A 57,671-nucleotide genomic window follows, 5' to 3' on the forward strand; every position below is an offset into this window, starting at 1 on the left:
CATCTTTTGTTGGGCCTAAACCACCAGTCATAATTACAACATCTACCTTATTTTGAAAATAAAAAAGTGTATTTAAAATATGTTGTTTATCATCAGAAATAGAAATCATTTCATGAGTTGCAATTCCTATTTTGTCTAATGCTTTTGCAATGTATGATGAATTCGTATCTATTATTTGACCAATGAGAATTTCATCCCCAATGGTAACAATTGCAGCTTTCATAAAATATTTAGGTTATATTTTGAAATCCTTCTTCAATTCTTTGATTGCTAAATCTACTCTATCTTTAAGAGATTTATAGACTTCTTTAACATCTTTCTTTTTACCTTCAGATTTTGCCCATGTCATAACCTGAATATTTTCATCATAAGCCATATCCATTCCTAATAAATCTAAAGATGGTTTAATCTTATGTGCTGCAGCATAAGTTCTAGAATAATCTTTTTCTTCAATACCTATCTTTATAGACTTTATCTCATCAGGTACTTCCTGTAAAAAAAGATTCACAATTTGAAGTGCAAACTCAACATCGTTCTCGGAAATCTCATACACTTTAGATAAATTGTACTGTAATGCCATATTATTTTATTTAACTTGAATCTTGAACATTTGATTATTTTCTACAAACCCTTCTAAAACATCTCCTGCTGATACAGAAGCTACTCCTTTTGGTGTTCCAGTAAAGATTACATCACCTTTTTTTAGAGTGAAAAATTGAGAAACATAAGCTATTATCTCATCAATTTTCCAGAGCATTAATGAAGAGTTTCCAGTTTGAACAACAACCCCATTACTTCTTAACTCAAAGTTAATATTTTCTAATGATGAAAACGATTTTTTCGGTAAAAAGCCTCCAATAATCGCTGAATGGTCAAATGCCTTTGCTTTTTCCCATGGCAACCCTTTTGCTTTTAACTCATTTTGCAAATCTCTTGCCGTAAAATCGATTCCTAAGCCAATTTCTTCATAATAATTAGAAGCAAATTTTGGATTAATATACTTTCCAACCTTACATATCTTAACTAAGATTTCTACTTCATGATGTACATCATTACTAAAATCTGGAATATAAAAAGGAGTTTTCTTTGGCAAAACTGCAGTTTCTGGTTTTAAAAAGATAACTGGCTCTGTTGGTTTTTCATTATTTAATTCAGAAATATGGTCCACATAATTACGACCTATGCAAATTATTTTCATTCTTTTAATTGTTGGATCAGTTGAAATAATTAACTAATTACACACTACTAGTCACTTATTTAGTATTTAACTTTCTAAGTTTAATTGCTGTTAAAACTTTTTTAGTATATAAGGGAAAATCTGCGTTTTGCAACCAACTAAAATAACCAGGTTCTTTATCTAAAACTTCTTCCACTAAAATACCTTTATGCTTTCCAAAAGAGAACACTTCTTTCCCTTCTTTATTTAAAATAATAAAACCAGCAAAATCGACCGATTTTTTTCGAGTAGTATATTCAGACAAGACTTTCATATCATTTTCTAAATCTTCGTATCTATCTAATTGAGCCTTTAATATTTCATAAGTTGCCATCGTATCTGCTTCAGCGCTGTGTGCATTTTCTAAGCTTTCGTTACAATAGAATTTATAAGCAGCACTTAAGGTACGTTCTTCTTTTTTATGAAATATAGTTTGTATATCAACTGAAACCCTGTTTTTCATATCAAAATCTACTCCTGCTCTTAACATCTCTTCGGCCAATAAAGGAATATCAAATCGATCTGAATTAAAACCGGCTAAATCAGAATCTTTTATCATATTATATACGTGAGAAGCTAATTCGCTAAAAGTAGGTTCATTAGCAACTTTCTCATTTGTAATTCCATGCACAGCTGTCGTTTGAGAAGGAATAGGAATAGTAGGATTCACTAACCAAGTTTTACTTTCTTTATTACCATTTGGATAAACTTTAAATACTGATATTTCTACTATTCTATCTCTTGCAACATCAATTCCAGTAGTTTCTAGATCAAAAAAGCAAATAGGTCTATTGAGTTTTAATTCCATTGTTTGTTTTATTTGTTTGCAAAGATAAAATATAAAAAATAAAAAAACCGACAAGCTTTTTCAAACTTGTCGGGTAAATAAAAAATTTATTTATTAAATGTCTCTATTTATATCCCAAGCTTCTAAATACTCAGCCACTCTTTTTACAAAACTTCCTCCAAGTGCTCCATCTACTACTCTGTGATCATAAGAATGAGATAAAAACATTTTTTGACGAATACCAATAAAATCTCCTTCTGGAGTTTCTATAACAGCAGGTACTTTTCTAATAGCTCCTAGTGCTAAAATTCCGACTTGAGGTTGGTTTATGATTGGTGTACCAAAAACAGATCCAAAAGTTCCTACATTCGTAACTGTGTAAGTTCCTCCTTGGGTATCGTCTGGTTTTAATTTTCCCGTTCTTGCTCTATTCGCTAAATCATTAACTGTTTTAGCCATCCCTACTAGATTCAGTTGATCAGCATTTTTAATTACAGGAACAATTAAATTTCCGTTTGGCAAAGCTGCAGCCATTCCTAAATTTATATTTTTCTTCTTTATGATATAATCACCGTCTACAGAAATATTCATTCCAGGAAAATCTTTTAATGCTTTAGCAACAACTTCCATAAAAATAGGAGTAAAAGTCAATTTCTCACCTTCTCTTTTTTCAAAAGGTCCTTTTACTTTATCTCGCCATTTTACAATATTAGTAACATCAACTTCAATAAAAGATTGCACGTGTGCAGAAGTTTGCACAGACTCAATCATGTATTTTGAAATTAACTTACGCATTCTGTCCATTTCAACAATTTCATCACCACCATTAACAGAAACTGGAGCTACTGTAGCTACTTGTTTTGACGAAGCAATTGGAGCTGCCTTTTGCGTTTCCACTACAGTCTTTTGTTCTACAACAGGATTAGCAGTAACTCTATTTTTTATATAATTTAAAATATCATCTTTATTGATACGACCATGCTTTCCAGAGCCTTCTAAAACTTCCAACTCTTCTAAAGAAACTCCTTCTTCTTTTGCAATATTTCTTACTAAAGGAGAGAAAAACTTATCTGAATCAGAATAATCAGCAACTATTGTTTGAGAAGTACCTGCTGTTTCCTTCGCAGCTTGAACTGTTTCCTCTACTACTATAGCCGTTTCCTCTACATTTTGTTCCTGAGTACTAATTTCAACCTCACCCTCTGTTTCAATAATTGCAATTGTTTGCCCAACTTGGACTACATCGTCTACATTAAAAAGTATTTCAACAAGTGTTCCTGCAACTTCAGAAGGCACCTCACTATCTACTTTATCAGTAGCTATTTCAAGGACTGCCTCATCCATTTCAATTTTTTCTCCAACCTTCTTTAACCAGTTAGTTACTGTTGCTTCAGCAACACTTTCTCCCATTTTAGGTAATTTCAATTCAAACTTTGCCATATTTCTAAACTAAAGTTGTTTTTCTGTATTTGTTTTGCAAAAATAATAAAAATAAGATGTATTTATCAAGAATTTAATATTATTTTAAAGCAATATAACTTCCCCCTCTATCGTTTGAACTATAACTACCAATCATAAAGTTCGAGGAAGGAAAAAAATTCTTGTAAGTAATATTTTTACTCTTATTTAATTGCATAAAATTAATAATTTCTTGGTAACTGAAATCATCCACATCAAATATAATTTCAACATTCTTACCTTTCATAACTTTAAACAACTCTAATGAAGTCAAATAGCTTACTGGTTTACCCAATTGTAAATTCATTTTTTTTTTGGTAAAGACAACATAACTATCAATTTTTACAATAATTTCTTTTTGTTGATGTTTTTTTAAAAGTGCAAAAAACAAACTACCAAATTGCATCATTACATCAAAAAAGAAAGATTTTTTAAAATGCTTCTTATAAAAAAACTGCATGGCTTCACTAAAACGCTTCATATAAGTACCATCTCTTACTGTACTTTCTCCTTTATAATGAATCACAGTTGTTTCATGATGATAATAATTTTGAAAACCTTTTTGAAGTACCATATAACTCAAATCAATATCATCAGAATACATAAAACACTCTTCATCAAATCCACCCAATTCTAAATAAAGACTTTTTTTCATCATCATAAAAGCACCAACAAGAATATCTACCTTTCCAGATTCGTTTTCAGTAATATGTTGTGCATAATATTGGTTAAACCAACTTATTTTTGAAAAAAACTTATATAACCCAAAAATCTTTGTAAAAGCAACCCAAGGAGTTGGAACACCTCTTTTACTTTCTGGTAAAAAATTCCCTGTTCCATCAATAAGTTTACAACCTATTATTCCAGTGTTCTTTTGCCAATTTTCAGTTTTCAGTATTTTTGTAAATGTATCTTCTGAAACAACCGTATCTGGATTTAAAATACATATATATTCTCCTTTTGCTTCTGCTACACCTATATTATTTCCTTTTGGGAAACCCAAGTTTTGATTATTTTCAATCAATTTTACATTTGGAAATCGAGTCTTCATCATTTCACAACTATCATCTGATGAATTATTATCTATCACAATAACCTCTCCATCAATAGTTTCCAAAGCTTTCTGAACACTACTCACGCATTGCTCTAAGAAATAGCGGACATTATAATTAAGTATAATTACTGACAATTGCATGTTGCGAATATAACTATTCTTACAAACTTTTAAAAAACTATTATTTATTGATTAGGCTTAATTAAAAAAAGGCAATATCTTCGGGGAGAAAATAAAATCTATTTAAAAAATGAAAACTTTATTAAAAATTCTAATTCTATTTTTAACATTTTCCGCTTTTTCACAAGAAGAGATAAAAGCCAATTTTGACAAAAAAGAAGTCTACATTACTATGCGAGATGGAGTAAAATTATTTACTGCTATTTACATCCCAAAAGACATTTCAAAAGACAACAAATATCCTTTTTTAATGCAACGAACGTGTTATAGTATTGCTCCATATGGTGAAGATAATTTTAAAAAATCTTTAGGACCAAATTCCTTTTTACTAAAAGATAAATATATTTTTGTTTACCAAGATGTTAGAGGAAGATATATGAGTGAAGGTACATTTACTAATATGACTCCTCAAGTAGAACATTCAGGAAAGAATAATATTGATGAAAGTACAGATACTTATGATACTATTGATTGGTTAGTGAAAAACATCAAGAACAACAATGGGAAAGCAGGTCAATACGGAACTTCTTATCCTGGTTTTTATACTGCTGTTGGCACATTAGCTAATCATCCTGCTTTAGTAGCTTCTTCCCCACAAGCACCTATTTCCGATTTCTTTTTTGATGATTTTCATCACAATGGTGCTTTTTTAATGGGTTATTTCAAAACATTTCCTGTTTTTGGAGTACAAAAAGCAAAAGCAGAAGACAAAGCTTGGTACATGGATCAATATATTAGACCAACTTCAAAAGACGGTTCTATTTTTTATAATGAAATAGGTACTGTTAAAGAAGCAACCGATAAATATTACAAAGACAACTTTTTTATGCAAGAAGTTGTAACACATCCTAATTATGATGATTTCTGGCAAAAAAGAAACTTATTACCTCATTTAAAAGGAATTAATCATGCTGTAATGACTGTAGGTGGTTGGTTTGATGCAGAAGACCTATCAGGCCCTTTAAACATCTATAAAACGATTGAAAAAACAAGTCCAAAAGCAAAAAACACTATTGTAATGGGACCATTTTCTCATGGAGGTTGGGCTCGTGAAACTGGAAAACATTATCACAATGACATTTACTTTGGAGACAGCATTGCTACTTTTTATCAAAAAAATATTGAATATAAATTCTTCAATCATTATTTAAAAGGAGATACAAAAACGACTGTAGCTTTACCAGAAGCTTATATGTACAACACTGGTGAAAAAGAGTGGAATGAATTTGCTAATTGGCCTCCAAAAAATGCAACCAAACTTAATTTTTATTTGAATTCGAATGGAAAATTGGAAACAGATAAATCAGATAAAACTGCTTATAGCGAATACTACAGTGATCCAAACAATCCTGTTCCAAGTAGCATGAATTATGCAGATTTTAATGGTTTTACACCAAGAAACTACATGAGTGAAGATCAGCGTTTTGCTCTTAGTCGTCCAGATGTAGTCACTTTTACCACTGATTATTTAGCGGAAGATATCACTTTGGCAGGAGAAATAATGGCAAAATTAAAAATCGCCTCTTCTTCAACTGATGCAGATTTTGTGGTAAAACTAATTGATATTTATCCGCTTGACGAACCAGAAAACAAAGATAAACCTAATGTAATTTATGCAAATTACCATCAAATGGTACGTAGTGAAATTATGCCAGCTCGTTTTAGAAACGGCTTTGAAAAACCAGAAGCTTTAACTCCAAATATAACTACAGCAGTAGACTTTAGATTGCAAGATGTTTTACATACTTTCAAAAAAGGACACAAAATTCAAATTCAAATTCAAAGCACTTGGTATCCTTTGATGATGATCAATCCACAGAAATTTTTAGAAAATCCTTATTTAGCCAATAAAGAAGATTATACAAAAGCTTTTATAAAAATTTTCAATGATAGTTTTATTGAAGTGGAAATAATCAAATAAAACTAAATGAGAAAGCTGTCTAAAATAGATAGCTTTTTTTATTTATAAAAGTTTATTTATTATATCTCTATTTAATTTCGAAAACTTTTAAATTTTAAACTTTAAAGCTGAAACAAAAAAATTACTTTTGCATTTTCAAAACAATTGGCTGATGATGCCATTGAATAATTGACACATTACTTTTATGAATTACCTTTCAGTAGAAAATATATCTAAAGCTTACGGAGAACGCGTTTTATTTGACAACGTTTCTTTTGGAATTAATAAAGACCAAAAAATAGCTTTTATTGCTAAAAATGGTTCTGGAAAAACCACCATCATGAACATGATTACGGGTTCAGATGAACCAGATACAGGTCAAATTGTACTTCGTAAAGGGATAAATATGGCATTTTTGTCTCAAAACAATAATTTACAAGACGAATTAACTATTGAGGAAAGTATTTTTGCTTCTGACAATGACACGTTGAAAGTTATCGAAGCGTATGAAAAAGCATTAGAAAATCCAGAAGATGAAGAACTATACCAAAGAGCTTTTGATGACATGGATCGTTACAATGCTTGGGATTTTGAAACGCAATACAAACAAATCTTATCCAAATTAAAACTAGAAGATTTAAAACTTAAAGTAAAAAATCTTTCAGGTGGACAAAAAAAACGTTTATCCTTAGCCATTATATTAATCAATCGCCCTGATCTATTAATTCTAGATGAGCCAACCAATCACTTAGACTTAGAAATGATTGAATGGTTAGAAGATTACTTTGCCAAAGAAAACATCACCTTATTCATGGTAACGCACGATCGTTTCTTTTTAGAACGCGTTTGTAATGAAATTATAGAATTAGACAACAATAAAGTATACCAATACAAAGGAAATTATTCCTACTATTTAGAGAAAAAAGAAGAACGAATTGCTTCTGAAAATGCTAGTGTAGACAAAGCACAAAACTTATTTGTAAAAGAATTAGCTTGGATGCGTCGTCAACCAAAAGCAAGAACTACCAAATCCAAATCGCGTCAGGATGATTTCTACAAAATCAAAGAAAAAGCAGAAAGTCGCAGAAAAGAAAATGTGGTCGAATTAGAAATCAACATGGAAAGAATGGGTAGCAAAATCATTGAAATGGTTAAGGTTACTAAAAAATTTCCTGAAAAAACAATCCTTGATGAATTCTCGTATTCTTTTCAACGTGGAGAACGCATAGGAATTATTGGTAAAAACGGTACAGGAAAATCCACTTTTTTAAATATCCTTACACAAACAATGCCTCCAGATTCTGGAAAAGTAATTATTGGAGATACTATCAAGATTGGGTATTATACGCAAAGCGGTATCAATCCTAAACCTGGTCAAAAAGTAATTGACATTATTAAAGAATATGGTGAATACATTCCATTAACCAAAGGAAGAATCATTTCAGCTTCCCAATTATTAGAACGTTTCTTATTTGATGCTAAAAAACAATATGATTTTGTAGAAAAATTAAGTGGTGGTGAATTAAAACGTTTATATTTATGTACGGTTTTAATTCAAAATCCGAATTTCTTAATTCTTGATGAGCCAACAAACGATTTAGATATTGTTACTCTAAATGTACTAGAAAGTTTCTTATTAGATTATCCTGGTTGTTTATTAGTGGTAAGTCACGATAGATATTTCATGGATAAAATTGTAGATCACTTATTCGTTTTTAGAGGCGAAGGAAAAGTGGAAGATTTTCCAGGAAATTATTCTGATTTTAGAAGTTATGAAGATTCAGCAGAACCAAAAGAACTCAATAGTGTGAGTACAGAAAAAGTAAATTGGAAAGAAAAAAACACTACTTCAACTGGCTTATCTTTTAACGAACAAAAAGAATTCAATAAAATTGAACGCGAAATAAAAGATTTAGAGTTCGAAAAAGCTAAAATTGAAAAAGAATTCGCTGACGGAAAAGTAACAGATGACAAAATAGAAGCCAAAGCAAACGAACTTCAGAAAGTTATTCAATCTCTAGAGCAAAAAGAAGAACGTTGGTTTGAACTTTCTTCAAAAATAGAAGAATAAAAAATATTTATTTAAACAAAATAAGCTCAATATTTACAATTATACTTAAATATTGAGCTTATTTTTATTTTTAGCAAACTAAAGTTTACCAGAAAGACTATTTTTATACTTATTAAGTAAAGCTTTTGTCATACCTAAATTTGATTTTGTAGAATCAACAGCTAAATAAATAAAATATTGATTATCATCAGAAACATCAACAATATGAAGCTGACTAGTCAATGTAATCATTATATTATCAATACTTTGGTTAAGATTTAGAGCTTCAATAGCTTTAAGTTTAGCTTTCACAACCTCAAGATTGTATGCAGCAGCTAATTCAGGATCGAAGTCTGCCAATACAGAGTCTGAATAATAAGAAATTCCACTTTTGATTTCTGTAACTGCAACAGCAATATATCCAGAAACATTCTTTTTCAATTCTTCTCCAAATTGGCTCAAAAAGTCCGACATAATTTTGATTTTTATTTAATTAATTAATTTTTAAATTTGCTTTAATGAACAATTATTCATTTTTTTGAACAAATGTAAATTATTTTGAACAGTGTACAAATTTTAATCAACAATAGTAATGGATAATTTTAACGAAGTAGGTATTCGCTTTTATAAATACCTTAAAAAAAAGGGTTTAGGAGTAAACGACACTGCTAAAATTTTAGGATTATCCGGTAGTCAAATTAGCAATGTTAAAAATGGAAAAGTTTTTGGCACGGATAAAATGTACAAAATATTGAATGAATTTAAAGATTTAGATGCAAATTGGTTATTCAGAGGAATTTCAAATGAAATGCCAGATATTGACATTAATCATCTAGATTACATGATTGAATTACAAAAAGAAAGAATAATAGATTTAAAAAAAGAAAACGCTGTATTAAAGAGAGAAATAAGAGAACTAAAAGAAAAAAAATAAGCTTTACTACCTTTTTGACAATTCTTTTTTTTTGCAAAAAAACACTTAATAGAGTTTTTGTATCTTCGCTACCATTTTTAAAAATCCATATGTAATAAAATGGTCTTTCAAATAAAATCATACTTTAAATTTCTTCTAAATTCCAAAAATGAACATGGAGTTCATTCTCCTTTTATCTATGATTTAGTTACCAAATGTTTCCACAACAAAACCAATTACCCTGAATATAGTATTCTAAAAAGCTACAGAAAAACCCTTTTAGAAAATAAAAACACTATCGAAGTAACCGATTTTGGAGCTGGTTCAAGAGTTTTTAAATCAAATACGAGACAAATTTCAAAGATTGCCAAAACAGCTGGGATCTCTCCAAAAAATGCCAAATTACTTTTTAGAATTGTCACTTATTTTCAACCCAAAAACATTTTAGAAATTGGAACTTCATTAGGACTTGCAACTTCTTCTCTGTCATTAGGCGCTAAAAATTCAAAAATAACAACTTTAGAAGGTTGTCCAAACACTTTGTCTGTTGCAAAAAATCATCTAAAAAATTCAACAATAAAAACCGAAAACATTGAATTTATAACTACCGAATTCATACAATACCTTTCAACCTACAACACACAACCTACAACTTACAACTTCATCTACTTCGACGGCAACCATTCTAAAAAAGCAACTTTAGCCTATTTCGAATTACTTTTACCAACCACAAATAACGAAACTGTTTGGATATTCGACGACATTCATTGGTCAAAAGATATGGAAGAAGCATGGGAAATCATTAAAAACCATCCAAAAGTAAAAGTAACTATTGATACTTTTCAATGGGGAATTGTATTTTTTAGACAAGAGCAAATCAAAGAGCATTTCATTATCAACCCAAATCCGACACTTAGTTCCATACTTTTTAAAAAAATTAGAATCTAACTGTAACAAATTGGTTAGTTTCTCTACTTATGGTTAGTTAAGAATTCAACTTTTCAGAATTCTAAATTCTAAATTCTAAATTGAAATGGCACAACCAATTATTGATATTAAAGGGATTACAAGAGATTTTCCATTAGGAGACGAAATTATTAACGTTCTAAAAGGGATTGATTTAGTGATTAATAAAGGTGAATATGTAGCCTTAATGGGACCTTCAGGCTCTGGAAAATCTACCTTAATGAATCTTTTAGGTTGTCTAGACACTCCAACTTCAGGAACTTATATTTTAAATGGAAAAATAGTAAGTCAAATGCATGATGATGAATTGGCCGAAATTCGTAATAAAGAAATTGGTTTCGTTTTTCAAACCTTCAATTTAATGCCAAGAACTACGGCTCTAGATAATGTAGCTTTACCAATGGTTTATGCTGGTTTTTCAAAATCAGAAAGAAATGAAAGAGCTACTGAGGTTTTAACTCAAGTAGGTCTTGCTGATAGAATGGATCACAAACCCAACCAACTTTCAGGAGGGCAACGTCAACGTGTAGCTGTTGGTCGTGCATTGGTAAACAAACCAGCAATCATTCTTGCCGATGAGCCAACTGGAAACTTAGATAGTAAAACATCCGTAGAAATTATGGGACTTTTTAACGAAATCCACGCAAATGGAAATACCGTTATTTTAGTAACTCACGAAGAAGACATTGCAGCGTATGCTCACCGAGTGATTCGTCTAAGAGATGGACTCATTGAAAGCGATACTATGAATACTAATATTCACATCCATGAAAAAATCTAAACTACTACTAGCTTTCGGGATTCTTACTTGTAGCATTTCTCAAATAATTTCTCGCTATTTAAACACTGATGACTCGATCAAAGGACTTATAATGGGTTTTGGAATTGGACTTTTAATTATTGGAATACTTCAACTGAAAAGAACTTCAAAAATATAATATCGTATTAGAAGCAAATGGCTAGTGTTTTATCGGCTATCCTTATTCCTGCTGTACATTCTATTTTTCAAAACCTTGCAGGTTTTAAAAAGATGCCATTCCCATCAGGGCTAATGGGCTTTCCATTTTTTCTTTTGTTAGTAAGTCAGTATCTTTGAAACACAAAACAAAATCAATGACAAAAATTGCTTTACTGGCTTGTGAAAAATTTCCAAATTTAACACCATCTGATCGATTATTAATTCCAGCATTAGCGAAGCATAACATTCAAGCTAAAGCTGAAATATGGGACAATCCTTCAGTTGATTGGACAACCTATGATTATTTAATTTTCAGAAATACTTGGGATTATTATGAAAAAGAAAAAGAGTTCAATCTTTGGCTAACCCAAATTGAAAAATTAGGGATAAAAACACTAAACTCAATAGACACAATCCAACAAAATAAACACAAATTTTATTTAAAGGATTTACAAAAAAATGGGGTAACTATTATTCCAACACTTTTTCAAGAAAAAACCAATTCATTAGATTTAAAAGCTATCATTCCTGAACATTGGAAAAAAATTGTTATTAAACCTGCTTTTTCAGCTGGGTCCTATTTAACAGAAGTTTTCCAAGCTGATGAAATAGAGAGTATCAACTCAAAGTACCATTCAATCGCAGTTGAAAAAGAACTGTTGATTCAAGAATTCAAACCAGAAATCACCTCGATAGGGGAAACTTCCTTTATCTTTTTTAATAAACAATTTTCGCATTGTGTCAATAAAAAACCAGCTGCAAACGACTTTAGAATTCAAGTACAATATGGAGGAAAATATACTTTGATCCAACCATCTAAAGAACTCATTCAACAAGCACAAGAAATAATCAATCTATTTCCAGACAATTTACTTTATGTAAGAGTTGATGGAATCATAATCAACAATAAAATACATCTCATGGAAGTGGAATGCATCGAACCCGATTTGTATCTTAATTTAGCTCCAACATCTATTGAAAAATTCACAACTTCAATATTAGAATTAATTAAGTAAATTTGGCATGCAAGAAAACAAAATCTATATCATTACAAGTATTATAGGTATACTTTACCTTATTTTAAAACTAATAAAGAAAATATATCCTAATAATCTAAACCATAGAAAACAGTTTCAGATCACTAGTCAAAAGAATAAAAAAAAGAACCCTGAAGATTAGAATTTTCTAAATTCTAAATTCTAAATTCTAAACACACATGAAAGTTTACACAAAAACAGGAGACAAAGGAACGACATCACTTTTTGGAGGCACAAGAGTTCCAAAACACCACATAAGAATAGAAAGCTACGGAACTGTTGATGAATTAAATTCGCACATCGGTTTAATTCGAGATCAAGAAATCCATAAAGACTACAAAACCGTTTTAATAGAAATTCAAGACCGACTATTTACCGTGGGTGCTATTTTAGCTACACCACCAGAAAAAGAAACCCTAAAAAATGGTCAGCCTCGTTTACAACAGTTAGGAATTACAGAAAGTGATATTGAATATCTTGAAAAAGAAATCGATAGCATGGAAGAAAGCCTTCCTCCGATGACACATTTTGTTTTACCAGGTGGACATACAACTGTGTCATATTGTCATATTGCACGATGTGTTTGTCGTAGAGCAGAACGATTAGCTACCCATTTAAATGACATTGAACCCACAGATGAGTTTGTAATCAAGTACCTAAACCGACTTTCTGACTTCCTTTTTGTACTGGCACGAAAGTTGTCTTACGATCTGAAGGCTGAAGAAGTAAAATGGATACCTAGGAAGTAGTTTTTAGTATTCAGTCGTCAGTAAACAGTAGATAATTGACGTAATTAAGTAGTTTGTTTAACACCAATTACTAAACACTAGAAATGAAGCACTGAACACTAAAAAACACACGTTCTTATAAATATTAAAAAATAAATCAAAAAAAACTTGATTTTTTAAGTTAAAAAATTATTTTTGCATAAATTTAAATCGATAGAAAAATGTATTGGACATTAGAACTAGCATCTTATTTAAGTGATGCTCCTTGGCCTGCTACCAAAGACGAACTTATCGACTACGCAATTAGAACTGGTGCTCCGCTAGAAGTAGTAGAAAATTTGCAATCGATAGAAGACGAGGGAGAAATCTACGAATCTATGGAAGAAATTTGGCCAGATTATCCAACTGACGAAGATTATCTTTGGAACGAGGATGAATATTAAAAGATAAAATAACAACATTTAAAAAGTCTCTCATTGAGGCTTTTTTTTTGTAAATTTACACACCTATTTTTGAAAAAAAACAATAAACTATTATGAGTTTACTTAATTCTATACTGAAAGCTTTTGTTGGAGACAAGTCTGAAAAGGACGTAAAAGCCATACAACCACTTGTCAACAAAGTAAAAACTTTTGAAGCTGCTTTAACCTCTTTATCACATGATCAATTAAGAGCTAAAACAGTCGAATTCAAAGAAAAAATAAAAACAGCTCGGGCTGAAAAAGATAGTAAAATTGAAGCTTTAAAATTAGAAGCTGAAAATACTGTTGATATAGATGCAAGAGAAGATATTTATGTTGAAATTGATACTCTTGAAAAAGAAGCCTATGATATTTCGGAAAATATATTGAATGAGTTATTACCAGAAGCTTTTGCAGTTCTAAAAGAAACAGCTAAACGTTTTAAAGACAATACAACTATTTCTGTATCAGCTTCAGCAAAAGATAGAGAATTATCAGCGACAAAACCTTATATTACCATAGAAGGTGAAACCGCAAATTGGGCAAACTCATGGGATGCTGCTGGAAAAGCAATCACTTGGGATATGATTCACTATGATGTACAGTTAATTGGTGGAGTTGTTTTACATCAAGGTAAAATTGCTGAGATGCAAACAGGTGAGGGAAAAACATTGGTAGCTACATTACCATTATACCTAAATGCTTTAACTGGAAATGGAGTTCACTTGGTAACTGTTAATGATTATTTGGCAAGACGTGATAGTACGTGGAAAGCCCCTTTATTTGAATTTCATGGTTTAACAGTTGATTGTATTGATAATCACCAGCCAAATACTGCTGCTCGTAGAAAAGCCTACAATGCTGATATCACTTATGGAACAAATAACGAATTTGGTTTCGATTATTTGAGAGATAATATGGCTCATTCACCAGAAGATTTAGTACAAAGAAAACACAATTTTGCTATTGTAGATGAGGTCGATTCTGTTTTAGTTGATGATGCTCGTACACCATTAATTATTTCTGGCCCAGTTCCTCAAGGAGATCGTCATGAATTCAATGAATTAAAACCTAAAGTAGACAACTTAGTTTCTTTACAGCGTAAATTAGCCACAGAATGTCTTACAGAAGCTAAAAGATTAATTAAAGAAGGAAATACAAAAGAAGGTGGTTTTCAATTACTTCGTTCTTACAGAGCAATTCCTAGAAATAAGGCTTTAATTAAATTCTTATCTGAAGAAGGAATTAAACAATTACTGCAAAAGACAGAAAATCAATACATGGCAGATAACAATCGTGAAATGCCTAAAGTAGATGAAGCCTTATATTTTGTTATAGAAGAAAAAAACAATCAAGTTGAATTATCTGATAATGGAATAAAATTTCTTTCTCAAGACACTGATGAAAGTTTCTTCGTATTACCAGATATTGGTACAGAAATTGCCAAAATTGAAAAATTAAATTTATCAACAGAAGAAGAGGCTGAAAAAAGAGAAGATTTGTACAAAGATTTTTCTATAAAATCAGAACGTATTCATACTTTGACTCAATTATTGAAAGCTTATACTTTATTTGAAAAAGATACAGAATATGTAATCATGGATAATAAAGTAATGATTGTAGATGAGCAAACGGGTCGTATTATGGATGGTCGTCGCTATTCAGATGGTTTACACCAAGCAATCGAAGCAAAAGAAAATGTAAAAATTGAAGCTGCTACTCAAACTTTTGCTACTGTAACCTTACAGAATTATTTCCGTATGTACAATAAACTAGCAGGTATGACCGGTACTGCTGTTACAGAAGCAGGTGAGTTTTGGGAAATCTATAAATTAGATGTTGTTGAAATTCCAACAAACCGTCCTATTGCAAGAAAAGATAAAGAAGATTTAATATATAGAACAGTTCGTGAAAAATTCAATGCTGTTATTGAAGATGTTGTTGGATTATCACAAGCTGGTCGTCCTGTGTTAATTGGTACAACCTCTGTCGAAATTTCCGAATTATTAAGTCGAATGTTAAAAATTAGAAACATTCCTCATAATGTCTTAAATGCAAAAATGCATAAAAGCGAAGCAGAAATTGTAGCTGAAGCTGGAAAACCAGGAGTGGTAACTATAGCAACGAACATGGCTGGTCGTGGAACCGACATTAAATTATCTGATGAAGTTAAAAAAGCAGGTGGTTTAGCAATTGTAGGCACAGAACGTCATGATTCACGTCGTGTTGACCGTCAGTTACGTGGTCGTGCTGGTCGTCAAGGAGATGTAGGTAGTTCGCAATTCTATGTGTCTCTTGAAGATAACTTAATGCGTTTATTTGGATCTGAAAGAGTAGCCAAAGTAATGGATAGAATGGGCTTAAAAGAAGGAGAAGTAATCCAACATTCGATGATGACAAAATCTATCGAAAGAGCTCAGAAAAAAGTAGAAGAAAATAACTTTGGTGTTCGTAAACGTTTATTAGAATATGATGACGTAATGAATGCACAACGTGAGGTAGTTTACAAACGTCGTCGTCATGCCTTACAAGGTGAACGTTTAAAAGTAGATATTGCAAATATGATGTATGATACTTGTGAAGTCATCGTACAACAAAATAAAGGAGCTGGTGATTTTAAAAATTACGAATTTGAATTGATTCGCTATTTTTCAATAAGTTCGCCAATAACTGCAGCCGATTTCTCAAAGTTACAAGAACGCGATATCATTAGTACTACTTACAAAGCTGTATTAGAACATTATAATGAAAAATCAAGTAGAAATACAAAAGAAGCGTTCCCAATTATTAAAAATGTTTACGAAAACAATAACGGTCAATATGAAAGAATTGTTGTTCCTTTTACAGATGGAATAAAGTCCTTAAATATTGTTACGAATTTAGAAAAAGCGTATACTACTGAAGCTAAATCTTTAATTACCGATTTTGAAAAAAATGTTTCCCTTGCTATAATTGATGAAGCTTGGAAAAAACATTTACGCAAAATGGATGAATTAAAACAGTCTGTTCAATTAGCAGTACACGAACAAAAAGATCCTTTACTTATTTATAAATTTGAAGCTTTCAATTTATTCAAAAGAATGATGGATGAAGTGAATAAAGAAGTAATTTCATTCTTATTCAAGGCAGATTTACCTTCTCAAAATGAGAATGCTATTAGTGAAGCGAAAGAAGTAAGAAGAAAAGAAAATTATACAGAAACTAAAGAAGAAGTTTTAAATAGCGACGAGTTGGCTTCAAGAAACAGAGAAGCGGGTCAACAAACACAAAATCGTCCGCAAGTTACAGAAACTATTGTGCGAGAAACTCCAAAAATTAATCGTAATGATACTGTTACTATTAAACATGTGATGAGTGGAAAAACAGAAACGATGAAATTTAAAAAAGCAGAAAGTTTAATCGCTTCTGGTGAGTGGGTTTTAGCGCAGTAATTCTTTAAAACTTAGTTAAAATACATCCTCAACTCTAGTAAGAGTTGAGGATTTTTTTATCTTTGAGAAAATCATAAAATATGAAAATCAAAATAGCATTCTTAAGTATATTCTTTATTTGTACACTTTCTAGCATTGCACAAGATATTAAAAGTTTAAAAACAGAAGCTTTAAAATATCATAAAGCAAATGCTTCTATGGATTATGACGCTATTTTTGCAACTACTTATCCTAAAGTTTTTGAAATCATTCCAAAAGAATCCATGAAAGAAATGTTCAAACAAATGATGGATAATGAACAATTTTCAATTCAATTAGTAGAAATTGAACCACAATTTACTTTTGGTGAAATTAAAAAAATTGGCAATCAAAAATTTTGCTTAATCAACCAAAACAATCTTATGTTGATGAAATTCAAAACTCCAATGGAAGATGCTGAAGCCATGATAGAAATATTTAAAAAATCTATGGATGCTGAAAAAGTGGCTTTTAATAAAGCAAATAATGAATTTAAAATTGAGCATCGATCAACCTTTATAGGAGTTTCTGATGAATTAACTCAAAACAAATGGAAGTTTCTAAACAAAGACAAAGAAAATCAACTTTTTAATATGATTTTTGATGAAAACATAAAAACAGCATTAGGTTTATAATATGACAAACGAAATAACATATTCCACATTTTTCAAAACGGTTCAAGAAAGTATTTCAAATGGAACTTTTGCCAAATTAACATTAGCAAAAACCATTGGAAAACCAGAACTACAAAATATTTATATAAAACTTCTTCTAGAAGAAAATATTCTAAAATGTACTTTTACAAAAAAAATATATGATGGTGAAAAACACGAAGTAGTATCTATTCATGAAATAGAAAACTTAGAAGCTGAGTTAACACCCTACTTTACCAATCCCTTTTTCTCTGCTTTACTATTTACAACTGAAGCAGATATTACTATGAAAATCAATAAGAAAAAAGTAGCTAGTATTATAGAACAACCACCAACATTTAAAAATGCGGATATTGTTTTAGTAAATTACTTAAATCAATAAAAAAGTCCAACGAGTTGGACTTTTTTATTGATTTGTATTATTTTATTTTTAAAAGACTCTTACTAAATTGAATCCAAAGAAAATATCACCTTCGCTCCAATCACCAAAAGCATTTCCTAAATAACCAGTTTCATTCATCGCTTGCGCATTAGTAAAATGCAATTGAAATACGTGTCCACCAGTTTCAATATCAACCCCTAAAGACAAAGGATTTCTTGCTAAAGAACTTGAAGCTGTATTCAAATGAGCTGCATAATCCATCGTTATAGCCACTCTGTTTGAAATTTTATATCTTCCACCAGCTCCTATAGCAAACTGACTATTGTCTTGATCATCATTTACCACATAATTTTCATGAAAATACGTTGGTGCTAGTTCTAATGACAATTTTTCAGAAAACTTTCTAGAAACTAATAATTGAGTAGTATAATTTAATCTATTCTCAAAAGTTAATTTTGGCAACAAATCCTTATCTAATTCTGTATTGACTACAATACTACTAAACCCAACGATTGTAACTGGAAAGCCATTATCTTGTTGAGGCATTAATCTATACTTAACGGCACCCTCATATGATTTTTGAAATCCACTTCTTGAAGCATGAACCGTTAGCCAGTCTGTCAAACCATATAAAAATTTTATCTGAGTATTAGCATCGTCTAAACCAAAAAAAGTGTCTATTCCATTTTTAATAGACCCAAAACGATGAGAAACAATAAAATAAAAATCCCCTTTTGAGGCCAACTTAGTAGATTCTAAATTAACAATTTTCAATGATTTAAAAGCTGAAGTTACATTGGTTTGGGTAGAATCTGTATCAATTTCAGAAAACAAATCATCTTGAGAATACAGACAAAAAGGTAATAAAAAAGCGAATAATATTTTTTTCATAGGTAATTTTTAAAAAGCAAATTATTTAATTAGTGTTACTTGGTCCATTTTAAATTCTTCTAAAAGTTCATCATAACCAATAAACCTCCCTTTTATAGTAATCAATTGATTTTCTTTTATTTTAGCATCTATTTCATCTTTAAAAGTAGCAGACAAAACATTATCTATAATAATAGTACTTGAAGGAATATCAATAGCTGTTACATTTCCTGATACATCTATTGTTTTATCAAGATATTTTGCATTAGCAGTATTTTCATCTGATTTAAAGTCATTAGTCAAAGCTTCCACTTTTATAGAAAAACTAGCCTCTTCTGAACTAATATCTCTATGACTTTTATAGAGATAATTATATCCAAAAACAGCTATAGTAATTACTATAACTATAATAAAAATCCATTTATTTTTTTTCATATTCATTGTTGTTTTCAACAAAAATAGAATAAAATTTTTATCTGTATCATAAAAAAACTATTTTTACTACGATAAATTTCAAAAAAGCTATGAAAAAAAAATCCATTCTAACTTTATCCATGTTAGCATTACTTCTCTTCAGTTGCACTAATGATTCTGAGTCAGACTTAAGTGTTGTGCCAGATATACAAGTAGTCACATACAACAACTATGTAAAATCAGTAATAAGTGAAAATTGTTTGTTTTGTCATTCAAGTCCCCCACAAAATGGTGCTCCCATGCAATTAACCACATATGAAGATGTAAAAAATGCAGTTTTAAACAGAGGATTATTAGACCGTATTTCTAGAGCGCAAGGAGCCCAAGGAATGATGCCAAACGGTGGCACAAGGTTACCTCAAACTACAATAGATGCCATCAATAAATGGCAAGAAGATGGCTTACTAGAACAATAAATTCAAAACACTAATAATTATGAAAAAAATAATCACAATTTTCCTTTTAGTTGCAAGTTTTCTAAGTTTTTCTCAAGATAAAAAAGTCACAAAAACTGGAAAAATAACATTTGAAGCTTCTGTACCTTCATTTGAAGAAGTGAAAGCAACCAACGAAGGTGTCTCTTGTATTTTAAATACTAAAACTGGAGAAATTGCAGCTTTAGCACTTGTAAAAGGGTTTCGCTTTAAAGTAGCCTTAATGGAAGAACATTTTAATGAAAACTATATTGAAAGCGGAAAATATCCAAAAGCTATTTTTAAAGGTAAAGTTGAAAATTTTGATGTTTCTAAACTAACAGAGACACCACAAAAGTTTAACATAAATGGTACTTTAGAAATTCATGGTAAAACTAAAGAAATCTCATCAATAGCATTAATAAAAAAATCTGGAGGTAAAATAGAAATTGACACTGATTTTTCTGTTAAACCTGAAGATTTTGATATAAAAATCCCTAGTGTTGTTAGTAGTAAAGTAGCTAAAACAGTAGATGTAAAATGTCATTTTAGTCTATAAAAAAGTAAATAATAACTTTATAATTTTAAAGAGACAACAATATAACTTATTCGTTATTTGTTGTCTTTTTTATTTTATTCTTATCTTTCTTATATATAGGTAGAAAATAACTTAGAGTATAATTAAATCCAGCTCCAAATTTACCATCGTAAGTTCTGTTAAAACCAGGAATATATAAATTATCAAAATTATCAGGTTTCTTATCCGAAACTAAATAGTTTAATCGTAAAGAAAAACCCATATAAAAATTATTAAACAACTTTGCTTTAATACCTCCTACTACTTCAACCCAACTAGCATTTAACCCATTGAACCTCTCATTTGAAGAAACTATATTTTCACCGTATAAATTAGTAGGATCATAGATTTTATATGAATTTAATTGCTGACTAAAAGAGCTCAACCCATATCTAAGTCCAATATGAATCATGTTTTCCATATCTAGCCAGTTCTCATAAGAATTAAAATCGAAACCAACTTTAAAATAAGTTCCTTTGGAAGTAAAATTAAATCGGTCATCATCAACCGTTTTCTCTTCATTTCCTAATTCACCTGCAGCATAAAACTTTTTAGTTAGACGATAAGCTCCTTCAACTTCAAGCCCTTTATAATTATCGTCGTAAAATGATTTCGCTAATCGATGTAAATCAATACCCACTCTGAGTCCGTATCGTTCTGGGTATTTTTTCTTAATAGTATCTTGTGCTTTTACTTGTAGCGAAAAGAAAACAACTATAAGACTAAAAATATATTTTAACATGTGTTTCATTTTCGTTATCGATTGATGTGTTTTCTACCGTTATACTTTGTATCCAATTATCTGAATCTGTTTGTAATTCAACTCCATTTACATCATTAAGAATAAAAGTAGTTTTATAACCACAAGCTCTAGATATATAAATATCTTTTCTCGTATAATTAAATGTTATTTGATCAGAATTATCATTCATATCATCTTCATCTGAACCATTTTGTATAAAATTCAATATTGTAACATCTTCAGATGTTTTTAATGGTGCAACAATTTTACTGACATTATTAAAAGATAATCCTTCTGTAAAACCTGGTGATATAATCCCTAGATTAGTCACGCTCTTAAGTACAGTAGGAGTATTATTATCATAAAACTCAATTACAACTCTAGGTGTTGTTGGAGTTGATTCTGCACATAAATCATCCTTCTCGCAGTTCCAAAAAGAAACAGAAAAAAGAACCATTAAAGCTATTACACTATATTTTTTCATTTGTCTCACACTTAATACAACAATTTATTACTTCTTTTCCAAAAGTACAACATTTTCTACATGATGCGTTTGTGGAAACATATCTACTGGTCTTACACGTATCACTTTGTACATTTCGTCAAGCAAAGCCAAGTCGCGTGCTTGTGTTGCAGAATTACAACTTACATACACTACTCTATTAGGAGCAATTTTCAAAATTTGGGCCACTACATCTTTATGCATTCCATCTCTAGGAGGATCTGTAATAATTACATCAGGATGACCGTGAGTTTTTATAAAATCATCATTGAAAACATTTTTCATATCTCCTACAAAGAACTCACAATTAGTAATATTATTACGTTTTGCATTTTCTTTCGCATCAGCTATAGCTTCTGGAACAGCTTCTACACCTATTACTTTTTTAGCTTGTTTGGACACAAATTGAGCAATTGTTCCTGTTCCTGTATATAAATCATACACTAATTCTTCACCAGTTAAACCAGCAAATTCTCTAGTAATTTTGTATAATTCGTAAGCCTGATCGGAATTGGTTTGGTAGAATGATTTTGCATTAATACTAAAATGCAAGCCTTCCATTTCTTCTAAAATATATTCTCTTCCTTTGAAAAGTTTAATCTCTTGATCATAAATAGTATCGTTCGGTTTACCATTAATGACATATAATAAAGATGTGATTTCAGGAAAACGTACTGCTAAGAAATTCAACAGTAATTCTCTTTGCGCCTTATCCTCTTTAAAAAACTGAATCAACACCATGATTTCTCCTGTGGAAGCGGTACGAATCATTAATGTCCGCAACAAACCTTCATGTGCTCTTGGATTAAAGAATTCCAATCCATTAGCGACAGCAAATTCTTTTACTTCATTCCGAATGGCATTAGAAGGGTCTTCTTGCAAATGGCATTTTTCGATATCTAAGATCTTATCCCACATTTTAGGAATATGAAACCCCAATGCATTTTTATGTTCGAATTCTTTTCCGCTTTTGATTTCCTCATCGGTCATCCAACGAGAATTTGAGAAACCGAATTCCATTTTATTACGGTAGAAGAACTGTTTTTCAGAGCCTAAGATAGGTTCGAATGCTGGCATTTCTATTTTACCAATTCGCTTTAAGTTATTATAAACTTCTTGATTTTTATAAAATAATTGCTTGTTATAGTCCATGTTTTGCCATTTACAACCACCACAAGCGCCAAAATGTTCGCAAACCACTTCTACTCTATCTTCTGAAAATTCATGAATTACAGTAGCTTTCCCTTCATAATATGCTTTTCTTTTTTTTACGGTTTGTACGTCTACTACATCTCCTGGAACCACATTAGGTATAAATATTACCTTACCATCTGGAGCTTTTGCTACCGATACGCCTTTTGCACCTGCATCAAGGACTTTTACGTTTTCGAATACGATTCGTTCTGTTCTCTTTCTTCCCATATCGCAAAAATAAAGTATTGATTAGATTTATAGATATAGTTTAAGAAAAAAATATCTTTTTTTATACTTTTTAGGAGCACACAAATAGCACTTCGATTGAAAAATGGTCCTGCTATCCACTATACCTTTGTTTTTTTCGCAAAGGATGCCGTTCCTATCAGGGCTAAAAATGACGTTTTCAATTTCTATACACCATTTCAGTAAGCATAAAACTAAAACGTGCAACTTTCTTTTCTATTAAAATTTTAACAATTTGAGAATAACCGTAAAAATATAGGAAAGGGTTTTTATATATTTGAGGAAATAAGTTTTTTTATGAAACCTGATATTATTCAACAAATAGAAAGTGAATTTGGTATTGAATTTAAAGAAAATTATAGTTTTTTTGCTTACGGAAAAAATGGGTTTATTTTAAATATTAAAAACGAAATAATTGCATTAAAAATTGATGAAGAAAGTGATTTAATTTTAAAAATTATAAGTTTTTTTATTAAAGAAAAGAATACTATTGAGGAACTCAGTTTCTCTAATGAGATTGATTTAACTTTTGCAAAAACTTTTAAAAATTTGCGAAAGCTAAAAGTAGAAATCAGTACTTCCGAAAATCTTCAAATTATATGTGAATTAGTTCAATTGAATGAACTATCCATTAATATTATTAAAGATATAGATCTTTCGCTATTAAAAAACTTAAAAGAGTTAACTCATTTGACAATTGGTCAACATGTTTCTAATATTATTTTTATAAAAAAATTAACAAAACTAAAATGGTTTATACTTCATCCTTCTAATTTAGAAGATTTATCACCAATTTCATTTTTAGATAAACTTGAAACGTTATGGATTGTGGGTGGAAAAGTTAAGAATATTCATGAAGTTGGAAAGCTGATAAATTTAAAAGGGTTAGTGGTTGATACTCTTTTGATTGATAACCCTAAATTTATTGGGAATTTAATTAATTTAGAAACACTTTGGTTAAAAATTAATGGTATTTCAAATATTTCGTTTTTAAAACATTTAAAAAAACTTAAAAACCTTGATATAAAGTCCAATCCAATTAATGATATATCAATTATAAGAGAATTAGATGAATTAGAATATTTAAGAATTAAACGAACAAAAGTTTCAAACATTTCCTCATTAAGATATTTAAATAAACTAAAAAATGCTGACCTTCAGGAAAATGAAATTTCAGACATTACTGATTTATTAAAAAATAAAAATATAAAATCTGTTAATTTAAAAGGAAATAAAAAAGTAGAAATAGATTATCCTAAAACCGTCTTAGATGCTGGATGGGAATCCATAAAACAATATTCTATTGACTCAAGAAAAAATATTCCTTTTAAAAATGTAAAAGTGCTTTTATTAGGAAATCCTAACATTGGAAAGTCTAATTTATTAGAGTTTTTTGAGACAAATCGAAAACCCATAAAGCGAGAAATAACTCATGGTGTAAGGTATAAAAATTTAAAAATAAAAGATATAAACTTCCACTTTTGGGATTTTGGAGGACAAGAATATTTTCATGCTACTCATAAACTCTTTTTTAGTCCAGAAGCTTTAAATTTAATATTATGGGGAGAAAATATTCCTAGAAATGATAATGAAATTGAGAATCTATTTTTTGATTTAAATTATTGGTTACGAACTGTTTAACAATTAAATAATCATTCAAAAAGGGAAGAAGTTTTTTTAATTGAAAACAAGATTGATTTAAACAATCCTCCTTATAAAGGAAAATATCTAAATCAAATGCAGTACAGTGAAAGTTTTAAAAGGCTAAATTTAAATTTTTCAAGTATTAGTTTATTTAAAATGAAAGGCCTTGAAGGTTTTAAAGAAAAGTTTTTTACAATTTCTGAAGATATTATTTCAAAATTTAATTATCCAGCATTTTATGAAGTTTTCTGGAAAAGAATACAAGAAAAAAACAAAGATTTTGTTACTATAGATGAAATAAATAATAGACCACACAAAGAGAATGTTATAGCAGCCTTAAAAGTTTTTCATAACATGGGAATGCTACTTTATTTTTCAGAAATAATTCCTAGTAAAGTATTTTGCAAACCACAAATTCTACTTAATTTGTTATATGAACAAGTTTTAAGTAAGAAAAAAAAGGATAGATTATCATTAGATGAAATAAGTAGAGCTACAGAGAAAAATACATTAGATTTAAAAATCGATGAAATAATAAAATTATTACTTTATTTTGATTTAGTCTTTGAAGTTAAAGAAGAAAAAAACACCTTCTTCATACCTCAATATTTAAATCCTATTGACCCATATATAATTGAATTTCAAGATAAAATTTTCAAGAATTGCAATGTTAAAATAATTGGAGACAACTATTTAATGAGCCTAGCAATGCTAAAAATATATTCTAGGTATGGTAACTATGTAAGTAAGGAAGATAATAGATATAGATTTTGGCAGAATGGAATAATCGTTAAGAAAGATGATTCTTTAGTAATGATTAAATATATTAGTGAAAAACAACAGATAGAGATATATCCAGAAAAGGATAGTGATAGTTTAAATCTTCAAAAAGAAATTGTGGATTATATTTTAGATCTACCTGAAAATGAGAATTTACCAAAAAGAAATTTTGAAAATCATAAGACCAAGAGATGGAGAGATGTTTTAAATTTTGATGATGAAGATTATTCACCCCACTTTTCTGAAAGAATTCAAGAATATGATGGTTATTTAGAGGAGTTTGAAAGTAGAGATTATAAAAAGAATATAGGTGGAATTCAGATTTTTTCTCTGTGTTTGTAAGTTTAGATGGTGATTATTTTTTAAATTGGGAGAATCTATATAAAAATCAGGAAATTGGTAGAGTTAAAACATTTGATGATAATCAAAATGAAAAAATAGAAGAAGTATCAAGTTTTAATAAATATATAAATAAAAAAAATAAAGTGAAAAAAGTCTTTGTAAGTTATAGTCATGTAGATAGTGCTTCAATGAAAGAACTATCAAAAATTTTAAAAGGTTTAGAAAGAAATGGTCAAATAGAAAAATGGACCGATTTAGAATTAGAAAGCGGAGTTGAAGTAAAAAAGGAAATTTTAACTAAACTAGAAGAAGCAGATATTGTAATATTATTAATTAGCCAAAGTTTTATTGCTTCAGATTTTATCTATGATAATGAATTACCTTTAGCCATGATGAAAAAAATTAATGGAAAAGGAGAAATCATTCCTGTATATTTAGAAGAATGTTCCATTTTCGATTTACAATTAGATATAAAAGATGAATCAGATAACAACACTAATATTAAAATGGGAAATTATTATTTTTCACCTCAAGATGAAAATAATAACTTAAAACCAATAAATGAATGGGGAGAATTTAAAAATAAAGCTTGGATGAAAATATATAATGAAATAAAAAAGAAATTATAAAATAATACCATCCCTATAGGGATTTTTATCTAAACTATATTTTTTATCAACCAATATTGAATCCCTAAAGGGATTGTTATCCATTAACAAACAACCAATATTACATCCCTAAAGGATTTTTTTTCATGACTTGAATTCACTAGCAACCGATAAGGGTTATTATTTGTTTATTGAAAATTAGCAACCCCTATTTCCCTCTTGAAAGATAGTTAGCTGGATTACACACAACAACAACAACAACAACAACAACAACAAACAATATACAATCCTTAAAAAGATTATCATTCTTAACTTTCTAGTTTTCCAATAATCCCTTTAGGGATGTAATATTGGTTGATAAAACAAAGCATCCTATCAAAATCCCTTTAGGGATGATATCCTTAGCAAAAAAAATTAATTCTTGTTGAAATGATATCTATAATTATACTATTTTAGAGTCATAAAAAAATAATATATGCCAAACACATACACTCAGATTCATTTACAATTTGTTTTTGCTGTAAAGTATCGAAAAGCGCAAATTTTATCATCTTATAAAGATGAATTATACAAGTACATTACAGGAATTATACAACATTATGACCATAAAGTATTAGCTATAAATGGAGTTGAAGATCATATTCATATTTTTATAGGCATGCGACCTACACAATCTGTTTCTGATCTTTTACAAGACATTAAAGGAAGTTCGTCAAAATGGATTAACGAAAATAATTTTCTAAAAACAAAGTTTGAATGGCAAAGTGGTTATGGAGCTTTTTCTTATTCGAAATCACATGTACAAAATGTTATTAATTATATTGCTAGACAAGAAACACACCATAAAAAAGAATCTTTTAAAGAAGAATATTTAGCATTTTTAAAAGTATTTGAGATAGATTATGATGAAAACTATATCTTTAAAGACTTAATATAAACAATACTAAAATATACCATCCCTAAAGGGATTTTAATTAATAATGAATACAATTTTCCACCAATATTAAATTTCCACCAATATTAAATCCCTAAAGGGATTAAAACAAAGTAATACTAACAGAGTAATAGCCATTATATAATGACTAAAAAAGTAAAAATCCCTTTAGGGATGATACGTCGATATGAGAGATAATAACAAGAAAACAAAATCCCTTTAGGAATGATACATCGTTATGAGAGATAATAACAACAAAATACAATCCCTTTAGGGATAACATATTGGTAAACACATAACTTATGCATACACACCTAGCACTACTTCGCGGCATCAACGTCTCGGGACATAATATGATAAAAATGGACGCTTTGAAAAAGGCATTAGAAAACATTGGCTACCAAAACGTGAGAACCTATATTCAATCAGGTAACGTTTTTATAGACACTGAAGAAGAAAACGGAGCTTCAGTTGGGTTTCAAATTAAACAAGAAATTTTTAAAGTCTTTGGACATGAAGTTCCAGTGATTGTTATTAACAAACAAGATCTAGAAGCTTGTTTTAAAAATAATTTGTTTTTAAAAGAGCCTGAATGCGATACAAAAAAACTATATGTGGCTTTTATTTCTAAAGAATTGGCTCCTGGAGCTATGAATGATTTAAAAATGAGTATGGTAAAACCAGATGAATGTCAGATTGACGGGAATCGAATCTTTATCAAATATGCTGTTGGTGCTGGAAAGACAAAGTTTGATCAAAAGTATATTGAAAAGAAATTGAATGTTACGGCAACGATTCGTAATTGGAATACTGTGACTAAATTATTAGAAATGTACAACTAAATACAATCTATTGATTTTCTGTTGCATTGGAATTTTTGATGGAATCTCTTGAAATTACAAACGTGATTTATAGCCCTGATAGCAGTGGCATCCTTTTCTTTTTTCTTTAAAAAAGAAAAAGATAGAACGAATAGCAGGTGTAGTTTTCTATCAAAGTACTGGTTTTGTGCTCCTAATAAGAATACTACTTTAACCAATAGTTATTTTTTATTTAAAAATTAGTTAAAAGAATCTTATCCATTTCTTTATGTGTGTAGATATGGCTAACTTTAAGCTATAATTAAAAACGAAAAACATGAAAAGAAATGCAACAGCCGTATGGAACGGTGCTATTAAAACAGGAAGCGGAAAAATATCAACTCAGAGTAAAACTTTAGACAACACACAATATTCTTTTAAAACTCGTTTTGAAGAAGGGGTTGGAACCAATCCAGAAGAATTAGTGGCAGCTGCACACTCAGGTTGTTTTACCATGCAATTATCAGCTTTCCTTAGTGAAGAAGGTCATACCATAGAAGAGATTCAAACCAAATGTGAAATTAATCTGGTAGAAGGAACAATAATTGGTTCACATTTAACGGTTGAAGCTAAAATTGACGGCATTTCAAATGATGAATTTCAAAAATTAGTTACAAAAGCAGAAGAAAATTGTCCTATTTCTAAATTATTCAATACTAAAATTACATCATCGGCTACTTTATCCTAATTACATTAGCCTAAAAAATAACCTCTTTCCTTTATTGATTAGAGATTGCTTTATTATTAAGAAACATTAGAAATAACGGCAAATTGAGTGTAAGTAAACTAAAATTTTTACATTTGTAATACGGATGATTTCTCTCCACTTTTAAGAAGGAATTGAAGATTAATAATCTAATAATATTATCATGTCAGTTTTACAAAAAATGAGCTCGGCAGAAGCTATTTCGCTCGAAGACAAATTCGGAGCCCACAATTACCATCCACTTCCTGTAGTTTTAAGCAAAGGTGTTGGTGTATTTGTTTGGGATGTTGAAGGAAAAAAATACTACGATTTCTTATCGGCTTATTCAGCTGTAAATCAAGGTCATTGTCATCCTAAAATTGTTGGTGCAATGATGGAACAAGCTCAAACATTAACTTTAACTTCTAGAGCCTTTTACAATGACAAATTAGGCGTTTATGAAAAGTATGTAACCGATTTTTTTGGGTTTGATAAAGTTCTACCTATGAATACAGGTGCTGAAGCGGTAGAAACGGCTTTAAAAATTTGTAGAAAATGGGCTTATGAGAAAAAAGGAATTCCTGAAAATGAAGCGCAAATAATTGTTTGTGAAAATAATTTTCATGGAAGAACTACTACTATCATTTCTTTTTCGAATGATGAAAATGCTCGTAAAAACTTTGGTCCTTATACTGCTGGTTTTATAAAAATTCCTTATGATGACATTGATGCTCTTGAAAAAGCAATTACCTCTTCTAAAAATATTGCAGGTTTTCTAGTAGAACCTATTCAAGGAGAAGCTGGAGTTTTTGTTCCAAGTGAAGGTTATTTAACAAAAGCAAAAGCATTGTGTGAAGCAAATAATGTTTTATTTATTGCTGATGAAGTTCAAACTGGTATTGCTAGAACAGGAAAAATGTTAGCTGTTCATCATGAAAATGTGCAACCTGATCTTTTAATTTTAGGAAAAGCATTATCTGGTGGTGCCTATCCAGTTTCTGCTGTTTTAGCTATGGATGCAGTGATGAATGTCATTAAACCTGGTCAACATGGTTCTACTTTTGGAGGGAATCCTGTTGCAGCTGCTGTTGCAATTGCAGCTTTAGAAGTTGTTAAAGAGGAGAAATTAGATGAAAATGCATCAGCTCTAGGTCAACTGTTTCGTGATGAATTAAACAAATATATTGCCACGAGTTCGATAGTAAGTTTAGTAAGAGGAAAAGGGTTGTTAAATGCTATTGTTATTAATGATAACGAAGAAAGCGAAACAGCATGGAATATTTGTGTTAAACTAGCTGAAAAAGGCTTATTAGCTAAACCCACACATGGAAACATTATTCGTTTTGCTCCACCATTAGTAATAACTGAATACCAATTGTTAGATTGTGTAGGAATCATTATTAATACATTGAGAGATTTTGAAAAATAAAAACAATGTAATTATTTATAAACGAAAGTCCAATCAGTAGATTGGACTTTTTATTTTGATAATATCTTAATTACTTTTTCTTGAAGAACAGGAACAATACTTTCTTCAAACCATTTATTTTTTTGAAGCCAAAATCTATTTCTAGGAGAAGGATGTGGCAATGGGAAATATTTAGGAAGATACGTTTCAAAATTACTAACTGTTTCTGTTAGAGTAGTTTTATTTTCTTCTTTCAAATAATATTTTTGAGCATATTGACCTATAAGTAGTATCAATTCTAATTTTGGCATTTGCATCAATAGTTTTTCATGCCAAAGTGGTGCACATTCTGGTCTAGGAGGTAAATCACCTGTTTTTCCTTTCCCAGGATAACAAAAACCCATAGGAACAATGGCTATTTTTGAAACATCATAGAATAAGTCATTAGAAATATTAAGCCATTTTCTAAGTTCGTTTCCACTTGGATCATTCCACGGTATTCCTGTTTGATGCACTTTAGTTCCTGGAGCTTGTCCTATAATTAAAATTTTAGCCGTTTTACTTGCTCTCACTACTGGATTAGGCCCTAGGGGTAAAAAGTCACTACAATGAGTACATTTTATTATTTCATCTAATAATTTTTTCATTTAAAAAAATCCATTATTATGGAATCGAAAATGATAAGTCTTCATATTTTTTAGAGACTATTGTCCAGTTAATACTGTCAAAAACATTTTCTAGATATTCCTTCCTATCATTTTGATAAGCTAAATAATAGGCATGTTCCCATAAGTCAACCCCTAATATAGGAGTTCCTTTAACTTTAGAGTTTAGCATTAATGGATTATCTTGGTTGTTTGTAGTAACAATTTTTAACTCTCCTACTTTAGTCACTACTAACCAAATCCATCCAGAACCAATATGATTATTAGCTTCTGCAATAAATTTACTTTTAAAAATTGAAAAAGAAACGAAATTAGTATTTATTGATTCTAACAATTTCTCATTTGGTTTCTTAGCTCCTTTAGGTGTAAGGATTTCAAAAAAAAGGGAATGATTATAATAGCCACCTGCACTATTCTTCAATTCTGGTTCAATATCTGAAACTTTAGTAAGTATATCTTCAATGGATTTATCTTGCCATTCTTTTTTATTAGCTATTTCTTTGTTTAAAGTATTTGTATATCCCAAATAATATTTAGAATAATGAAGCTCCATTGTTTTACCATCAATTGTAGACTTCAACGCATCATAAGGATAATTTAAAACGAACAGTTGAAAAGCACCTTTATTAGCCTTTACTTCTTTTGGGTTTCCATAAAGAACCGAAATTGGTTCTTCTGGTTCAGGAATTTGTACTTCTACTAAATCACTTTTATCCTTACAAGACGCAAACAAAATAAAAACAATAAAAAAAGAGTAAAGTTTCATTATATATTCCTTTCTCTCATGAGTTTATTAATAATATCTATATAGTTTTGCTTAGATTCATCTATAGTAAGGTGTTTCACTTGCATCCAAGCATTTAATTTAAATGCATTAATTAAATCCTGAGGATTTTGAGCATGAATATTAGATTTACCACTAGTTGCTTGTTTATACAAACCGTACAAAACTAATTGAACGTCTTGTGGAACGGACTCTTGAGGAATCAATTGTGCATTATCAAATGCTTCTTCAAATAAAGTATCTAAATCTTTATTACTCATTTACTTTTTACAAATAACTGTTTCTGCCCCTATTGCTTTTTCTCCTAGTTTTACGTTTACTTCTGTTCCTAGAGGTAAATAAATATCCACTCTAGATCCAAATTTAATAAAACCTGCATCTTTACCTTGTACAGCTCTCATTCCTTCTTTAGCATAATTTATAATTCTTCTAGCTAAGGCTCCAGCTATTTGTCTGTACATTACTTCTCCGTAAATACGGTTATTAATCACAACTGTAGTTCTCTCATTCTCTTCACTTGCTTTTGGATGCCAAGCTACTAAATACTTCCCAGGATGGTACTTACTATATTTCACCACTCCATTTAATGGATAACGAGTAACATGCACGTTTATAGGTGACATAAAAATAGAAACCATTAATCGCTTTTCTTTGAAATATTCTGGTTCATACACTTCTTCGATGACAACCACTTTACCATCAACTGGTGCTAAAATGTGATTATCACTATTATCAACTTCTCTCTTAGGATTTCTAAAAAATTGAAGAATTAATATTAAAAAAACTAATGCAAGAACAATTACACCAATTCTAATCCATTCAATAGAAATGTATTCTGATGCAAAAACAACAGCTACAACAATAGCTAGTGTTACTAAAATAATTTTGGCTCCTTCTTTATGAAACATAATATAAAATTAAATAAAACAAATTAATGAATGGCACTACAAATATAATACTATCTAATCGATCTAAGATACCACCATGCCCTGGCATAATATTTCCTGAATCTTTTATTCCAGCAACTCTTTTCAATTTAGATTCTATTAAATCTCCAAGAGTACTAAAAATACTAACTATTATTGCAATTATAATCCAAATGTATATATTTTTTGTCCCAATATAATATTTAGATAAAAGAACACTACAAATAATGGTAAAGAAAACACCTCCTATAAAACCTTCTATGGTTTTTTTGGGAGAAACACTTGGAAATAATTTTCTTTTTCCAAAATTTTTACCTACCAAATAAGCAAAAGTATCATTAGTCCATATTGAAATAAAGATCGTAATTAATATTTTTTCATTATATCTGTTGCCTTTTCCGATACAAATATAATTTGTTAAAATAAATGGAATGATAATATAACCAATTAAAAGAATATAACGAGTTCCTAGTTGAAATTTAGTTTTTTTAGCATTATAAAGATACAGCAATAATTTTACACCAATTAAAGTCGAAAAAACTGAAATTCCAGTCCAAAGATTAATGTTAACATCATTTTTATTCCACAAAAAATAATATGAAATTATAGCTATTGGAATAGTGATATAATAATTTAATGAAGCTAATTTACAAAATTCAAAAACAGCTATAACCAAAAATACTCCAAAAAGAATAGCTAGACTCTCTTTAGAATACAAAATGCAGCTTAATAATAGAATAATATAAACAGCACCTGAAATTGCTCTCTTTAATGTTTCATTCATATTAAAGATCTTCTAATAAAAGCAAATATAAATTTTTATGACTACTACCGTAGTGTAAAAAATCTTCTTCTTTTACTTTCTCGAAGTATTTTATTGTAGTAATATTTGTTGGATATTCTTTGTCATACTTATTTTTTATATGACGTAAGCCTTCACTTTTATTAGCAACTAATTGACTTGTTGTTGCTAAAACGACCATATTTGTAGGTAAATCTGCTGGTCTATACTGTTTTAATTGATTAGAAGAAAAGAGAACAGAACCTTCATCTGCAATTAAATTTTCGCAAGTAGAAAAATAAAACTTAGCTTCCTTAGAATTATTTTTATATACTAACTTGTTTTCTTCTAAAAAATGAAATAATTGTGTCTCATAGCAATTTACTTCGCTTTCAAACCAATCATTTTCTTCCAAAATATTAATAAAATTTTCTGAAACTTCGTTTAAATTTTCACAATATATAAATTTCCCACCATTTTTTTTAAAGTGGTGAGTAAACATTTCATCAATAGGCAGTTTAACTTCTGGTGCATAAGGACTTTTTTCATCATCTTTATTGCTTTTTGAAGCGTTACCAGAGTTTCCAAAAATTTTTCTAAAAAGACTCATGTATTTTTAGTGGGTAATTTATACTTGTGCGAACCAAAGATAAAAAAAAACTTAGTTCTATAAGGCTTATGAACTAAGTTTTTTTAAAATTGGTATAAATGTAATTTATAACAAACTATTCTGTAGTAATTTCAATTATCTTTTCATGAGGTCTATTTCCAAAAATAGTTTCTAAATCATCTTTAAAAATAACTTCTTTTTCAATTAAGATATCGGCAAGTTGAATCAACTTATCTTTATTATCTTCTAATAATTGAATGGCTCTCTTATATTGATCCTCTATCAATAAAGATATTTCGGTATCTATGACTTTAGCTGTTTCTTCTGAATACGGTTTTGAAAAATTATACTCACTTTGTCCTGAAGAGTCATAATAAGTTATATTTCCTAACTTTTCATTCAATCCATAAATAGTGACCATTGCACGTGCTTGCTTGGTTACTTTTTCCAAATCACTCAAAGCTCCCGTTGAAATTTTATTAAAAATCACTTTCTCTGCAGCTCTTCCTCCCATGGTAGCACACATTTCATCTAACATTTGCTCTGGACGAACAATCAACCTTTCTTCTGGTAAATACCAAGCAGCACCTAAACTTTGCCCTCTAGGAACAATTGTCACTTTAACTAAAGGAGCAGCATGCTCAAGCATCCAACTTACTGTTGCATGACCAGCTTCATGTATTGCAATTGCTCTTTTTTCTTCTGGAGTAACAATTTTATTTTTCTTTTCTAAACCACCTACAATTCTATCAACTGCATCTAAGAAGTCTTGTTTGTCAACTGCTTTTTTGTCTTTTCTAGCAGCAATTAAAGCCGCCTCATTACAAACATTAGCAATATCTGCTCCTGAAAAACCTGGAGTTTGTTTTGCTAAAAATTCAGTGTCTAATTCTTCAGATTTCTTTATTGGTTTTAAGTGAACTTCGAAAATTTCTTTACGCTCTCTAATATCTGGAAGGTCAACATAAATCTGTCTATCAAAACGGCCAGCTCTCATCAAGGCTTTATCTAACACGTCGGCTCTATTTGTTGCTGCAAGCACAATCACATTAGTATTTGTTCCAAAACCATCCATTTCTGTCAATAACTGATTTAGAGTATTTTCTCTTTCATCATTTGAACCAGACATATTATTTTTGCCACGAGCTCTTCCTACAGCATCAATCTCATCGATAAATATAATAGCTGGTGCTTTTTCTTTGGCTTGCTTAAATAAATCTCTTACTCTCGACGCTCCAACTCCAACAAACATTTCAACAAAATCAGAACCTGACAAAGAAAAGAAAGGAACTTTTGCTTCACCAGCAACTGCTTTAGCCAATAACGTTTTACCTGTTCCTGGAGGACCAACTAATAAAGCTCCTTTTGGTATTTTACCTCCAATAGAAGTGTATTTTTCAGGAGTTTTCAAAAATTCTACAATCTCTTGAATCTCTTCTTTTGCTCCTTCTAATCCTGCAACATTTTCAAAAGTTACTTTAATATCGTTTTTCTCATCAAATAATTTAGCTTTAGATTTACCAATACTAAAAATTTGACCTCCACCTCCTCCACCAGAGCCTCCAGACATTCTACGCATCATAAAAATCCATAGACCACCTAATAAAAGAAAAGGCAACAATAATGATAAGACATCTCCCCAAATTCCCTCTGGCTCCTTAGCATAATCATTAATAAGTCCTTTCTTCTTTGCTTCTATTAATTCTTTTTGAAATAATTCAGTATTTCCAATTTCAAAATAATAATGTGGCCCTTTCTCATTTAGATCACCTAAAATATTATTCTTAGCATTTTTATGTTCTTTGTTCCCTAAAGCATCTTTTTTCAAAAATACTTGAGCTTTTGTATTGCTAAAAACGACTTTATCAACCTGATTAGATTCTAGAAATTCATAAAATTTTGACAAAGTAGTTGGTTTAGGATTACTAAAATCAAACCCATTACCAAATACATTTATCAATAAGAATACTCCAAGAATAAGACCATAAATTAACCACGGACTAACTTTAAATTTTGGATTTTTATTTTCAGACATAATTTTTTTAATATTTACTTTCTATAGAAGTTATTTTAGCATCACCCCAAAGGCTCTCTATATTGTAATACTCACGGATGTGTGTTTGAAATACATGTACAACTACATTCACAAAATCCATTAATACCCATTCACCATTTTCTAAACCTTCAATGTGCCAAGGTTTTTCTTTAAGTTCTTTAGACACTACTTTTTGAATGGAATTTGCGATTGCAACTACTTGGGTGTTAGAGTTACCATTACAAACAATGAAATAATCGCATACTGTGTTATCAATTTCTCTAAGATCTAAGATATCTATATCTGCCCCTTTAACATCTTCTATTCCTTTAATGATATTTACTACTAAATCGTCGTTACTATTATTTTTTGCCATTTAAATTTTATAAGTTTATGCAAAGTTACCATTTTTTGTCTTTATTTTTGAACCTTAACATAAGATTAAAATTAAAACTTTACATTTTTTGTAAATGAATATTATCAAACTCAATGCCATAGACTCTACAAACAATTTTTTAAAAGAATTGTCAGCTACCCAAATCATAGAAAATTTTACTACAGTTGTAACTGAAAACCAATTAAATGGAAAAGGCCAAAGAGGTGCTTCATGGGTTTCAGAAAACGGTAAAAACCTAACCTTCAGCATCTTTATAAGGCATCCTGAAAAGAATTTAAATAATTTATACATTATAAATATAATTACATCTATAGCAATAATTGAAGCACTTAAAGAGTATCATTTAAATGATTTACATATTAAATGGCCAAACGACATTTTGTCAGAGAATAAAAAGATTTGTGGAATATTAGTAGAAAACACTATTAAGTCTAATGGCAAAATACAATCTATCGTAGGTATAGGATTAAATGTAAATCAAAGAAAGTTCGAAAATCTACCACAAGCCTCATCATTAGCACAATTAAAAAACAAAGTATTTGACAAAGACAGCCTCTTAAAATCAATTATCCAAGCATTAAAATCAAATTATAAGAAAAGAGATGATATAAATTTTCTTTGGAAAAAATATCATTCTTTATTATTTAAAATGGGCATTCCTACTGTTTTCGAAAACAAACAACAAGTTAAATTTATGGCTATCATTCAAGGCGTTTCATCTGTAGGAAAATTGCAATTACAGCTTGAAAATGATACTATTAAAGAATTTGACATCAAAGAAATTAAAATGCTTTACTAATAACAATTCTTAAAACTTGACAAAGACTTGTTAAACATAACAATAAAGTTTGTGTTTTTAAGTACTTTTGCAAACGATAAAAATTACTACAATAGAAATGGACAAAAAAATATTTTCTTTTTTATTCTCTACAAGACTAATGGCTGTTTTATTCATTGTATTTGCAGCAGCAATGGGTATCGGAACTTTTATTGAAGACGCTTATAACACAGAAACTGCTCGCATCATTATTTACAACGCATGGTGGTTTGAAGTAATAATGGTATTTTTTGTTATTAACTTCATTGGAAATATAAAACGCTATCAATTATACAAAAGAGAAAAATGGGCTACTCTTTTAATTCACTTATCATTTATATTTATACTAGTTGGTGCATTTATTACTAGATATATCAGCTATGAGGGAATGATGTTAATCCAAGAAGGTCAAACTGAAAACCGTATTTTCTCTGACAAAACCTATGTTTATGGTTTTGTAGATGGAGAGCATGAAGGAGAAATAAAAAGACGTTCCTTTGAAAAAAGCAATTATTTTGCACCAGAAAAAATAGCTTGGTTTTTAAAACCTTTCTTTTCTAATGATTTCACAATTAAAGGAGAATTCAATGCTATTCCTTATAAAATAGAATATGATCGTTTTATCATGAATGCTAGCGAAACTATAGAAGCTGACACAAATGGAATTCAATATTTAAAAATGGTTGAATCAAGCGATGGTTCTCGACACGAACATTTTTTAAAGGAAGGACAAGTTCAAAACATCCACAATATATTATATGCTTTTAATGTAAAAACTGAAGGAGCTATAAACATATCTAGTCATGAAGGTAAAATGACTATTCAGACTCCTTTTGAAGGAAATTTCATGAGGATGGCCGATCAAATGCAAGGTAAAGTAACTAAAGATAGTACTCAATCCTTACAACTTCGTTCTTTATATAACATTGCTGGAAATCAATTTGTTTTTCCTGAAGTTCCTGTAAAAGGAAAAATAATTTATAAATCTAATAATGACTACAGAGATAAGCAAACACCAGATGCTGTTGTAGTGACTATTAAAAGTCAAGGAAAAGAAGAAAAAGTAACACTTGTAGGTTCCAAAGGAATGCAAGGTACTCCTCAAATGATTAAAATAGGAGATTTAGATTTCACTTTGTTTTTTGGCAGTAAAGTATACGAAACTCCATTTAATGTAAAGTTAGACGATTTCATTGCAGATAAATATCCAGGAACAGAAAAAAGCTACTCTGCTTTTAAAAGCAAAATTGAAATAATAGATACTGAAAAAAATAACACTTTTAAAGATAGTATTTACATGAATAATGTTTTAGACTATAGAGGGTTTCGCTTTTTCCAAGCAGGATTTGATCCAGATGAAAAAGGGACACATTTATCTGTAAATCATGATCAATGGGGAACTTGGATTACTTATATTGGTTATTTCTTATTGTATTTTGCATTGATGGCAATATTATTCGACAAAAACACTCGATTTGGTGATTTGAAAAAGAAAATTAATAAAATCAATGAGAAAAAGAACACACTTGCTTCGTTGTTTTTATTATTTTTTTCTTTTTTAGGATTTTCTCAAGAACATACAAACCATAACAATCAAATAGTAGATTCAAATAAAGCACTAGAACTTATCTCCAAATACAAAGTATCTGAAGAGCACGCTTCTGAATTTGGTAAAACTGTTATTCAAGATCAAGGAGGAAGAACAAAACCTATCAATACGTTCTCCTCAGAATTATTACGAAAAGTATCTAAGAGCGAAACTTATAACGACATGAATGCGGATCAAGCATTTATTTCCATGACACAATTTCCTCAATACTGGTATACGGTTCCAATCATTTATTTAAAAAGAGGAAATGATAGTATTAGAAAAATAGCAGGAATAGATTCTAAAGCTAAATATGCTTCGTTAGTAGATTTTTTTGATGCAAAAGGAAACTATAAACTAGCTCCATATTTAGATGAAGCTTACAGAGAAGCAGTTCCTAATAGCTTTCAAAAAGATTTTATTGAGGCGGATAAAAAAGTTAACCTATTATATGATGCTTTAAGTGGTAAAATTTTACGTGTTTATCCAATTCCAAACGACAAAGGAAATAAATGGGTATCTTATTTAGAAATTAGTGACACTACGAGAACTGTTTTAGATACCGTAAAAAATATTATTCCTTTTTATTTAGATGCTGTTTCAAAGGCCAGTCAAAATAAGGACTACAAATTAGCCAATTCTTTACTAATTGGACTTAAAGAGTATCAAAAAAAATATGGTAAAAATGTAATGATATCTGATCAAAAGATTGCTACTGAAATCTTGTATAACAAATATGATATTTTCAAACGTTTATTTTATCTATACATGTTAGCTGCAATCTTCATGTTAGGTTTTGCAGTCTACCAGTTATTTTCCAAAGCTAAATGGGTAAACTACACTGTCAATTTCTTTCATGTATTAATCTTACTATTTTTCACCCTACATACTCTAGGCTTAATTGCACGTTGGTATGTGTCAGGGCATGCTCCTTGGAGTAATGCTTATGAAAGCATGATATATGTGGCTTGGGCAACTATGCTATTTACATTGCTATTAGGTTTTCCTTATCCAATTTGGTTCTTGTTATTTACTAATAGAAAATTAAAAAAATCCGCGATTACAATTGCAGCTGGTGCTTTTGTCACTTCTATGCTTTTAATGGTTGCACATTGGAGTTGGTTAGATCCTGAAATTGGCAATCTACAACCCGTTTTAAATTCCTATTGGTTAATGATACATGTAGCAGTAATTGTTGCGAGTTACGGCCCATTTGCTCTAGGTATGATACTAGGCTTAATAGCATTATTTTTAATGATATTTACAAACAGTAATAACGTAAAAAAAGTAAAACTAGCTATTGACGAATTAAGCTACATTAATGAAATGGCAATCACAGTAGGTTTAGTAATGCTAACCATAGGTAACTTTTTAGGCGGACAGTGGGCAAATGAAAGTTGGGGAAGATATTGGGGCTGGGATCCAAAGGAAACTTGGGCTTTGATAAGCATTTTTGTGTATGCCTTTGTAATCCATGCAAGATTAGTTCCAGGCTTAAGAGGGAAGTGGTTTTATAATTTTGCTAGTGTTTTAGCATTTGCTTCAATCGTAATGACCTATGTAGGTGTTAATTTTCATTTAAGTGGTTTACATTCTTATGCTTCTGGAGAAAAACAAAATGTAACTTATTATTTATATATACTTGCCGGTGTGGTTACAATAGGGATTTTTGCTTTGGTAAAGTATAATATTCATTTTAGCAAAAAAAAATAGATCTTATTTCTTATTAATTAAAAATGAATCCAAATACAACATTTAGAACTAAAGCAAGTTTTTGCCATGTTGAAAAAGACTATTTACTATTAACCAAAGATGACATTATACAGAATAGCAATAAAAAGGATGATAACAATAGAATTGTTCGCATTTTAATGATTTATTCCGTATTATCTATTTACTTACTTTAAACTGCTTTCCAAGCTTATAAAAGTGGAGAATATATATATTCTTTTTTGTTTTGTTAGCACTATTTTTAATTTATGATGTTCTCAAAAGTTGGAATAACTCTTCAACATCTATAATTGAAAGAAGTAAAATAAAGGAAACTAGATTCATCAATGCAAAACCCAATGTAACACGTTCTAGGTTTGAAGTTATTTTTGAAAACGAAAATAAAAAATAAAAAAGCGTTTAATCATGCTTCCTGGTTCCTTAAACAATGGAAATGATGAGACTAAAAAAGAATTAGAAATAATGAAAAGAGAAGGTCTAATCTCATAAAACACATCTTCAAGAACGTCTTTAAAACACAAAAACTCCGAGAAAATTAATCTCGGAGTTTTTGTTTATAGTAAAAAAGTAACTACTACTTTATAATTTCAATTTTTTGAGCTTCTTCAATATTAACACTATCAAAGAAACCTTGTTCTCTCATCCATTCATCACTATACACTTTACTCATATAACGCGAACCATGATCTGGAAAAATAACAACAATTTTACTGTCTTTAGTAAACTCTCCTTCTTCTGCAAATTGCTTAATGGCCTGCATAGCTGCCCCAGAAGTATATCCTACAAAAAGCCCTTCTGTTCTACAAATCTCTCTTGCAGTATGAGCACTTTCTTCATCTGAAACTTTGATAAATTTATCAATCATATCAAAATCAGTTGCAGTAGGAATTAAATTTTTACCAAGACCTTCTATTCTATATGGATAAATTTCTTCACTATCGAATTCTTTTGTTTCATGATACTTTTTCAATACAGAACCATAAGCATCTACACCTAAGATTCTAATATTTGGATTCATCTCTTTTAAGAAACGAGCAGTACCAGAAATAGTTCCTCCTGTTCCACTACATGCAACTAAATGCGTTATTTGACCTTTTGTTTGTTCCCAAATCTCAGGACCTGTAGTTTTATAGTGTGCGTCAATATTTAAATCATTAAAATATTGATTGATATAAATGGATCCTTTTGTTTCCTCATGTAAACGTTTAGCAACGCTATAATAAGATCTTTTATCATCTGCAGAAACATTAGCAGGACAAACATATACTTTTGCTCCCATAGTACGAAGCATGTCTATTTTATCTTTTGACGATTTAGAACTTACTGCTAAAATACAATCATATCCTTTAATTATGCTTACCATAGCTAAACTAAATCCTGTATTACCAGAAGTAGTTTCTATAATTGTATCACCTGGTTTTAAAATACCTCTTCGCTCTGCTTCATTAATAATATACAACGCAATTCTATCTTTTGTAGAATGACCTGGATTAAAAGCCTCTACTTTAGCATAAAAATTGCCTTCTATATTTTTAGTAACTCTATTTAATTTAATTAGAGGTGTATTACCAATTAACTCTAAAACATTGTTGTAGGCATTTATTTCTTCTCTCATAAAAACTAAATTATATTTGAGGTATATTATCATTTTTAAACAACCCCAAAACCCTGCAAATTTAACAAAAAAATTTAAACTAATTCTTAATATTCTCTAAATCTAATAAAAAACTAAATTCTTTAGCAACGTCTTTAAGTGCTTCAAAACGTCCTGAAGCCCCACCATGACCCGCATCCATATTAGTATGCAAGAATAATAAATTTTTATCTGTTTTGGTTACTCTTAATTTTGCAACCCATTTGGCAGGTTCCCAATATTGTACTTGCGAATCATGTAAACCTGTGGAAACATACATATTTGGGTACTCTTGAGCCACCACATTATCATATGGAGAATAAGATTTCATATAATCATAGGATTCTTTTTCATTAGGATTACCCCATTCATCATATTCTCCCGTAGTTAATGGAATAGTATCATCTAACATAGTAGTTACCACATCTACAAAAGGAACTTGTGCAATAACTCCATTATACAATTCTGGAGCCATATTCACAATTGCTCCCATTAACAAACCACCTGCAGAACCTCCTTCTGCGTATAAATGTTCTGGTGATGTATATTTTTCAGCAATTACAAATTTGGAACAATCTATAAAATCAGTAAATGTGTTTTTCTTTTTCAATAATTTCCCATCCTCATACCATTGTCTTCCTAAATCCTCTCCACCTCTTATATGAGCAATCGCATAAATAAAACCTCTATCCAACAAGCTTAAACGAGTTGTAGAAAAATAAGGATCCATTGATGCTCCATAAGAACCATAAGCATACAATAAAAAAGGATTTTTACCGTCTTTTTTGATTCCTTTTCTATAAACCATAGAAATAGGTACTTTAGTACCATCTGTAGCTGTTGCCCAAATTCTTTCTTCTACATAATTCTTTTTATCAAATTTTCCTCCTAAGACCTCTTGTTCCTTTAAAACCGTTTTCTCTTTGGTTTTCATATTAAAATCAACAACAGAAGATGGTGTGGTCATTGACTGGTAAGCATATCTTAAAATATCAGTATCAAAGTCTGGATTGGTTGTAGTGTAAGCCGTATAAGTTTCACTTTCAAAAGGCAAATAATAAGCTCCTTCACCACTCCATGGTCTAATTTGAATTTTATTTAAACCATTTGAACGTTCTTCTACTACTAAATAATCTTTAAAAATATCAACTCCTTCTAGCAATACATCTTCTCTGTGCGGAATAACTTCTATCCAATTTTCTTTAGCTGTATTAGTTTCAACTGTTTTCATCAATTTGAAGTTAGTGGCTTTATCTTTATTAGTCACTATATAAAAACTATCTCCAAAATGAGAAATACTATATTCTAAACCTCTTGTTCTTTTTTGAAAAAGTCTAAATTTTCCGTTAGGATTATCGGCTTCTAAAAACTGATACTCTGAAGTTAAAGTACTTGTAGAACCAATAACAATATATTTTTTAGATTTTTCTTTATAAACAAAAGAATAAAACGTATCATCTTTTTCATGATATATAAGTTCGTCTTGCTTTACATCTGTATTTAAAACATGTTTGTAAATCATATCTGAACGTAATGTTTTTGGATCTTTCTTTGTATAGAAAAAAGTTTTATTATCACTTGCCCAAGTGGTTCCTCCAGTAGTGTTTTCAATTACTTCTGAAAGAATTTCTCCTGTTTCTAAATTTTTAACTTGAATAACATATTGTCGCCTTGAAACTAAATCAACTCCAAATGTCACCCATTTATTATCTTCACTTATACTAAGACCATTCAAATTAAAATAAGTTTGCCCTTTTGCCAATTCATTACAATCGAACATAATTTCTTCTTTAGCATCTAAACTTCCTTTTTTACGTGAATAGATAGGATAATCTTTCCCTGTTTCAAAACGAGTGATGTAATAGTAACCATTATAAAAATAAGGAACCGAAGTATCATCTTCCTTAATTCTAGCTTTCATCTCTTTGAATAAATCATCTTGAAGTTGTTTGGTATGAGCTGTCATTTCCTCATAATATGCATTCTCTTTATTCAAATAATCAATAACTTCTTTATCTTCTCTTTGATTTAACCAAAAATAATTATCAGTTCTAATGTCACCGTGTTTTTCCAAAGTATGTGGAACTATCTTTGCTATAGGTGGTTGAATATCTACTTTCATTTCTTTGTCTTTATCTTTACATGATGAGGCAAAAATAATAGAAATTAAAGCAAAATAGGGAATATTTTTCATGAAGTTATACATTAAAAGTTAACAGCTAATTTAGTACTTTTGTACCAATAAAAAAATTAAATTGTATGTTTGGAGACATTATGGGGATGATGGGTAAGATAAAAGAAACCCAAGCCAAAGTAGAAGAAACTAAAAAACGCTTAGACACGGTTTTAATTGATGAAAAAAGTAGCGACGGTCTACTTGAAGTTACTTTAACAGCAAACCGAAATATCAAATCGATATCTTTAAGTGATGATTTGTTACAAGATAAAGAAATGCTAGAAGACTACTTAGTAACAGTTTTAAATAAAGCCATTGAAAAAGCAACTAATGTTAATGAAACTGAATTAGCAGCTGTTGCCAAAGAAGGTATGCCAAATATTCCAGGAATGGATATGTTTAAATAAGTTTCATTTGTCAATCAGATATTCTACCAAATACCTCTTTTGAATGAATTTCTGATTGACATTTATTTTTTTATTACTTCATTAAATTTAGCACTACAGTTTCTGCTGCATGTAAACCAAATAAAGCTGGCATCCAACTATTAGTTCCGTAAAAAGATTTTTTAAAATTGGTTCCATCAGTTGTTTTGATACTCGAATAATCAGGGCGCTCATCTGAATATACTACTTTTACTCCTTTCGAAATTCCTTCCGCTTTCAATCTTTTTCTTACGTTTTTAGCTAACGGACAATATTCTGTTTTACTGATATCTCTCACTTTTACATTTTCAGCTTTGTATTTGCCACCAGCACCCATATTACTAATCACTTTGACTTTTTTCCTTTTGCAAGCCAATATCAAATTTAATTTTGGTGTTACACTATCAATACAATCTAACACATAGTCAAATTCTGGTGTAACCAATTCGAAAGCTCTTTCAGGAGAAAGAAATTCTTCAATTCGAGTTAGTTTTAATGCTGGATTAATATCTAACAAGCGATCGCCTACAATTTTAACTTTGGATTCACCCACAGTAGAATGCAATGCTGGCAATTGACGATTTATATTCGTAATATCAACGGTATCCCCGTCTACAATGGTCATGTTTCCAACTCCTGCTCTTGCTAAAAATTCGGCAGCAAAACTACCAACTCCTCCTAATCCTACAACCAACACATTAGCATTGGTCAACTTATTCATTCCTTCTTCTTTAAATAATAATACTGCTCTTTCTTGCCACTTTGCCATGTCTTTCGTTTAAAAAGGTTAACTGTTTAAAGGTTTTTAAATTATAGATTGAATACAAATTCGAAATTATTTCTCACTATTTGCTTCAATTCATTTACTGTAATATTTTTTATCGTTGCTGCTTTTGCATATACTGCTTCAATACTTTCTTCAATAGTATCGGTTTCTAAAAAAAAACGATCATTAGGAACATTTTTAAAAACAGCTGCTAATTCAGTATTTCGTAATAAATATTTTCCAAATGACAAGTAAAAACCGTTATCTAAAAGCGATTGTGCCACTTGTTCATTTTTGGAAAACCCATGAATTAGCATCGGATTTTGAATATTTAATTCTTTTTTAATCGCTATTACTTCTTGATATGCTGCTACACAGTGTAAAACAATAGGTTTTCTTGTTTTTTGAACCAATACTATTTGCTGTTTAAAAACAGCTACTTGAGTTTCTAATGGAATTTCAATACGTTTATCTAAACCACATTCACCTAAAGCCATACATTCTTTCAAATGCAACTTTTCTTCAATACATTTCAAATCAGATTGTATTCGATCTTCATCAATATACCAAGGATGAATACCAATAGAATATTGCGGAATTGCTGTATTGAACTCCCAAGGATATTGATTAACCACTTCTAAAACAGAAGTAGTATTGGAGTACGAATGGGTATGTAAATTGACAAAATGCATCAGTCATGAAATTTTTTAACTCCAGCTTCAATAGCAATATCCAAATCGTTTTCCAAAGGCACTATGGGACAGGAGTACTTGTAATTATAAGCACAATAAGGATTATAGGCTTTATTAAAATTGATAATCACTTTATCAGAGGTTGGAATTCGCATGTCAATATATCTTCCTCCTATATAACTTTCTTTACCACAAGTTTTATCTGAAAACGGTAAAAACAAATACTCTTTAAAACCTGGTTTTCTGGACAATTCGATATTTTGATATACATTTAAAACCATTTTTTTGCCATCAATTTCAAAATGTAAAGCTCCGTATTTTTTATACATAGGTTTTCTATCCGTTGACGTTTTCATTTTAAAAGCTTTTTCTTTCTCTGCCTTAATGAATTCAGCTTCTACAATAAACTTTTTATTTATGGGATAAAAATCTAAAGTTTCAAAATGTACTCTATCTTCATTTCTCAACGGACTTTTTAAGGAATCTGCAAATGCTTCATTCATTTCCTTTTGAAAATCATAAACCGCTTGTACCTCTTCCTGTTGTCCAAAAGAAAAACTCATCCAAAAAATAAATAGCAGATATTTATACATGATTCTTTTTTTTTGCAAAAATATATATTTTAACTGATATTATTTTAATTAACCGATTTCGTACCTTTGAATTTCAATCAAAATCATGTTAAAAAAAGCATTTTCAAACTACATAAACAACTTCAAAGGATTTTCCAGAGAAATTTGGATTCTTACTTTCGTTACCTTTATTAACAGGGCTGGAACAATGGTTTTGCCATTTCTTTCTAAATATTTAAAAGAAGATTTAGGTTTTAGTTATAGTCAAGTTGGGTGGATTATGGTTAGTTTTGGATGTGGTTCTATGCTAGGTTCTTGGTTAGGCGGAAAATTATCAGATAAAATTGGGTTTTACAAAGTGATGATTTTTAGCCTTTTAACTAGTGGCTTGATGTTTTTTGGTTTACAACATATTACTACTTATGAAGGCTTATTAGTTGCTATATTTTTAATCATGACAATAGCTGATATGTTTAGACCAGCCATGTTTGTTTCCTTAGCTGCCTATGCCAAACCCGAAAATAGAACTCGAGCCCTTACTTTAGTTCGATTAGCAGTTAATCTTGGTTTTGCAGCTGGACCAGCACTAGGTGGATTAATCATTATGAACATTGGTTACAAAGGCTTATTTTGGGTAGATGGATTGACTTGTATTATAGCTATTTTAATTTTTTGGTACAAAGTAAAAGAAAAGCAAAAATCATCTTATCTTGATAAAAAACATCCCGGAGAGGTTTTAACTGCTTCCGTTTTTAAAGATATTCCATTTTGGATATTTTTAATAACATGTTTAATTAATGGAATTATCTTTTTTCAATTATTTACCACTTTACCACTTTACCATAGAGAACAATTTAATTTAACCGAATTAAGAACAGGACTTTTATTAACTTTCAATGGAATACTCATTTTCTTGATGGAAATGCCAATTGTAAGCTATATAGAAAGAAAAAAATTCAATAAGGTAAAAATTGTTGGTATTGGTACTTTCATTATGGGATTATGTATGTATTTACTTCTCTTGAATCAATGGGAAATTGTACTTTGGATCATGATGTTTTTCATGACCTTTGGAGAAATGCTAGCTTTTCCTTTTTCTAATTCCTTTGCTATGAGTCGTGCTCCTAAAGGCCATGAAGGACGTTACATGGCCATTTTTACCATGAGCTATAGTTTAGCTCACATTCTTTCTGCAAAAACAGGTATGACAAATATTGAACTTTACGGCTATCAATACAATTGGTTCTTTATGGGTAGTTTAGGTTTACTAGGTGCTTTCTTAGGTTACATCACTCTACGTTTACTTAAAAAAGAAAAACAAAAAGCATTAAAACTACATAAATAGTTAAATAACTAAAAAAATAGTTGTAAAACTAAAAAAATAGTTATAGGTTTGCGTAACAAAATTTATGTTATGCAAAAGTTAACCAATAAAGAAGAAGAAATCATGCAAATTTTATGGAAGCTAAAAAAAGCTTTTGTAAAAGACATCATGGAAGAAATTACGGAAGACAAACCTCATTACAACACCCTTTCAACAATTGTTAGAAACCTAGAAGAAAAAGGGTATGTAGGTTATACGGCTTATGGCAAAACACATCAATATTTTCCTATAGTTACAATTGAAGATTACCGTAAAAAATTCATGAATACAGCTATTGATACTTATTTTAATAGTTCCTATAAAAATTTAGTTTCATTCTTTGCCGAAGAAGAAAAAATTTCAGCAGAAGAATTAAGAGAAATATTAGCAATCATCGAAAAAAAATAATATAATGGAAAACGTATTATTCTATTTTTTAAAAGTAAATGGACTACTTCTTGTATTCTATTTAGCCTATTATATATTCCTTCGAAAGGAAACTTTTTTTCAAAGTAATCGTTGGTTTCTACTTTTAGGGATTATGAGTGCGTTTGTTTTTCCATTGATTTCATTTACTACTATTATTTGGATTGAACCTGAACCAATAATTCAAAGTTCGGTTACTTATAGTCCAATAAGAAATTTTGAATCACAACCAATAGAAGAACCCTTTAACTGGAACATATTACTCTTTACATGTTATACTATAGTTTCACTTTTCTTTTTGACAAAACTAACTGTTGAAATAGCTTCTTTCTTCAAAATCATCAAAAATGGCAAGAAAAGTAAATCCGATAATATTGTTTTGGTAGAAACCAATGAAAGTCAGAATCCATTTTCATTTTTCAATTACTTGGTTTTTAATCAATCTCATTTTAGTGAAGAAGAATTAAATATGATTCTCATACATGAAAAGATTCATATTCAACAAAAACATTCCATAGATGTTTTAATAGGAAAGTTGTTGTGTTTGCTTTTTTGGATCAATCCAATAGTATGGTTTTACCGAAAAGCCATACTTGAAAACCTTGAATATATTGCTGATAATCAAACAGCATTACTTACAAATAATTTATATGTATATCAAAAAACACTACTAAAAGCGGTAGTATGCAATCATCAATTAACAATCACCAATCAATTTTATCAATCATTAATCAAAAAACGAATCGTTATGTTAAACCAAAATCAATCCAATCGAAAAAAACTATGGAAATATTCTTTAATAATTCCTTTTTTAGTAGCCTTTGTCCTTCTTTTTCAAATTGAAACCATTGCTCAGGTAAAAGAAAAAGAAGACAATACAACTCAAAACACTATTACTAGTAGTAGTACTAAAATCGAATCTAAAATAGATAAAAACAGTACCGATAAAGAGTTGAAAGAACTAGGAGATGCTTTGAATGAAGCACTAGAAATTCAATTAGAATTTGACAAAATAAAAAGAAACAAAAAAAATGAAATTACAAGAATAAAAGTTTCAGCCACTACAGACAAAAGCTACAAATCAGTTATAGAACTAGATGAAACTGAAGGTATCGAACCTTTTACAGTTATTGCCTTTGAAAATGACAAAAAAGAAAAAATCGTCAATTTTATTAAAAACAGTCAAAAATCATCAACAACAACCTCATCTAGTGTAAGCACCATCAATAACAACTCAGTAGTTATAAAATATGATGGCTGGAGGATAGAGAAATACGAAGATGATAAAGAACCCGTGCTTTTCATAGTTAATGGCAATAAACAAGCTACTGGTTCTAATATCAATTTTGATTACACAGTAAAAGTTCTAAATTCTAAGGAATTAAATGAGAAAGAAGCGCTCAAAAAATACGGAAATGCAGGAAAAAATGGAGCTTATGAATTCACAATTGAAAAAAGGAATGATACAAACCATCTGTATATTATTAATGGTAAAGAATATACTAGTAATGACCTAAAAGGGAAGAAAGTAAACTTAGACGGATCTATTGCCAAACTATCCGATAAAGAGGGAAAAGAAAAATATGGAAAAAAAGGAAGAAATGGAGTTTCTATTTTAAATGGGAAGGCTGTTATAACTGATAATGGAAAAAAAGATGTTATCTATATAAGATCAAAAAACGAATTATTAGAAAGTAATTCAAATCAGGAATTACCAGAACCTCCAACACCTCCAACACCACCTTCTCATGTTTTCGAAAAAGTAAGAAAAGCACCTACTCCACCGAGTATTCCTGAAACTCCCAAACTACCTTCTAATCTTGAAGATGAAAAAGAGATGAAAAAATTTGAGGAAAAGATGGCTGTTTTTGAAATGAAAATGAAAAAAATGGAACCACAATTTGCTAAGTTTGAAAAAGAAATGGAAGTGTATGAAATGGAAATGGAAGGTTTTGAACCAGACATGAAGGCTTTTGAGAAACAAATGAAAGAGTTTGAAAAGAAAATGGAAGTCTATCAGGAAAAATTAATGGAAAAACTAGAAAAAGAAAATGAATTTCGTGAAGAAAAAATCGAAAGAATTATCGAAAGAAAAGTCCACATAGACAAAAAAAGAGAGGCAATTGAAGCAGAAAAAATGGCTATGAAAGCTCATAAAGCCACTATTAAAAGTAAAATCGAGGCTGAAGAGGCAAAAGTGAGAGCAGAAAGAGCAAAAAGAAAAACCGACATAGAAAAAAGAATAGCAGAAGAACAAAAGAAAATAGAGGAAGAACAAAAGAGAAAAGCTGGGTCTAAATAAAATTAACACCATCTTAAAAACATCCTGCAATTGCAGGATGTTTTTTTAGCTATATTTGCCAAAAAAACAAACCCATGTATAAATTTTTAGCAAAACTCAATAAAATGCTATTGCCTAGTTTTACCAAGCAGCGATTAGATATTACCCGAGCTAAAAAATGGCAAAAAGCGCTTCTTGCCTATCGTTATTACATCACTATCAAGAGTTTAGATTAGATCAAAAAAACTCACTAAAAAACCAACTCTTATTTTTTTATTTTTTTTACACTTTTGATTTGCAAATTAATCAAATATACCTATATTTGCACCCTCAAATAGGCCTCGTGGCGCAACTGAATAGCGCATCTGATTACGGCTCAGAAGGTTACTGGTTTGAATCCAGTCGAGGTCACGAATTAATGTATTAAAACAAGAAAAAATGCTCAGTTTACTAGAGCATTTTTTTGTTTTAATACATTGTCAAAGTGGAGCTTTGTCTGGAAAAACGAAGTTAATCCAATCGATATCACTAAAAAACGCTACGTTCGCTTAGCGTTTTTTGTTTTTAATACTTTTCTATGCATGACTCTCAAACACATATTCACAACAACAACCTTACCAAAACCACTAAAATACAATAGAGGAACGGTTTTGACGTGTTTTGACCGGTTTTGATGTGTTTTGACTGCTTTCAAGGGGTTAAATAAGGCCTTTGTTCGGAGCTTGTTGCGAAAAGCTGCGGTAAAGCCGTACCAAACACACACTTTTTCGCAACAACGTCCGAACGAAACTGCCACCAGACTGCTACTAAACCTATGTAAAGACGCAATGCTTTGCGTCTCGATGTCTCGAACGTCTCGATGGATGTAAAAGGCGCATGGCAATGCGTCTCTACCGATACTGATAAAAAACAATACTATTGCGATAAACCGTAAAACAAATCCTTTTATGGGTTTTATCTTTGTAAAAACAGGTAGAAATACCTGTACGCCTATTGCTGAAATGGTTTATTTTTGGTAGGTTTGGTAAATACTAAAATCATTGTGAATGATTAATAAAAAATCATTGTCTGAAAAAAACATCTGTTCTAAGTACATAAATCCTGCTATTGAGAAATCGGGTTGGGATATGAAACGACAAGTACAGTACGTGAAGAAGTGTCTTTTACAGATGGACACATTATTATTCAAGGAAAATTGTATACTAGAGGTCAAAGCAAAAGAGCTTATTTTTCCTCTTCCTCCACTAGGAGAACAAAAAGCTATAATTGAAAAAGTAACTGCTTTAATGGGTTTATGTGATGCTTTGGAGCAAGAAATAGAACAAAGTAAAGGGTATAGTGAGCAGTTGATGCAAAGTGTTTTGAGGGAGGTTTTTAATTAAATATTAAAATTATGAGTACAAAATTAGATCAATTATATTCTTTAAGAAAAAATTTTACAATCTTAGGTTTAACAGGAAGAACTGGAAGTGGTTGTTCAGAATTAGCTGAAATATTATCAACTAATTTTGATAAAATTTCTAATATTAGACAAGTAGATGATATTGCAGAATCAGTATTTCAAAAGAAATATCAAATTGTTCAGAATTATACGCAACAAAACTGGAAAAAGTATAAGGTAATAGAGTATAAAAAAGTATTGTTTTTTATGCTTCTTCCACTTTTGAAAAATAATTCTAAAAACAAGCATCTATCTGATTATTATAGATATTATTTAAAAGAAGAATCAGATATTTCAAAGATAAGTGAAATTAAAATATCACTTGAAAATTTAATTAAAAATGACTCTCCATTAGTGGACGAAATTGTTGAATTAGGTGATTTAACAAAAGTTAGAATAAAAACTAAATTAGAAAATTTAAATAAAATTTTTTGGGGTCCAGAATTTAACAAATTAAGTGATAAAGTTAATTTACTTTTAAAAGATAATGGTATTATAGAAAGAATAATGTTATTACATCACACTGCAAATAATTTTAGAAAATCGGGAAGACCTTTTAAAACATATAAATCTGACCCAAAGAATATTTATACAATAGCTAAAGTAATAAACAGAATTATTAAAGCTACAAAACAAGAATCTAAAAATGAAGAATGTCATATTGTAATAGATTCTTTGAGAAATTCGTTAGAAATAAATTTCTTTAAAGAACGCTTTTCTGCCTTTTATTTGATTGCTGTTAAAAATGATGCTAGAAAATCTAACATAATTAATTCTTATTTTAAAGTTGATTCTAAGGTAGTTGATAGATTAATAGAGATTGATGAAACCGAGTACAAATGTACCGACTATCAAAAAGGAATTTTTTATGCTCCAGATGTTCAAAACTGTATTCAGATAGCTGATTACCATGTAAATTATAATATATTTCAATCTGACAAAGAAAGCAAAGAAGACAATTTAAAAAATAATTTTAGCTTTTTTTCAGTGCAAGAACAACTAATGAAATTACAAGCTTTAATTCAACAACCAGGAATCATTACACCTGATCCAACAGAAAGAATAATGCAAGTCGCTTATACTGCTAAATTAAATTCAGGTTGTATTTCAAGACAGGTTGGTGCAGTTGTGACTGATAATGAATTTTCAACTAAAGCAATTGGATGGAATGATGTGCCAAAAGGAGCCATTCCATGTGCATTTAGAAACGTAAAAGATATTTCTACTAAACAATATGGTTTCACTAAATTTGAATTAGGGGAAGGTTTAAAAGAAACAGAACAAATAAATTCTGATGAAGCAGATAATTTATTAGATAATGAATCTAAAAAATTTAATGAATATGTAAAAAGTAATTATAGTGAAGAAAAATTACCAACTGAAAGTTTAGGTGGTAGAAATTGCCCCTATTGTTTCAAACAAGCCTATAATACTTTTTCAGGAGAAAAAAACCAAGTTCACACTCGATCACTTCATGCAGAGGAAAATGCAATGATGCAAATTTCTAGAAGTGGTGGTCAAGGACTAAAGGATGGCTTTTTATTCACAACTGCTAGTCCATGTGAATTATGTGCTAAAAAAGCATATCAATTAGGAGTTAGAACAATATATTATATTGATCCTTATCCAGGTATTTCAAGAAATCATATTTTAAAAAGCAATAGTAAAACTGACCCTAAAATGGTTTTATTTTCAGGTGCAGTTGGTCGAGCTTATCACAAATTATATGAACCATTTTTATCACAAAAAGACGAGTTAGCTTTACTTACTAATTTTAAATTAGAATCTCCTCTAAATGTAAAAGTTAAATCTTTAAAAAATATCTTAAAAGATAAATTTGAAGATAGAGAGGATTTAATTGAAAAATTAGATAAAGCTTTAGGTGAAGATGATAACGCTTTTGATAATTTCATAAAAATTGTAGAAAAAGGTTTAGAATAAATTATTAAAGAATATAATATGAACATCTCATATGAAGAAATAAAAGACGGTGACCATTTTGAAGATCTAGTCGCAGCTTATTTTAGAGAACTAAAAAATTCTAAAGAAAATAATATTACTAATGTTGAAGTACTACAGAGTGGTATTGGCACCGACGGTGGGAGAGATATTTTAATTGAGTTTGATTTATCTGACGACATTAAAATATTTAAAAGAAAATGGATTATACAATGTAAATTTCATAATGATACGATTTCACCCGCTAAAATTCAAACGATTAACATTCCTACCTTAATTCACTCATACAAAGCTTCTGGTTATCTTTTAGTTTGCAAAACCAATCCTACTTCTGGTCTAACAAATCTTTTTGAAAGATTAAATAAGGAGTGTATATATAATTATCAATATGAATGCTGGAATGGCAATCAATTTTTATCTAAAATATATTTAAAGAGTAATTTACATCAAGTGTATTTTCCAAAATATAATGCCTATATTAACGCCTTAAAAAACAAATCTTAATGAAAGTCTTTTTATCATATTCATTGAACGATCAAGATTTGTTTATTCTAACATTATTAGCTGAAGAATTAAACAAAAAAGGATTTATAATTAACCAAAGTAATGATTTTCATACAGAAATGAGTTCACTAACAAGAGTTAATATTAATAATTCAAATTTATTTATTGGATTAATATCTGGAACAGGTCATGAAAAAAACAGAGTGATAAATGAGTGGCGATTAGCTACTTCAAAGAATATTCCTTGTATTTTTTTAATTGAAAATACTGTACCGATAAATCAAAATTTCAAATCAAAATACCTCATATTTGATAGATATAATCCACATCAAGCAATTGAAGAGTTAAAGAAGACAATAAACATAAAGAAAGAAAATCAAAATGATTCTAATGCATTGGCATGGATATTAGGAGGTGCAGCCCTACTTTCAATAATCAGTTTATTATCAAAAGACGATAAAAAATGAGTTTAATAAATAATAATTTCAGCATGACAAGTCTTCTATGGTTATTACTTATACAATTGCTTTAAAAAATTATGTGTAAAATAACTTCAAAAATAAAACTGTGTACTTGTAAAGCTACTTCTACTGAAAACTTACAAAATTACTGGTGTTTGTATCGTTTTAATAAAGACAAAAATGAAATGATTGTTGGAGAAGCTGTTATGTCTTTTAAGTTTGATACCTTAAACCATGAAGTTAATAAGGTTGTTTTAGAAAAACGTTTAAATGAAGAAGACTCTTTTGATGTTAAGTTAGTTTTTAAACCAAAAGACATCTTAGAAATTGTTTGTAATAATACTATATATAATGAAAGAGATGTTTATACTTTTGTCTACAGAGGTAAAAAATGGAAAAGCACACAAATTGATAGTTTTGAATTAATGGAGCGTTTTGATGAAGTGACTTTTGGGAAAATTAAAAAATAGCGCTTAAACTGTTTTATGTTTGCCTTTCGAGTGGGTTCCCTCCTAACGTCGGCATGACAAGATTGTGGACACAGTTTGTGGAGTTTCTAATGGGATGCTTACAAGATGACAAGTTTGTGGATATGCTTTTCAGGAGTTTCTAATGGAATCCCGAAGTGTCAGGACTGGATGACAAGTTTGTGAAAATGGGTTTGTGGAATTTCGAGTGAGTCCCTCTCCTTACCTAGGAATGACAATTTTGCGTATGCTGTTTGTCTTAAATTTTAAATTTACTTGCAAGTCTCGTAGAGACGCAATATCGCTAGCAACGGATTTCAATCCGTTGCAGTTTAAAGAAAATAAATAATTACAAAAAATATAATCCGTTAAATAAAAAAAGGTCTAAAAATAAAATACGTCAATTATAGCCCTGATTACTTCGTCAGTTCGCTTCGCTCGTGTGGAACGGCATCCTTTACTTTTTCCTTAAAAAAAGTAAAGATATAGTGGATAGCAGGTGTATTTTACTACAGAAGGCTTTTTCATGTGCTACAAATAAAAAATAATATTTTATTCATTCTATTGCTGATTGTATCTCAAATTGTAGATTTTATTCATTTTTTTAGCCCCATAAATTCCATAACAAAACACTTCTTTTATCATCTTTCATAGATAATAGTAAGATGGAATATAGAAATGTATTCGCTAAAAAATTGTATTTTTGTCAAAAAACAATTGGTGAATTTTTATTTGAAACTTCCTTCAAACTACCAAAAACTGGTAATTATTTTTCTTTTTTTTTCTCCGTTGGTCATAGCACAGCCAAAGGATAGTTTGTCATTACTATTACATTCAAAAATAAAAGAAAACACTACCGATTCGCTTCACATTCATTACCAAATCGAACTTGCGAAATACCTTTTAAATAGAAATATAGATACCGCTAGAATTATTCTCAACGATGCCTTGCATACACTACATAAGAACAAAAGCCATTCCATTTATTTTAAACGTAAAAAAGCAGACGCCTTAAATTATTTAGGAATTATAAATGCGAAACAAAGCTTTTCAGAGGAAGCCTTATCTAATTATTTAAAAGCTTTGGAACTGAGTGAAACTATTCAAGATTCTTCTCTAATTGGCCTAACCATTCATAACTTAGGTATGTTTTACCGAAGACAACATGATTATGAAAAAGCAAAAACCTATTTACAAAAAGCCATTCGCATTCGCCATCAAATTAAAGAAAAACCTAGTGACATTGGTATGTCATATAACATGCTTGGAGTGACTCATTTTTATACCAAACAATACGATTCGGCTTTAATTAATTATAAAAAAGTGGAAGCTTTATACACAACGAAACTCGATAAGTCAAAAGTAAATGGCAATTTGGCCTTATTGTACTATACGATTAAAGACTATGACAAAGCCATTTTGGTTTTTAAAGAAAACATCCAAATTTTTAAAGAGTTACAAATACAAAATGAACTTAGTATTTACCATAAAAATTTAGCTAACTGTTATCAAGATATGGGTTTATACGAAAAAGCCATAAAACAATTAGATAGTGCGATTACCATTGCTAAAAAGCTTAAACATAAAGATCTTTTACAAAAGGAATATTTTAACCGAAGTTTGGCTTACCAAAGTAAAGGCGATTTTAAAAAAGCCTTAGAAGATTACACCCTCTATAAAGCCTATAATGATTCTTTAAA

The 57,671-nt window shown here is 29.8% G+C and carries 59 protein-coding genes and 1 tRNA gene (2 of these 60 cut by a window edge); 35 read left to right on the forward strand and 25 right to left on the reverse strand.

Annotated elements, in window-relative coordinates:
- From FIA58_RS05465 to FIA58_RS05490, 6 genes are all read right to left on the reverse strand, one after another.
- Window positions 1-223: the 5' portion of a CinA family nicotinamide mononucleotide deamidase-related protein gene (locus FIA58_RS05465; protein WP_140960947.1), read on the reverse strand. It extends 1,025 nt beyond the left edge of the window; only the first 223 of its 1,248 coding nucleotides appear in the window; the start codon lies at window positions 221-223; its stop codon lies beyond the left edge, outside the window.
- 12 nt (window positions 224-235) lie between these two features.
- Window positions 236-580: an Hpt domain-containing protein gene (locus FIA58_RS05470; protein WP_140960950.1), complete on the reverse strand. Its 345-nt coding sequence runs from the start codon at window positions 578-580 to the stop codon at window positions 236-238.
- A 6-nt stretch (window positions 581-586) separates the two neighbouring features.
- Entirely contained in the window at window positions 587-1,198 is a 612-nt protein-coding gene (locus FIA58_RS05475) for a fumarylacetoacetate hydrolase family protein (protein ID WP_140960952.1), read from the reverse strand.
- A 55-nt stretch (window positions 1,199-1,253) separates the two neighbouring features.
- Window positions 1,254-2,024 carry a 3'-5' exonuclease gene (locus FIA58_RS05480; protein ID WP_140960955.1) on the reverse strand — a complete coding sequence of 257 codons (771 nt, stop codon included), beginning with the start codon at window positions 2,022-2,024 and terminating at the stop codon, window positions 1,254-1,256.
- A gap of 93 nt (window positions 2,025-2,117) precedes the next feature.
- The gene (locus FIA58_RS05485) at window positions 2,118-3,443 is read right to left on the reverse strand and encodes a dihydrolipoamide acetyltransferase family protein (RefSeq protein WP_140960957.1); all 1,326 of its coding nucleotides are present in this window, start codon (window positions 3,441-3,443) and stop codon (window positions 2,118-2,120) included.
- A gap of 79 nt (window positions 3,444-3,522) precedes the next feature.
- Complete coding sequence (locus FIA58_RS05490) at window positions 3,523-4,656, reverse strand: glycosyltransferase family 2 protein (protein WP_140960960.1); 1,134 nt, start codon at window positions 4,654-4,656, stop codon at window positions 3,523-3,525.
- 109 nt (window positions 4,657-4,765) lie between these two features.
- Here FIA58_RS05490 and FIA58_RS05495 point away from each other — a divergent pair, with 109 nt between their 5' ends.
- Both FIA58_RS05495 and FIA58_RS05500 read left to right on the forward strand, forming a co-directional pair.
- On the forward strand, window positions 4,766-6,616 hold the full coding sequence (locus tag FIA58_RS05495; RefSeq protein ID WP_140960963.1) for a CocE/NonD family hydrolase: 1,851 nt from the start codon (window positions 4,766-4,768) through the stop codon (window positions 6,614-6,616).
- Window positions 6,617-6,800: 184 nt separating this feature from the next.
- Window positions 6,801-8,666 carry an ABC-F family ATP-binding cassette domain-containing protein gene (locus tag FIA58_RS05500; protein WP_140960965.1) on the forward strand — a complete coding sequence of 622 codons (1,866 nt, stop codon included), beginning with the start codon at window positions 6,801-6,803 and terminating at the stop codon, window positions 8,664-8,666.
- A gap of 78 nt (window positions 8,667-8,744) precedes the next feature.
- Here FIA58_RS05500 and FIA58_RS05505 read toward each other — a convergent pair whose 3' ends face one another.
- Window positions 8,745-9,119 (reverse strand): hypothetical protein, encoded by a 375-nt coding sequence (locus FIA58_RS05505; RefSeq protein ID WP_140960968.1) that lies wholly within the window; start codon window positions 9,117-9,119, stop codon window positions 8,745-8,747.
- Between the two features lie 118 nt (window positions 9,120-9,237).
- Between FIA58_RS05505 and FIA58_RS05510 the strand changes: the two genes are divergently transcribed.
- From FIA58_RS05510 to FIA58_RS05555, 10 genes are all read left to right on the forward strand, one after another.
- A complete protein-coding gene (locus FIA58_RS05510; protein ID WP_140960971.1) occupies window positions 9,238-9,579 on the forward strand; it encodes a helix-turn-helix domain-containing protein in 342 nt (113 codons plus the stop codon).
- A gap of 99 nt (window positions 9,580-9,678) precedes the next feature.
- The gene (locus tag FIA58_RS05515; protein WP_140960973.1) at window positions 9,679-10,506 is read left to right on the forward strand and encodes an O-methyltransferase; all 828 of its coding nucleotides are present in this window, start codon (window positions 9,679-9,681) and stop codon (window positions 10,504-10,506) included.
- Between the two features lie 85 nt (window positions 10,507-10,591).
- A complete protein-coding gene (locus FIA58_RS05520) occupies window positions 10,592-11,305 on the forward strand; it encodes an ABC transporter ATP-binding protein (RefSeq protein ID WP_140960976.1) in 714 nt (237 codons plus the stop codon).
- Window positions 11,292-11,462, forward strand: coding sequence for a hypothetical protein (locus tag FIA58_RS05525; protein WP_165928856.1), 171 nt, complete (start codon window positions 11,292-11,294; stop codon window positions 11,460-11,462). The genes FIA58_RS05520 and FIA58_RS05525 overlap by 14 nt, the downstream gene beginning before the upstream one ends.
- A gap of 175 nt (window positions 11,463-11,637) precedes the next feature.
- On the forward strand, window positions 11,638-12,498 hold the full coding sequence (locus FIA58_RS05530; RefSeq protein WP_140960979.1) for an ATP-grasp domain-containing protein: 861 nt from the start codon (window positions 11,638-11,640) through the stop codon (window positions 12,496-12,498).
- 200 nt (window positions 12,499-12,698) lie between these two features.
- Entirely contained in the window at window positions 12,699-13,268 is a 570-nt protein-coding gene (locus tag FIA58_RS05535) for a cob(I)yrinic acid a,c-diamide adenosyltransferase (RefSeq protein ID WP_140960981.1), read from the forward strand.
- A 200-nt stretch (window positions 13,269-13,468) separates the two neighbouring features.
- Window positions 13,469-13,690, forward strand: a complete 222-nt coding sequence (locus tag FIA58_RS05540; RefSeq protein ID WP_002986941.1) for a DUF2795 domain-containing protein — start codon at window positions 13,469-13,471, stop codon at window positions 13,688-13,690.
- 92 nt (window positions 13,691-13,782) lie between these two features.
- Window positions 13,783-17,139, forward strand: coding sequence for a preprotein translocase subunit SecA (gene secA, locus FIA58_RS05545; RefSeq protein WP_140960984.1), 3,357 nt, complete (start codon window positions 13,783-13,785; stop codon window positions 17,137-17,139).
- Between the two features lie 80 nt (window positions 17,140-17,219).
- Entirely contained in the window at window positions 17,220-17,792 is a 573-nt protein-coding gene (locus FIA58_RS05550; RefSeq protein WP_140960986.1) for a hypothetical protein, read from the forward strand.
- A gap of 1 nt (window position 17,793) precedes the next feature.
- Window positions 17,794-18,192 (forward strand): hypothetical protein, encoded by a 399-nt coding sequence (locus FIA58_RS05555; protein WP_140960989.1) that lies wholly within the window; start codon window positions 17,794-17,796, stop codon window positions 18,190-18,192.
- A 48-nt stretch (window positions 18,193-18,240) separates the two neighbouring features.
- Here the strand turns inward: FIA58_RS05555 and FIA58_RS05560 are convergent, their stop codons facing one another.
- A complete protein-coding gene (locus FIA58_RS05560; protein WP_140960991.1) occupies window positions 18,241-19,083 on the reverse strand; it encodes a DUF5777 family beta-barrel protein in 843 nt (280 codons plus the stop codon).
- 21 nt (window positions 19,084-19,104) lie between these two features.
- On the reverse strand, window positions 19,105-19,497 hold the full coding sequence (locus FIA58_RS05565) for an OB-fold protein (protein ID WP_165928857.1): 393 nt from the start codon (window positions 19,495-19,497) through the stop codon (window positions 19,105-19,107).
- A gap of 89 nt (window positions 19,498-19,586) precedes the next feature.
- Between FIA58_RS05565 and FIA58_RS05570 the strand changes: the two genes are divergently transcribed.
- Together FIA58_RS05570 and FIA58_RS05575 are read left to right on the forward strand one after the other, a co-directional pair.
- On the forward strand, window positions 19,587-19,952 hold the full coding sequence (locus FIA58_RS05570) for a hypothetical protein (protein ID WP_140960997.1): 366 nt from the start codon (window positions 19,587-19,589) through the stop codon (window positions 19,950-19,952).
- 19 nt (window positions 19,953-19,971) lie between these two features.
- Window positions 19,972-20,508 (forward strand): YceI family protein, encoded by a 537-nt coding sequence (locus tag FIA58_RS05575; protein WP_140960999.1) that lies wholly within the window; start codon window positions 19,972-19,974, stop codon window positions 20,506-20,508.
- A gap of 46 nt (window positions 20,509-20,554) precedes the next feature.
- Here the strand turns inward: FIA58_RS05575 and FIA58_RS05580 are convergent, their stop codons facing one another.
- From FIA58_RS05580 to rlmD, 3 genes are read right to left on the reverse strand one after another with little or no spacing between them, the layout of a single operon-like run.
- Complete coding sequence (locus tag FIA58_RS05580; protein WP_140961002.1) at window positions 20,555-21,268, reverse strand: DUF6048 family protein; 714 nt, start codon at window positions 21,266-21,268, stop codon at window positions 20,555-20,557.
- A complete protein-coding gene (locus FIA58_RS05585; RefSeq protein ID WP_140961005.1) occupies window positions 21,249-21,752 on the reverse strand; it encodes a DUF6452 family protein in 504 nt (167 codons plus the stop codon). Before FIA58_RS05585 ends, FIA58_RS05580 begins: the two co-directional genes overlap by 20 nt.
- Window positions 21,753-21,779: 27 nt before the next feature.
- Window positions 21,780-23,192 (reverse strand): 23S rRNA (uracil(1939)-C(5))-methyltransferase RlmD, encoded by a 1,413-nt coding sequence (gene rlmD, locus FIA58_RS05590; protein ID WP_140961008.1) that lies wholly within the window; start codon window positions 23,190-23,192, stop codon window positions 21,780-21,782.
- A gap of 315 nt (window positions 23,193-23,507) precedes the next feature.
- On the opposite strand from rlmD, the gene FIA58_RS05595 reads away from it, so the two are divergent.
- The 7 genes from FIA58_RS05595 to rocD all read left to right on the forward strand — a co-directional run bounded on the left by FIA58_RS05595 (window position 23,508) and on the right by rocD (window position 30,492).
- On the forward strand, window positions 23,508-24,851 hold the full coding sequence (locus tag FIA58_RS05595) for a leucine-rich repeat domain-containing protein (RefSeq protein WP_140961010.1): 1,344 nt from the start codon (window positions 23,508-23,510) through the stop codon (window positions 24,849-24,851).
- Window positions 24,852-25,010: 159 nt separating this feature from the next.
- Entirely contained in the window at window positions 25,011-25,976 is a 966-nt protein-coding gene (locus FIA58_RS05600) for a COR domain-containing protein (RefSeq protein ID WP_165928858.1), read from the forward strand.
- The gene (locus FIA58_RS05605; RefSeq protein ID WP_140961016.1) at window positions 25,967-26,605 is read left to right on the forward strand and encodes a toll/interleukin-1 receptor domain-containing protein; all 639 of its coding nucleotides are present in this window, start codon (window positions 25,967-25,969) and stop codon (window positions 26,603-26,605) included. The genes FIA58_RS05600 and FIA58_RS05605 overlap by 10 nt, the downstream gene beginning before the upstream one ends.
- Window positions 26,606-27,059: 454 nt before the next feature.
- Complete coding sequence (tnpA, locus tag FIA58_RS05610; protein ID WP_140961019.1) at window positions 27,060-27,521, forward strand: IS200/IS605 family transposase; 462 nt, start codon at window positions 27,060-27,062, stop codon at window positions 27,519-27,521.
- Between the two features lie 299 nt (window positions 27,522-27,820).
- The gene (locus tag FIA58_RS05615) at window positions 27,821-28,360 is read left to right on the forward strand and encodes a DUF1697 domain-containing protein (RefSeq protein ID WP_140961022.1); all 540 of its coding nucleotides are present in this window, start codon (window positions 27,821-27,823) and stop codon (window positions 28,358-28,360) included.
- A gap of 295 nt (window positions 28,361-28,655) precedes the next feature.
- Window positions 28,656-29,066, forward strand: coding sequence for an OsmC family protein (locus tag FIA58_RS05620; RefSeq protein WP_140961025.1), 411 nt, complete (start codon window positions 28,656-28,658; stop codon window positions 29,064-29,066).
- A 181-nt stretch (window positions 29,067-29,247) separates the two neighbouring features.
- The gene (gene rocD / locus FIA58_RS05625) at window positions 29,248-30,492 is read left to right on the forward strand and encodes an ornithine--oxo-acid transaminase (RefSeq protein WP_140961027.1); all 1,245 of its coding nucleotides are present in this window, start codon (window positions 29,248-29,250) and stop codon (window positions 30,490-30,492) included.
- A 50-nt stretch (window positions 30,493-30,542) separates the two neighbouring features.
- On the opposite strand, the gene FIA58_RS05630 is transcribed toward rocD, so the two are convergent.
- The 8 genes from FIA58_RS05630 to rsfS all read right to left on the reverse strand — a co-directional run bounded on the left by FIA58_RS05630 (window position 30,543) and on the right by rsfS (window position 36,648).
- Window positions 30,543-31,118 (reverse strand): uracil-DNA glycosylase family protein, encoded by a 576-nt coding sequence (locus FIA58_RS05630; RefSeq protein ID WP_140961029.1) that lies wholly within the window; start codon window positions 31,116-31,118, stop codon window positions 30,543-30,545.
- A gap of 16 nt (window positions 31,119-31,134) precedes the next feature.
- Window positions 31,135-31,902, reverse strand: coding sequence for a superoxide dismutase (locus tag FIA58_RS05635; protein WP_140961031.1), 768 nt, complete (start codon window positions 31,900-31,902; stop codon window positions 31,135-31,137).
- The gene (locus FIA58_RS05640; RefSeq protein ID WP_140961034.1) at window positions 31,902-32,180 is read right to left on the reverse strand and encodes an acyl-CoA-binding protein; all 279 of its coding nucleotides are present in this window, start codon (window positions 32,178-32,180) and stop codon (window positions 31,902-31,904) included. Before FIA58_RS05640 ends, FIA58_RS05635 begins: the two co-directional genes overlap by 1 nt.
- Window positions 32,181-32,828, reverse strand: coding sequence for a phosphatidylserine decarboxylase family protein (locus FIA58_RS05645; protein WP_140961036.1), 648 nt, complete (start codon window positions 32,826-32,828; stop codon window positions 32,181-32,183).
- Window positions 32,818-33,630, reverse strand: coding sequence for a phosphatidate cytidylyltransferase (locus FIA58_RS05650; RefSeq protein ID WP_140961038.1), 813 nt, complete (start codon window positions 33,628-33,630; stop codon window positions 32,818-32,820). Before FIA58_RS05650 ends, FIA58_RS05645 begins: the two co-directional genes overlap by 11 nt.
- Before the next feature lies 1 nt (window position 33,631).
- Window positions 33,632-34,237, reverse strand: coding sequence for an LUD domain-containing protein (locus FIA58_RS05655; RefSeq protein ID WP_140961040.1), 606 nt, complete (start codon window positions 34,235-34,237; stop codon window positions 33,632-33,634).
- Between the two features lie 115 nt (window positions 34,238-34,352).
- Window positions 34,353-36,272, reverse strand: coding sequence for an ATP-dependent zinc metalloprotease FtsH (ftsH, locus tag FIA58_RS05660; protein WP_140961042.1), 1,920 nt, complete (start codon window positions 36,270-36,272; stop codon window positions 34,353-34,355).
- Between the two features lie 7 nt (window positions 36,273-36,279).
- Window positions 36,280-36,648: a ribosome silencing factor gene (rsfS, locus tag FIA58_RS05665; protein WP_140961044.1), complete on the reverse strand. Its 369-nt coding sequence runs from the start codon at window positions 36,646-36,648 to the stop codon at window positions 36,280-36,282.
- Between the two features lie 94 nt (window positions 36,649-36,742).
- Here rsfS and FIA58_RS05670 point away from each other — a divergent pair, with 94 nt between their 5' ends.
- The 3 genes from FIA58_RS05670 to FIA58_RS05680 all read left to right on the forward strand — a co-directional run bounded on the left by FIA58_RS05670 (window position 36,743) and on the right by FIA58_RS05680 (window position 40,981).
- Complete coding sequence (locus FIA58_RS05670; protein WP_140961046.1) at window positions 36,743-37,468, forward strand: biotin--[acetyl-CoA-carboxylase] ligase; 726 nt, start codon at window positions 36,743-36,745, stop codon at window positions 37,466-37,468.
- A gap of 97 nt (window positions 37,469-37,565) precedes the next feature.
- Window positions 37,566-40,787, forward strand: a complete 3,222-nt coding sequence (gene ccsA / locus FIA58_RS05675; protein ID WP_140961048.1) for a cytochrome c biogenesis protein CcsA — start codon at window positions 37,566-37,568, stop codon at window positions 40,785-40,787.
- A 23-nt stretch (window positions 40,788-40,810) separates the two neighbouring features.
- Window positions 40,811-40,981 carry a hypothetical protein gene (locus FIA58_RS05680; protein ID WP_165928859.1) on the forward strand — a complete coding sequence of 57 codons (171 nt, stop codon included), beginning with the start codon at window positions 40,811-40,813 and terminating at the stop codon, window positions 40,979-40,981.
- A 398-nt stretch (window positions 40,982-41,379) separates the two neighbouring features.
- Here FIA58_RS05680 and FIA58_RS05685 read toward each other — a convergent pair whose 3' ends face one another.
- Window positions 41,380-42,420, reverse strand: coding sequence for a PLP-dependent cysteine synthase family protein (locus FIA58_RS05685; protein WP_140961050.1), 1,041 nt, complete (start codon window positions 42,418-42,420; stop codon window positions 41,380-41,382).
- 79 nt (window positions 42,421-42,499) lie between these two features.
- Complete coding sequence (locus tag FIA58_RS05690; RefSeq protein WP_394352408.1) at window positions 42,500-44,560, reverse strand: S9 family peptidase; 2,061 nt, start codon at window positions 44,558-44,560, stop codon at window positions 42,500-42,502.
- Window positions 44,561-44,697: 137 nt separating this feature from the next.
- On the opposite strand from FIA58_RS05690, the gene FIA58_RS05695 reads away from it, so the two are divergent.
- Entirely contained in the window at window positions 44,698-45,021 is a 324-nt protein-coding gene (locus FIA58_RS05695) for a YbaB/EbfC family nucleoid-associated protein (protein ID WP_140961054.1), read from the forward strand.
- Window positions 45,022-45,094: 73 nt separating this feature from the next.
- Here the strand turns inward: FIA58_RS05695 and FIA58_RS05700 are convergent, their stop codons facing one another.
- From FIA58_RS05700 to FIA58_RS05710, 3 genes are read right to left on the reverse strand one after another with little or no spacing between them, the layout of a single operon-like run.
- Window positions 45,095-45,808, reverse strand: a complete 714-nt coding sequence (locus FIA58_RS05700; RefSeq protein ID WP_140961056.1) for a tRNA threonylcarbamoyladenosine dehydratase — start codon at window positions 45,806-45,808, stop codon at window positions 45,095-45,097.
- Between the two features lie 41 nt (window positions 45,809-45,849).
- A complete protein-coding gene (locus FIA58_RS05705; protein WP_140961059.1) occupies window positions 45,850-46,497 on the reverse strand; it encodes a TatD family hydrolase in 648 nt (215 codons plus the stop codon).
- Complete coding sequence (locus FIA58_RS05710; protein WP_140961061.1) at window positions 46,497-47,090, reverse strand: DUF1684 domain-containing protein; 594 nt, start codon at window positions 47,088-47,090, stop codon at window positions 46,497-46,499. Before FIA58_RS05710 ends, FIA58_RS05705 begins: the two co-directional genes overlap by 1 nt.
- Window positions 47,091-47,175: 85 nt before the next feature.
- On the opposite strand from FIA58_RS05710, the gene FIA58_RS05715 reads away from it, so the two are divergent.
- From FIA58_RS05715 to FIA58_RS05765, 10 genes are all read left to right on the forward strand, one after another.
- On the forward strand, window positions 47,176-48,414 hold the full coding sequence (locus FIA58_RS05715) for an MDR family MFS transporter (RefSeq protein WP_140961063.1): 1,239 nt from the start codon (window positions 47,176-47,178) through the stop codon (window positions 48,412-48,414).
- A 69-nt stretch (window positions 48,415-48,483) separates the two neighbouring features.
- Window positions 48,484-48,840, forward strand: a complete 357-nt coding sequence (locus FIA58_RS05720) for a BlaI/MecI/CopY family transcriptional regulator (protein WP_140961065.1) — start codon at window positions 48,484-48,486, stop codon at window positions 48,838-48,840.
- A gap of 4 nt (window positions 48,841-48,844) precedes the next feature.
- A complete protein-coding gene (locus FIA58_RS05725) occupies window positions 48,845-51,160 on the forward strand; it encodes a M56 family metallopeptidase (protein WP_140961067.1) in 2,316 nt (771 codons plus the stop codon).
- A gap of 316 nt (window positions 51,161-51,476) precedes the next feature.
- Window positions 51,477-51,550, forward strand: a tRNA-Arg gene (locus FIA58_RS05735).
- 635 nt (window positions 51,551-52,185) lie between these two features.
- Window positions 52,186-52,521, forward strand: coding sequence for a restriction endonuclease subunit S domain-containing protein (locus tag FIA58_RS21290; RefSeq protein ID WP_208022761.1), 336 nt, complete (start codon window positions 52,186-52,188; stop codon window positions 52,519-52,521).
- Between the two features lie 11 nt (window positions 52,522-52,532).
- Window positions 52,533-54,521 carry a cytidine/deoxycytidylate deaminase family protein gene (locus FIA58_RS21425; protein ID WP_140961071.1) on the forward strand — a complete coding sequence of 663 codons (1,989 nt, stop codon included), beginning with the start codon at window positions 52,533-52,535 and terminating at the stop codon, window positions 54,519-54,521.
- Window positions 54,522-54,539: 18 nt separating this feature from the next.
- Window positions 54,540-55,043 (forward strand): restriction endonuclease, encoded by a 504-nt coding sequence (locus FIA58_RS05750; RefSeq protein WP_140961073.1) that lies wholly within the window; start codon window positions 54,540-54,542, stop codon window positions 55,041-55,043.
- Window positions 55,043-55,510: a TIR domain-containing protein gene (locus FIA58_RS05755; RefSeq protein WP_140961075.1), complete on the forward strand. Its 468-nt coding sequence runs from the start codon at window positions 55,043-55,045 to the stop codon at window positions 55,508-55,510. The genes FIA58_RS05750 and FIA58_RS05755 overlap by 1 nt, the downstream gene beginning before the upstream one ends.
- 71 nt (window positions 55,511-55,581) lie before the next feature.
- Window positions 55,582-55,974: a hypothetical protein gene (locus tag FIA58_RS05760; protein WP_140961077.1), complete on the forward strand. Its 393-nt coding sequence runs from the start codon at window positions 55,582-55,584 to the stop codon at window positions 55,972-55,974.
- An 813-nt stretch (window positions 55,975-56,787) separates the two neighbouring features.
- Window positions 56,788-57,671 carry the 5' portion of a tetratricopeptide repeat protein gene (locus FIA58_RS05765; RefSeq protein WP_165928860.1) on the forward strand. Its footprint extends 697 nt past the window's final position, so the window shows 884 of its 1,581 coding nt (coding positions 1-884); its start codon is at window positions 56,788-56,790; its stop codon lies beyond the right edge, outside the window.

The organism is Flavobacterium jejuense (assembly GCF_006491595.2).
GTDB classification, from domain to species: Bacteria; Bacteroidota; Bacteroidia; order Flavobacteriales; family Flavobacteriaceae; genus Flavobacterium; species Flavobacterium jejuense.

Coding starts and splice junctions, on each gene's coding strand:
- FIA58_RS05645 (WP_140961036.1), bottom strand. CDS start 32,828: ATGTTTCATAAAGAAGGAGCCAAAATTATTTTAGTAACACTAGCTATT.
- FIA58_RS05510 (WP_140960971.1), top strand. CDS start 9,238: ATGGATAATTTTAACGAAGTAGGTATTCGCTTTTATAAATACCTTAAA.
- ccsA (WP_140961048.1), top strand. CDS start 37,566: ATGGACAAAAAAATATTTTCTTTTTTATTCTCTACAAGACTAATGGCT.
- FIA58_RS05755 (WP_140961075.1), top strand. CDS start 55,043: ATGAAAGTCTTTTTATCATATTCATTGAACGATCAAGATTTGTTTATT.
- FIA58_RS05760 (WP_140961077.1), top strand. CDS start 55,582: ATGTGTAAAATAACTTCAAAAATAAAACTGTGTACTTGTAAAGCTACT.
- FIA58_RS05555 (WP_140960989.1), top strand. CDS start 17,794: ATGACAAACGAAATAACATATTCCACATTTTTCAAAACGGTTCAAGAA.
- FIA58_RS21425 (WP_140961071.1), top strand. CDS start 52,533: ATGAGTACAAAATTAGATCAATTATATTCTTTAAGAAAAAATTTTACA.
- FIA58_RS05690 (WP_394352408.1), bottom strand. CDS start 44,560: ATGAAAGTAGATATTCAACCACCTATAGCAAAGATAGTTCCACATACT.
- FIA58_RS05565 (WP_165928857.1), bottom strand. CDS start 19,497: ATGAAAAAAAATAAATGGATTTTTATTATAGTTATAGTAATTACTATA.
- FIA58_RS05680 (WP_165928859.1), top strand. CDS start 40,811: ATGAATCCAAATACAACATTTAGAACTAAAGCAAGTTTTTGCCATGTT.
- secA (WP_140960984.1), top strand. CDS start 13,783: ATGAGTTTACTTAATTCTATACTGAAAGCTTTTGTTGGAGACAAGTCT.
- FIA58_RS05705 (WP_140961059.1), bottom strand. CDS start 46,497: ATGCATTTTGTCAATTTACATACCCATTCGTACTCCAATACTACTTCT.
- FIA58_RS05685 (WP_140961050.1), bottom strand. CDS start 42,420: ATGAGAGAAGAAATAAATGCCTACAACAATGTTTTAGAGTTAATTGGT.
- FIA58_RS05540 (WP_002986941.1), top strand. CDS start 13,469: ATGTATTGGACATTAGAACTAGCATCTTATTTAAGTGATGCTCCTTGG.
- FIA58_RS05570 (WP_140960997.1), top strand. CDS start 19,587: ATGAAAAAAAAATCCATTCTAACTTTATCCATGTTAGCATTACTTCTC.
- FIA58_RS05630 (WP_140961029.1), bottom strand. CDS start 31,118: ATGAAAAAATTATTAGATGAAATAATAAAATGTACTCATTGTAGTGAC.
- FIA58_RS05700 (WP_140961056.1), bottom strand. CDS start 45,808: ATGGCAAAGTGGCAAGAAAGAGCAGTATTATTATTTAAAGAAGAAGGA.
- FIA58_RS05655 (WP_140961040.1), bottom strand. CDS start 34,237: ATGAGTCTTTTTAGAAAAATTTTTGGAAACTCTGGTAACGCTTCAAAA.
- FIA58_RS05670 (WP_140961046.1), top strand. CDS start 36,743: ATGAATATTATCAAACTCAATGCCATAGACTCTACAAACAATTTTTTA.
- FIA58_RS05530 (WP_140960979.1), top strand. CDS start 11,638: ATGACAAAAATTGCTTTACTGGCTTGTGAAAAATTTCCAAATTTAACA.
- FIA58_RS05725 (WP_140961067.1), top strand. CDS start 48,845: ATGGAAAACGTATTATTCTATTTTTTAAAAGTAAATGGACTACTTCTT.
- FIA58_RS05500 (WP_140960965.1), top strand. CDS start 6,801: ATGAATTACCTTTCAGTAGAAAATATATCTAAAGCTTACGGAGAACGC.
- FIA58_RS05720 (WP_140961065.1), top strand. CDS start 48,484: ATGCAAAAGTTAACCAATAAAGAAGAAGAAATCATGCAAATTTTATGG.
- FIA58_RS05620 (WP_140961025.1), top strand. CDS start 28,656: ATGAAAAGAAATGCAACAGCCGTATGGAACGGTGCTATTAAAACAGGA.
- FIA58_RS05640 (WP_140961034.1), bottom strand. CDS start 32,180: ATGAGTAATAAAGATTTAGATACTTTATTTGAAGAAGCATTTGATAAT.
- FIA58_RS05505 (WP_140960968.1), bottom strand. CDS start 9,119: ATGTCGGACTTTTTGAGCCAATTTGGAGAAGAATTGAAAAAGAATGTT.
- FIA58_RS05750 (WP_140961073.1), top strand. CDS start 54,540: ATGAACATCTCATATGAAGAAATAAAAGACGGTGACCATTTTGAAGAT.
- FIA58_RS05615 (WP_140961022.1), top strand. CDS start 27,821: ATGCATACACACCTAGCACTACTTCGCGGCATCAACGTCTCGGGACAT.
- FIA58_RS05580 (WP_140961002.1), bottom strand. CDS start 21,268: ATGTTAAAATATATTTTTAGTCTTATAGTTGTTTTCTTTTCGCTACAA.
- FIA58_RS05600 (WP_165928858.1), top strand. CDS start 25,011: ATGAAAGGCCTTGAAGGTTTTAAAGAAAAGTTTTTTACAATTTCTGAA.
- rlmD (WP_140961008.1), bottom strand. CDS start 23,192: ATGGGAAGAAAGAGAACAGAACGAATCGTATTCGAAAACGTAAAAGTC.
- FIA58_RS05710 (WP_140961061.1), bottom strand. CDS start 47,090: ATGTATAAATATCTGCTATTTATTTTTTGGATGAGTTTTTCTTTTGGA.
- FIA58_RS05470 (WP_140960950.1), bottom strand. CDS start 580: ATGGCATTACAGTACAATTTATCTAAAGTGTATGAGATTTCCGAGAAC.
- FIA58_RS05715 (WP_140961063.1), top strand. CDS start 47,176: ATGTTAAAAAAAGCATTTTCAAACTACATAAACAACTTCAAAGGATTT.
- FIA58_RS05535 (WP_140960981.1), top strand. CDS start 12,699: ATGAAAGTTTACACAAAAACAGGAGACAAAGGAACGACATCACTTTTT.
- FIA58_RS05595 (WP_140961010.1), top strand. CDS start 23,508: ATGAAACCTGATATTATTCAACAAATAGAAAGTGAATTTGGTATTGAA.
- FIA58_RS05560 (WP_140960991.1), bottom strand. CDS start 19,083: ATGAAAAAAATATTATTCGCTTTTTTATTACCTTTTTGTCTGTATTCT.
- FIA58_RS05520 (WP_140960976.1), top strand. CDS start 10,592: ATGGCACAACCAATTATTGATATTAAAGGGATTACAAGAGATTTTCCA.
- FIA58_RS05525 (WP_165928856.1), top strand. CDS start 11,292: ATGAAAAAATCTAAACTACTACTAGCTTTCGGGATTCTTACTTGTAGC.
- rsfS (WP_140961044.1), bottom strand. CDS start 36,648: ATGGCAAAAAATAATAGTAACGACGATTTAGTAGTAAATATCATTAAA.
- FIA58_RS05490 (WP_140960960.1), bottom strand. CDS start 4,656: ATGCAATTGTCAGTAATTATACTTAATTATAATGTCCGCTATTTCTTA.
- FIA58_RS05475 (WP_140960952.1), bottom strand. CDS start 1,198: ATGAAAATAATTTGCATAGGTCGTAATTATGTGGACCATATTTCTGAA.
- rocD (WP_140961027.1), top strand. CDS start 29,248: ATGTCAGTTTTACAAAAAATGAGCTCGGCAGAAGCTATTTCGCTCGAA.
- FIA58_RS05495 (WP_140960963.1), top strand. CDS start 4,766: ATGAAAACTTTATTAAAAATTCTAATTCTATTTTTAACATTTTCCGCT.
- FIA58_RS05485 (WP_140960957.1), bottom strand. CDS start 3,443: ATGGCAAAGTTTGAATTGAAATTACCTAAAATGGGAGAAAGTGTTGCT.
- FIA58_RS21290 (WP_208022761.1), top strand. CDS start 52,186: ATGATTAATAAAAAATCATTGTCTGAAAAAAACATCTGTTCTAAGTAC.
- FIA58_RS05575 (WP_140960999.1), top strand. CDS start 19,972: ATGAAAAAAATAATCACAATTTTCCTTTTAGTTGCAAGTTTTCTAAGT.
- ftsH (WP_140961042.1), bottom strand. CDS start 36,272: ATGTCTGAAAATAAAAATCCAAAATTTAAAGTTAGTCCGTGGTTAATT.
- FIA58_RS05585 (WP_140961005.1), bottom strand. CDS start 21,752: ATGAAAAAATATAGTGTAATAGCTTTAATGGTTCTTTTTTCTGTTTCT.
- FIA58_RS05635 (WP_140961031.1), bottom strand. CDS start 31,902: ATGAAACTTTACTCTTTTTTTATTGTTTTTATTTTGTTTGCGTCTTGT.
- FIA58_RS05650 (WP_140961038.1), bottom strand. CDS start 33,630: ATGAATGAAACATTAAAGAGAGCAATTTCAGGTGCTGTTTATATTATT.
- FIA58_RS05480 (WP_140960955.1), bottom strand. CDS start 2,024: ATGGAATTAAAACTCAATAGACCTATTTGCTTTTTTGATCTAGAAACT.
- FIA58_RS05515 (WP_140960973.1), top strand. CDS start 9,679: ATGGTCTTTCAAATAAAATCATACTTTAAATTTCTTCTAAATTCCAAA.
- FIA58_RS05695 (WP_140961054.1), top strand. CDS start 44,698: ATGTTTGGAGACATTATGGGGATGATGGGTAAGATAAAAGAAACCCAA.
- FIA58_RS05550 (WP_140960986.1), top strand. CDS start 17,220: ATGAAAATCAAAATAGCATTCTTAAGTATATTCTTTATTTGTACACTT.
- tnpA (WP_140961019.1), top strand. CDS start 27,060: ATGCCAAACACATACACTCAGATTCATTTACAATTTGTTTTTGCTGTA.